At 57.1% G+C, this 56554-nt stretch carries 61 protein-coding genes, 4 tRNA genes and 2 pseudogenes (1 of these 67 cut by a window edge); 10 read left to right on the top strand and 57 right to left on the bottom strand.

The genetic code is table 11. The features are described 5' to 3' along the window. Positions 1 to 531, bottom strand: partial view of a mechanosensitive ion channel family protein gene (locus tag AO065_RS22985; protein WP_004883727.1) — the 5' end (the start) only. It extends 1737 nt beyond the left edge of the window; 531 of the gene's 2268 nt are visible here — the first part of the coding sequence; the start codon lies at positions 529 to 531; its stop codon lies beyond the left edge, outside the window. Positions 532 to 655: 124 nt separating this feature from the next. Continuing rightward, entirely contained in the window at positions 656 to 1009 is a 354-nt protein-coding gene (locus AO065_RS22980; protein WP_370454400.1) for a DoxX family protein, read from the bottom strand. 284 nt (positions 1010 to 1293) lie between these two features. On the opposite strand from AO065_RS22980, the gene AO065_RS22975 reads away from it, so the two are divergent. Next, positions 1294 to 2112, top strand: coding sequence for an alpha/beta fold hydrolase (locus AO065_RS22975; protein WP_004883724.1), 819 nt, complete (start codon positions 1294 to 1296; stop codon positions 2110 to 2112). A 168-nt stretch (positions 2113 to 2280) separates the two neighbouring features. On the opposite strand, the gene AO065_RS22970 is transcribed toward AO065_RS22975, so the two are convergent. Together AO065_RS22970 and AO065_RS22965 are read right to left on the bottom strand one after the other, a co-directional pair. Further along, positions 2281 to 3129 (bottom strand): ureidoglycolate lyase, encoded by an 849-nt coding sequence (locus AO065_RS22970; protein WP_004883723.1) that lies wholly within the window; start codon positions 3127 to 3129, stop codon positions 2281 to 2283. Positions 3130 to 3167: 38 nt separating this feature from the next. After that, positions 3168 to 3902, bottom strand: coding sequence for an SDR family oxidoreductase (locus AO065_RS22965; protein ID WP_004883722.1), 735 nt, complete (start codon positions 3900 to 3902; stop codon positions 3168 to 3170). A 336-nt stretch (positions 3903 to 4238) separates the two neighbouring features. Here AO065_RS22965 and AO065_RS22960 point away from each other — a divergent pair, with 336 nt between their 5' ends. Further along, positions 4239 to 5051, top strand: a complete 813-nt coding sequence (locus tag AO065_RS22960; RefSeq protein WP_004883721.1) for a class I SAM-dependent methyltransferase — start codon at positions 4239 to 4241, stop codon at positions 5049 to 5051. A gap of 207 nt (positions 5052 to 5258) precedes the next feature. After that, a complete protein-coding gene (locus AO065_RS22955) occupies positions 5259 to 7547 on the top strand; it encodes a TonB-dependent receptor (protein WP_004883720.1) in 2289 nt (762 codons plus the stop codon). 12 nt (positions 7548 to 7559) lie between these two features. Here AO065_RS22955 and AO065_RS22950 read toward each other — a convergent pair whose 3' ends face one another. Beyond that, complete coding sequence (locus AO065_RS22950; RefSeq protein WP_004883719.1) at positions 7560 to 8690, bottom strand: ROK family transcriptional regulator; 1131 nt, start codon at positions 8688 to 8690, stop codon at positions 7560 to 7562. Between the two features lie 167 nt (positions 8691 to 8857). On the opposite strand from AO065_RS22950, the gene AO065_RS22945 reads away from it, so the two are divergent. Genes AO065_RS22945 through AO065_RS22920 form a run of 6 tightly spaced genes read left to right on the top strand, consistent with a single transcriptional unit; the run spans position 8858 to position 14589 of the window. Continuing rightward, on the top strand, positions 8858 to 10168 hold the full coding sequence (locus AO065_RS22945; protein ID WP_004883718.1) for an extracellular solute-binding protein: 1311 nt from the start codon (positions 8858 to 8860) through the stop codon (positions 10166 to 10168). Continuing rightward, positions 10165 to 11058, top strand: a complete 894-nt coding sequence (locus AO065_RS22940) for a carbohydrate ABC transporter permease (protein ID WP_004883717.1) — start codon at positions 10165 to 10167, stop codon at positions 11056 to 11058. Before AO065_RS22945 ends, AO065_RS22940 begins: the two co-directional genes overlap by 4 nt. Further along, positions 11055 to 11948 (top strand): ABC transporter permease subunit, encoded by an 894-nt coding sequence (locus AO065_RS22935; RefSeq protein ID WP_004883716.1) that lies wholly within the window; start codon positions 11055 to 11057, stop codon positions 11946 to 11948. The genes AO065_RS22940 and AO065_RS22935 overlap by 4 nt, the downstream gene beginning before the upstream one ends. After that, positions 11945 to 13063: an ABC transporter ATP-binding protein gene (locus AO065_RS22930; protein ID WP_004883713.1), complete on the top strand. Its 1119-nt coding sequence runs from the start codon at positions 11945 to 11947 to the stop codon at positions 13061 to 13063. Before AO065_RS22935 ends, AO065_RS22930 begins: the two co-directional genes overlap by 4 nt. A gap of 12 nt (positions 13064 to 13075) precedes the next feature. Next, the gene (locus AO065_RS22925) at positions 13076 to 13837 is read left to right on the top strand and encodes a glycerophosphodiester phosphodiesterase family protein (protein ID WP_004883712.1); all 762 of its coding nucleotides are present in this window, start codon (positions 13076 to 13078) and stop codon (positions 13835 to 13837) included. Then, the gene (locus AO065_RS22920) at positions 13834 to 14589 is read left to right on the top strand and encodes an inositol monophosphatase family protein (RefSeq protein WP_004883709.1); all 756 of its coding nucleotides are present in this window, start codon (positions 13834 to 13836) and stop codon (positions 14587 to 14589) included. The genes AO065_RS22925 and AO065_RS22920 overlap by 4 nt, the downstream gene beginning before the upstream one ends. A gap of 47 nt (positions 14590 to 14636) precedes the next feature. Here the strand turns inward: AO065_RS22920 and AO065_RS22915 are convergent. From AO065_RS22915 to AO065_RS22905, 3 genes and pseudogenes are all read right to left on the bottom strand, one after another. Continuing rightward, positions 14637 to 15736, bottom strand: a pseudogene (locus tag AO065_RS22915) (alkene reductase). A gap of 240 nt (positions 15737 to 15976) precedes the next feature. Next, a complete protein-coding gene (locus AO065_RS22910) occupies positions 15977 to 16531 on the bottom strand; it encodes a single-stranded DNA-binding protein (protein WP_004883704.1) in 555 nt (184 codons plus the stop codon). A 9-nt stretch (positions 16532 to 16540) separates the two neighbouring features. After that, on the bottom strand, positions 16541 to 17935 hold the full coding sequence (locus AO065_RS22905; RefSeq protein WP_004883702.1) for an MFS transporter: 1395 nt from the start codon (positions 17933 to 17935) through the stop codon (positions 16541 to 16543). Positions 17936 to 18123: 188 nt separating this feature from the next. On the opposite strand from AO065_RS22905, the gene uvrA reads away from it, so the two are divergent. After that, the gene (uvrA, locus tag AO065_RS22900; protein ID WP_004883700.1) at positions 18124 to 20958 is read left to right on the top strand and encodes an excinuclease ABC subunit UvrA; all 2835 of its coding nucleotides are present in this window, start codon (positions 18124 to 18126) and stop codon (positions 20956 to 20958) included. Positions 20959 to 21088: 130 nt separating this feature from the next. On the opposite strand, the gene bfr is transcribed toward uvrA, so the two are convergent. From bfr to birA, 49 genes and pseudogenes are all read right to left on the bottom strand, one after another. Further along, positions 21089 to 21553 carry a bacterioferritin gene (bfr, locus tag AO065_RS22895; protein ID WP_004883697.1) on the bottom strand — a complete coding sequence of 155 codons (465 nt, stop codon included), beginning with the start codon at positions 21551 to 21553 and terminating at the stop codon, positions 21089 to 21091. A 155-nt stretch (positions 21554 to 21708) separates the two neighbouring features. Further along, the gene (locus AO065_RS22890) at positions 21709 to 23154 is read right to left on the bottom strand and encodes a catalase (protein ID WP_004883695.1); all 1446 of its coding nucleotides are present in this window, start codon (positions 23152 to 23154) and stop codon (positions 21709 to 21711) included. 169 nt (positions 23155 to 23323) lie between these two features. Then, positions 23324 to 23710 carry a 50S ribosomal protein L17 gene (gene rplQ, locus AO065_RS22885; protein WP_003317096.1) on the bottom strand — a complete coding sequence of 129 codons (387 nt, stop codon included), beginning with the start codon at positions 23708 to 23710 and terminating at the stop codon, positions 23324 to 23326. Positions 23711 to 23751: 41 nt separating this feature from the next. Beyond that, positions 23752 to 24753 (bottom strand): DNA-directed RNA polymerase subunit alpha, encoded by a 1002-nt coding sequence (locus AO065_RS22880; protein WP_003176403.1) that lies wholly within the window; start codon positions 24751 to 24753, stop codon positions 23752 to 23754. 22 nt (positions 24754 to 24775) lie between these two features. Continuing rightward, complete coding sequence (gene rpsD, locus AO065_RS22875) at positions 24776 to 25396, bottom strand: 30S ribosomal protein S4 (RefSeq protein WP_002555465.1); 621 nt, start codon at positions 25394 to 25396, stop codon at positions 24776 to 24778. A gap of 18 nt (positions 25397 to 25414) precedes the next feature. Then, on the bottom strand, positions 25415 to 25804 hold the full coding sequence (rpsK, locus tag AO065_RS22870) for a 30S ribosomal protein S11 (protein ID WP_002555466.1): 390 nt from the start codon (positions 25802 to 25804) through the stop codon (positions 25415 to 25417). 30 nt (positions 25805 to 25834) lie between these two features. Next, complete coding sequence (gene rpsM, locus AO065_RS22865) at positions 25835 to 26191, bottom strand: 30S ribosomal protein S13 (RefSeq protein ID WP_004883692.1); 357 nt, start codon at positions 26189 to 26191, stop codon at positions 25835 to 25837. 130 nt (positions 26192 to 26321) lie between these two features. Beyond that, positions 26322 to 26438: a 50S ribosomal protein L36 gene (rpmJ, locus tag AO065_RS26815; RefSeq protein WP_002555468.1), complete on the bottom strand. Its 117-nt coding sequence runs from the start codon at positions 26436 to 26438 to the stop codon at positions 26322 to 26324. Positions 26439 to 26466: 28 nt separating this feature from the next. Continuing rightward, a complete protein-coding gene (gene secY / locus AO065_RS22860; RefSeq protein WP_004883689.1) occupies positions 26467 to 27801 on the bottom strand; it encodes a preprotein translocase subunit SecY in 1335 nt (444 codons plus the stop codon). Further along, positions 27802 to 28236, bottom strand: a complete 435-nt coding sequence (gene rplO, locus AO065_RS22855; protein ID WP_004883688.1) for a 50S ribosomal protein L15 — start codon at positions 28234 to 28236, stop codon at positions 27802 to 27804. 3 nt (positions 28237 to 28239) lie between these two features. Further along, positions 28240 to 28416 (bottom strand): 50S ribosomal protein L30, encoded by a 177-nt coding sequence (rpmD, locus tag AO065_RS22850; protein ID WP_003444363.1) that lies wholly within the window; start codon positions 28414 to 28416, stop codon positions 28240 to 28242. A gap of 2 nt (positions 28417 to 28418) precedes the next feature. Further along, entirely contained in the window at positions 28419 to 28919 is a 501-nt protein-coding gene (gene rpsE / locus AO065_RS22845; RefSeq protein WP_004883686.1) for a 30S ribosomal protein S5, read from the bottom strand. A gap of 3 nt (positions 28920 to 28922) precedes the next feature. Beyond that, a complete protein-coding gene (gene rplR / locus AO065_RS22840; RefSeq protein ID WP_002555473.1) occupies positions 28923 to 29273 on the bottom strand; it encodes a 50S ribosomal protein L18 in 351 nt (116 codons plus the stop codon). A gap of 10 nt (positions 29274 to 29283) precedes the next feature. Then, positions 29284 to 29817 carry a 50S ribosomal protein L6 gene (gene rplF, locus AO065_RS22835; RefSeq protein ID WP_004883684.1) on the bottom strand — a complete coding sequence of 178 codons (534 nt, stop codon included), beginning with the start codon at positions 29815 to 29817 and terminating at the stop codon, positions 29284 to 29286. A 12-nt stretch (positions 29818 to 29829) separates the two neighbouring features. Beyond that, entirely contained in the window at positions 29830 to 30222 is a 393-nt protein-coding gene (gene rpsH, locus AO065_RS22830; protein WP_004883681.1) for a 30S ribosomal protein S8, read from the bottom strand. Between the two features lie 213 nt (positions 30223 to 30435). Next, the gene (gene rpsN / locus AO065_RS22825) at positions 30436 to 30741 is read right to left on the bottom strand and encodes a 30S ribosomal protein S14 (RefSeq protein ID WP_004883679.1); all 306 of its coding nucleotides are present in this window, start codon (positions 30739 to 30741) and stop codon (positions 30436 to 30438) included. Between the two features lie 13 nt (positions 30742 to 30754). Continuing rightward, positions 30755 to 31294, bottom strand: coding sequence for a 50S ribosomal protein L5 (rplE, locus tag AO065_RS22820; protein WP_004883677.1), 540 nt, complete (start codon positions 31292 to 31294; stop codon positions 30755 to 30757). A gap of 20 nt (positions 31295 to 31314) precedes the next feature. After that, complete coding sequence (rplX, locus tag AO065_RS22815; RefSeq protein WP_004883674.1) at positions 31315 to 31629, bottom strand: 50S ribosomal protein L24; 315 nt, start codon at positions 31627 to 31629, stop codon at positions 31315 to 31317. Positions 31630 to 31640: 11 nt separating this feature from the next. After that, positions 31641 to 32009 carry a 50S ribosomal protein L14 gene (rplN, locus tag AO065_RS22810; RefSeq protein ID WP_002555479.1) on the bottom strand — a complete coding sequence of 123 codons (369 nt, stop codon included), beginning with the start codon at positions 32007 to 32009 and terminating at the stop codon, positions 31641 to 31643. Positions 32010 to 32032: 23 nt separating this feature from the next. Then, complete coding sequence (gene rpsQ / locus AO065_RS22805) at positions 32033 to 32299, bottom strand: 30S ribosomal protein S17 (RefSeq protein ID WP_002555480.1); 267 nt, start codon at positions 32297 to 32299, stop codon at positions 32033 to 32035. A 2-nt stretch (positions 32300 to 32301) separates the two neighbouring features. Then, positions 32302 to 32494: pseudogene (rpmC, locus tag AO065_RS22800) on the bottom strand (50S ribosomal protein L29). Further along, positions 32494 to 32907 carry a 50S ribosomal protein L16 gene (gene rplP, locus AO065_RS22795; protein WP_002555482.1) on the bottom strand — a complete coding sequence of 138 codons (414 nt, stop codon included), beginning with the start codon at positions 32905 to 32907 and terminating at the stop codon, positions 32494 to 32496. Before rplP ends, rpmC begins: the two are co-directional and overlap by 1 nt. Positions 32908 to 32919: 12 nt before the next feature. Further along, a complete protein-coding gene (gene rpsC, locus AO065_RS22790; RefSeq protein WP_003176422.1) occupies positions 32920 to 33606 on the bottom strand; it encodes a 30S ribosomal protein S3 in 687 nt (228 codons plus the stop codon). Positions 33607 to 33619: 13 nt separating this feature from the next. Continuing rightward, a complete protein-coding gene (gene rplV, locus AO065_RS22785) occupies positions 33620 to 33952 on the bottom strand; it encodes a 50S ribosomal protein L22 (protein WP_002555485.1) in 333 nt (110 codons plus the stop codon). A gap of 13 nt (positions 33953 to 33965) precedes the next feature. Further along, complete coding sequence (rpsS, locus tag AO065_RS22780; RefSeq protein ID WP_004883670.1) at positions 33966 to 34241, bottom strand: 30S ribosomal protein S19; 276 nt, start codon at positions 34239 to 34241, stop codon at positions 33966 to 33968. A 16-nt stretch (positions 34242 to 34257) separates the two neighbouring features. Continuing rightward, positions 34258 to 35082, bottom strand: coding sequence for a 50S ribosomal protein L2 (rplB, locus tag AO065_RS22775; RefSeq protein WP_003186055.1), 825 nt, complete (start codon positions 35080 to 35082; stop codon positions 34258 to 34260). Between the two features lie 14 nt (positions 35083 to 35096). Beyond that, positions 35097 to 35396, bottom strand: coding sequence for a 50S ribosomal protein L23 (gene rplW / locus AO065_RS22770; protein ID WP_002555488.1), 300 nt, complete (start codon positions 35394 to 35396; stop codon positions 35097 to 35099). Next, positions 35393 to 35995 (bottom strand): 50S ribosomal protein L4, encoded by a 603-nt coding sequence (rplD, locus tag AO065_RS22765; protein WP_004883668.1) that lies wholly within the window; start codon positions 35993 to 35995, stop codon positions 35393 to 35395. The genes rplW and rplD overlap by 4 nt, the downstream gene beginning before the upstream one ends. 12 nt (positions 35996 to 36007) lie before the next feature. Beyond that, positions 36008 to 36643 carry a 50S ribosomal protein L3 gene (gene rplC / locus AO065_RS22760; RefSeq protein ID WP_004883666.1) on the bottom strand — a complete coding sequence of 212 codons (636 nt, stop codon included), beginning with the start codon at positions 36641 to 36643 and terminating at the stop codon, positions 36008 to 36010. An 81-nt stretch (positions 36644 to 36724) separates the two neighbouring features. Next, on the bottom strand, positions 36725 to 37036 hold the full coding sequence (gene rpsJ, locus AO065_RS22755) for a 30S ribosomal protein S10 (protein WP_003186070.1): 312 nt from the start codon (positions 37034 to 37036) through the stop codon (positions 36725 to 36727). 141 nt (positions 37037 to 37177) lie between these two features. Then, positions 37178 to 38371: an elongation factor Tu gene (tuf, locus tag AO065_RS22750; protein WP_004883664.1), complete on the bottom strand. Its 1194-nt coding sequence runs from the start codon at positions 38369 to 38371 to the stop codon at positions 37178 to 37180. 31 nt (positions 38372 to 38402) lie between these two features. Next, entirely contained in the window at positions 38403 to 40508 is a 2106-nt protein-coding gene (gene fusA / locus AO065_RS22745) for an elongation factor G (RefSeq protein ID WP_004883662.1), read from the bottom strand. A gap of 30 nt (positions 40509 to 40538) precedes the next feature. Beyond that, a complete protein-coding gene (gene rpsG / locus AO065_RS22740; RefSeq protein ID WP_002555493.1) occupies positions 40539 to 41009 on the bottom strand; it encodes a 30S ribosomal protein S7 in 471 nt (156 codons plus the stop codon). A gap of 122 nt (positions 41010 to 41131) precedes the next feature. After that, positions 41132 to 41503: a 30S ribosomal protein S12 gene (rpsL, locus tag AO065_RS22735; protein WP_002555494.1), complete on the bottom strand. Its 372-nt coding sequence runs from the start codon at positions 41501 to 41503 to the stop codon at positions 41132 to 41134. Positions 41504 to 41697: 194 nt separating this feature from the next. Further along, the gene (gene rpoC / locus AO065_RS22730; protein WP_004883660.1) at positions 41698 to 45897 is read right to left on the bottom strand and encodes a DNA-directed RNA polymerase subunit beta'; all 4200 of its coding nucleotides are present in this window, start codon (positions 45895 to 45897) and stop codon (positions 41698 to 41700) included. Positions 45898 to 45961: 64 nt separating this feature from the next. Next, positions 45962 to 50035: a DNA-directed RNA polymerase subunit beta gene (gene rpoB, locus AO065_RS22725; RefSeq protein WP_004883658.1), complete on the bottom strand. Its 4074-nt coding sequence runs from the start codon at positions 50033 to 50035 to the stop codon at positions 45962 to 45964. Positions 50036 to 50255: 220 nt separating this feature from the next. Next, positions 50256 to 50621, bottom strand: coding sequence for a 50S ribosomal protein L7/L12 (gene rplL / locus AO065_RS22720; protein ID WP_004883656.1), 366 nt, complete (start codon positions 50619 to 50621; stop codon positions 50256 to 50258). A 74-nt stretch (positions 50622 to 50695) separates the two neighbouring features. Continuing rightward, complete coding sequence (rplJ, locus tag AO065_RS22715) at positions 50696 to 51196, bottom strand: 50S ribosomal protein L10 (RefSeq protein ID WP_004883655.1); 501 nt, start codon at positions 51194 to 51196, stop codon at positions 50696 to 50698. A gap of 195 nt (positions 51197 to 51391) precedes the next feature. After that, the gene (rplA, locus tag AO065_RS22710) at positions 51392 to 52087 is read right to left on the bottom strand and encodes a 50S ribosomal protein L1 (protein ID WP_004883652.1); all 696 of its coding nucleotides are present in this window, start codon (positions 52085 to 52087) and stop codon (positions 51392 to 51394) included. Beyond that, the gene (gene rplK, locus AO065_RS22705; protein ID WP_004883650.1) at positions 52087 to 52518 is read right to left on the bottom strand and encodes a 50S ribosomal protein L11; all 432 of its coding nucleotides are present in this window, start codon (positions 52516 to 52518) and stop codon (positions 52087 to 52089) included. Before rplK ends, rplA begins: the two co-directional genes overlap by 1 nt. 118 nt (positions 52519 to 52636) lie before the next feature. Then, complete coding sequence (nusG, locus tag AO065_RS22700; RefSeq protein ID WP_004883648.1) at positions 52637 to 53170, bottom strand: transcription termination/antitermination protein NusG; 534 nt, start codon at positions 53168 to 53170, stop codon at positions 52637 to 52639. Between the two features lie 9 nt (positions 53171 to 53179). After that, positions 53180 to 53548 carry a preprotein translocase subunit SecE gene (gene secE / locus AO065_RS22695; RefSeq protein ID WP_004883646.1) on the bottom strand — a complete coding sequence of 123 codons (369 nt, stop codon included), beginning with the start codon at positions 53546 to 53548 and terminating at the stop codon, positions 53180 to 53182. Between the two features lie 46 nt (positions 53549 to 53594). Then, a tRNA-Trp gene (locus tag AO065_RS22690) sits at positions 53595 to 53670 on the bottom strand. A 164-nt stretch (positions 53671 to 53834) separates the two neighbouring features. Beyond that, positions 53835 to 53910 (bottom strand) — tRNA-Thr (locus AO065_RS22685). A 26-nt stretch (positions 53911 to 53936) separates the two neighbouring features. Then, positions 53937 to 54010: transfer RNA gene (locus tag AO065_RS22680), tRNA-Gly, on the bottom strand. A 24-nt stretch (positions 54011 to 54034) separates the two neighbouring features. Further along, a tRNA-Tyr gene (locus AO065_RS22675) sits at positions 54035 to 54119 on the bottom strand. 142 nt (positions 54120 to 54261) lie between these two features. Further along, the gene (locus AO065_RS22670; protein WP_004883645.1) at positions 54262 to 54690 is read right to left on the bottom strand and encodes a hypothetical protein; all 429 of its coding nucleotides are present in this window, start codon (positions 54688 to 54690) and stop codon (positions 54262 to 54264) included. Between the two features lie 7 nt (positions 54691 to 54697). Next, the gene (locus AO065_RS22665; protein WP_004883643.1) at positions 54698 to 55447 is read right to left on the bottom strand and encodes a pantothenate kinase; all 750 of its coding nucleotides are present in this window, start codon (positions 55445 to 55447) and stop codon (positions 54698 to 54700) included. Beyond that, the gene (gene birA / locus AO065_RS22660; protein ID WP_004883642.1) at positions 55437 to 56396 is read right to left on the bottom strand and encodes a bifunctional biotin--[acetyl-CoA-carboxylase] ligase/biotin operon repressor BirA; all 960 of its coding nucleotides are present in this window, start codon (positions 56394 to 56396) and stop codon (positions 55437 to 55439) included. Before birA ends, AO065_RS22665 begins: the two co-directional genes overlap by 11 nt. Between the last annotated feature and the right edge of the window lie 158 nt (positions 56397 to 56554).

Here is a 56554-nt window from a genome sequence, read left to right as displayed (position 1 = left end):
CTGACGCACACTCAGGAACGCCGTCCGACACAGCCGGACGGCGATGAAACGTCCTACGGTGGTCAGGACCGCAAAAGCGCCTATCCAGACGAAAGACAGAATCAGGAAGTCGCCGACAACACTCCACGGTGAACGCGTGGTGCGTTTGTTGACCAGTTTTTCGAGCTCGTCGGCCGCCCGATCGGCACGCAGTTGCCATGCGTCCAGCAGGTTCTCGTCGAGGTTGAGCTTGTCCTGCACGTCATCAATGCTGGTGCTGATCGCCCCCAGCAAGCCGCCCTGCACGAGCAGCTCGGCTGCGGGTTCAGTGGCTGCGGTGTCTGCTCCATCTGCCGCCTTGGCGTCGGTTTTGTCTGAAGCCTTGGCATCGGCTTTGTCAGCCGCCTTGCTGTCAGGTTTTTCGGCGGCCTTGTCGTCGGCGGGGACTGCGGCACTCATCGGCAACGCAGGCACATCCGCCGCTTGAACATGGAAGCTGCCCGCGAACAACAGCAGCCCCGTAAGGATCAAGGTTTTCAGCTGAGACGCCACGCAGTTTACTCCTTCAATGGACAGGCAGGGCTTCAGCCCCAAGGAACTGATTCCTGTTTGCGTGGCAAGTTCGGTTTCGACCCGGGAAATAGATGAGCCGATGTTTCAGATGGCCCTTTGCCGGTTAACGCTTATGCAGTGCCTTGCCAATCACCAACGGGCCGGGACCGGTGATTGCCAGCCCGGCGAACAGGATCATCAGCAGCCAGGCGAACTGGCCCTGCTCGAGTGACCATTCGGGGTGAACGAAGAGGACCGCCACAGCCAATACGGCCAGAATCGGCAGACACGCCAGCCGCGCCCACACACCCAGAATCAGAAGCACCGGGCAGATCACTTCGGCAAACACTGCCAGCCCCAGCGTCAGGGTGCCGCCGAGGCCGAACGGGTCCTCGATGCGCTGCACTTCCACGCTCCAGTGCATCAGCTTCGGCAGGCCGTGCACGTGCAGTAACAGCAGCGAGACGCTGACGCGCATGAACAACAGCCCCCAGCCAATAAGGGTTTGAGCGCGTTTCGGCGACACGCCGGACTGAAGGTGCGATGCGTTGGACAGCATGGTCTAGGATCTCTCGGGCAGGCTGGGCTTTGGCAGGATTATGCGGCGAGCCGGTTGCAGGAAATTGTTTTGATGTGCCGAGTTCACGGACAGGCAGATGGGCACATACACGCAATTTCTGCGGGCGGACTGGATCGATACTGCTGCAGTGCGCCCGGACAACTGCGCCAGCCCGATCAACCCGACACGAGAGAGAGAACTGCATGAGCACTTTCAAGACAAAAGACGGCACCGAGATCTATTTCAAGGACTGGGGAACGGGCAAGCCAGTGCTCTTCAGTCATGGCTGGCCGCTGGACGCGGACATGTGGGAATACCAGATGGAATACCTGAGCAGCCGTGGCTATCGCACCATCGCGTTCGACCGTCGCGGGTTCGGCCGCTCAGACCAGCCGTGGACCGGCTACGACTATGACACCTTCGCCGATGACATCGCTGCGCTGATTCAACACCTGGACCTGCGTGACGTGACGCTGGTGGGCTTCTCCATGGGTGGCGGTGACGTGACACGTTACATCGCTCGCCACGGCACCGAGCGTGTCGCCAAACTGGCGCTGCTGGGCGCGGTGACACCGTTTTTCATGAAAAGCGATGACCACCCGCAAGGCGTGGACAAGTCCGTTTTTGATGGCATCAAGGCAGGCCTGCTGAAGGACCGTGCACAATTCATCGCCGACTTCGCCACCCCGTTCTATGGCACCAATCAGGGCCAGACCGTCTCTGACGGCGTGATGACCCAGACACTGAACATCGCGCTGTTGGCTTCGCTCAAGGGCACCGTGGACTGTGTGACCGCGTTCTCGGAAACCGACTTCCGTCCCGACATGGCAAAGATCGACGTACCGACGCTGGTCATTCATGGCGACGGCGACCAGATCGTGCCGTTCGAAGCGACCGGCAAATTGGCTGCCGAGATGATCAAGGGTGCTGAATTGAAGGTTTACTCCGGCGCGCCGCATGGTTTCGCGGTCACCCACGGGCAGCAGCTCAACGAAGACCTGTTGGCGTTTCTGGCTGAGTGATGCCTACACAAGCCGCCTGACAGTTCTTCGGACTGTGGAAGGCGGCTTGCCGGCGATGGCGTCAGTTCGGTCTGGGATGCACGCCTGAAAAAACGCATCGCCGGCAAGCCGCCTCCCACGATAAGCAGAATGTCTTCAGTCAGTTACGCGCTGGCTGAAGAAATGCGATCAGTCAGCCTGCACGGTCAACTGATTCTGCTCACCCAGTCCGGCGATCCCGAGGCGGATGCGCTGGCCTGCCTTGAGAAAGACCGGCTCGGGCTTCACGCCAAGGCCCACACCGGGCGGTGTGCCGGTTGAGATCACGTCGCCCGGCTGCAGGCTCATGCAGCGGCTCAGGTAAGCGATCAATTGCGGTATGGTGAAGACCAGCGTGCGGGTGTTGCCGTTCTGATAGCGATGGCCATCGACTTCCAGCCACAGGTCCAGCGAATGCGGATCGGCGATCTCGTCGCGAGTCACCAGCCAGGGGCCGAGCGGACCGAACGTGTCGAACCCCTTGCCCTTGTCCCAGGTGCCGCCGCGCTCCAGTTGCCATTCGCGTTCGGACACGTCATTGATCACGCAATAACCTGCCACATGCTCCATGGCATTGGCTTCGTCGATATTGCGCCCGCCTTTGCCGATCACCACGCCCAGCTCCACTTCCCAGTCGGTCTTGACCGAGCCTCGCGGAATCTCGACGTTGTCATTCGGGCCGCAGATGGCGCTGGTCCATTTGTTGAAGATGACCGGCTCCTTGGGCACTTCCATGTTGGATTCAGCCGCATGGTCGGCGTAGTTAAGGCCGATGCACACGAACTTGCCTACCTGCCCGACGCAAGCGCCGATGCGTGGCTGACCTGTGACCAGCGGCAGGCTGACGGGATTGATGGTTGCCAGGGCGGCAAGGCCGGCCGGCGTCAGTACATCGCCCGCAATGTCTTTGACATGACCGGACAGGTCACGAATCTGATTGTCAGCGTCCAGCAGGCCGGGTTTTTCCGCGCCTTTTTCTCCGTAACGTAGCAGTTTCATCGGGTTCTCCTGTTGTCTGTCGAACATGCAAACCGGGGTCAGACGCTCATGCCGCCATCAATGACGTGCACCGCACCTGAGGTGTATGAAGACGCGTCAGAGCCCAGGTAAAGGACCAGTTGCGCGATTTCCTCGACGCTGCCGATGCGCCCCATGGGCTGGCGGTCGACGAACTGTTGATAGACCTGAGCCTCGGAAACACCTTGTTGCTCGGCCTGGGCAGCGATGCGCATGCGCAGCGACGGCGAATCCACCGTACCCGGACAAATAGCATTGCAACGAATGCCCTGCCCAATGAAATCTGTGGCCACCGACTTGGTCAGCCCTATTACCGCCGCCTTGCTGGCACTGTAGGCAAAGCGATTGGGCACGCCCTTCACGCTTGAAGCCACGGATGACATGTTGATGATCGAACCGCCGCCACGGGCAAGCATGCCTGGCAGAAACGCCTGAATCATGCGGTACATGGCCGTGACATTGAGGTCCATGGAGCGCTGCCACGCGGCCTCGTCGCAATCCAGAATCGTTCCTGCGTGCACGTATCCCGCGCAGTTGAACAGCACGTCTACCGGGCCGATCCGCTCGCAGGCCCGCTGGATATCCTGCGCAGAGGTCACGTCCAGCCGGATGGCTTCAACGCCTTCAATGCCCTGCAGATTGTCCAGATCGATGTCGGTCGCAATGACCTCGGCACCAGCGTTCGCGAACGCCTTGGCACTGGCCAGACCAATGCCCTGCCCCGCCGCCGTTATAAGGACTCGCTTGTCGTTCATGATGCTTCTCCTTGCGAAAGAACAGCACCGACAACCCTAGTTTGCCAACACTCTGCGCGCCGAGAATCGGACCGATGCCGCTGATTCACGCTGAACTGAAAGTCTGCACGTAGACGCCTTCATTTCGATGACGTCGATGGGCTTGCTGTGCAGATCTTGTCGAAGCTAACCCGATAAACCTTTCAGATGCCTGAACACGACAGCCAATTAGAGGGCTGCCACATGGCGTTTTCTTAATAAATCGACGCTCTGGTTGGTGATAAAAACGATCGATCTGCAACAGCGCAGGCAGTGTTGAATCAGATCAACGTTTTCTACCCGCCGGAGGTTCCTCTCATGAACGACTATCTGTTAGGTCATTCTTCAGCAGAACTGGAGCGCCTTAAATTCCAGGCGAACATTCTGTCGCCCATCACCACACGCCTGCTGATAGAAAGTGGCCTGGAGGAAGGCATGCATGTGCTGGACCTCGGCAGTGGGCCGGGCGACGTCGCCATGCTGGCGGGCAGGCTTGTCGGACCGACAGGCAGTGTCACGGGAATCGATCGCAGCCCGAAAGCCGTCGAACTTGCAAACTTCAGGGCTGCGGAAGCGGGATTGAGAAACGTCAGGTTTGAAGTCTGTGATATTCAGGACTTCCAGAGCGCGTCACCTTTCGACTGCGTCGTGGGGCGCTACGTGATGATCCATCAGAGCGATCCGGTCGCTTTTCTGCGCAAGGCGGCAAGCCTGGTGAAGAACGGAGGAACGCTGGCGCTCCATGAGGTGTTCATGTCGGACATTCCGATGGAGTCGTTTCCAAATATTCCTTTGCTGACCGATGCGGGGCAACTGATCGCTGCGGCCTTTAACACGGGAGGAGTTCACCACGGTACGGCGGTACACCTGATCAAACACTTTTCAGAGGCCGGGCTGCCCCAGCCTGAGCTCTTCTGCCAACGGCACATTGGCGGAGGCGAGCACTCATTCATGTACCACTGGGTCGCAGAAACGCTGAAAACCGTGTACCCGCACCTGATCAGCATCGGGCGGGTCAGCGCCGACCCGGAATACCTCGAAACGTTTGAAGATCGCTTGAAAGCCGAGGCAGTGGCCAGCCGCGTTCAGATCATGGGGCCGAACCAGATCACCGCCTGGGTCAGGCTATGACAAGCGACGCGCAAGCAGAAAGATCAAGGCGTGACGTCTGCGGTCATAATTAATACACATCACGAGTACTAATATCACTGCCAGTCGAACGGCCCCTGCGCTTCGTGCGCCGGGGCCGTTCTTTTTTAGCTGGCAAGCGGCGTCCAGACCCTGGCTGAACCTGCCCCATCCAGCGCAGAAACCCTTGATGTCATCAGGAAAAACGTCATGAACAACAGTTCGATAGCGCGCTCTCGTCGATTTCCGGTCACCCGTCTGGCGCTGCTGATTTCACTGAACTCTGCATGCCTGTTCAGTCCGTTGAGCCAGGCCGATGAAGCACCTGCGGCGACCGGTGACGAAGCGGCGACAACGCTTGGCACCGTGTCGGTCATCGGGCAGGGCGAGACGCGGCAGGTGCAGCGTGTTACGCAGAAAGATGTCGAGGCCTATTCCGCGGGTACCAGCCCGCTGAAAGTTCTGCAGCGCCTGCCTGGGGTCAACTTCCAGTCCGGCGATCCGCTGGGGCGTGAAGAAGGCAGTCAGCGCATCAGCCTGCGCGGATTCGACATGCACCACCTGGGCTATACGCTGGACGGCGTCACGCTGGGCAACATGAGCTTTGGCAACTTCAACGGCCTGAGCATCACCCGGGCGATCATTGCCGAGAACATCAAGGCCAGCGAAGTGGCGCCGGGGATCGGCTCACTGGGCACCGCGTCTAACAGTGATCTGGGCGGCACCATTCAGTTCACCACGTCCGACCCGGACAAGGAATTCGGCGCGCGCCTGTCGCAGACGCTGGGCAGCTATGACACCCGCCGCGAATTCATCCGCGTGGACACCGGCGAGTACAACGGCCTGTCCGCGTATGTGTCGGGCGAGAAATACGACGCAGACGCCTGGAAAGGCCACAACAATCCACAGCAGTCGGACGCGGTGAACGCCAAGGTCAATTACAACTTCGGCGACAACCGCATCAGTTTCTTTCACAGCACCTCATCCCACGAAGAGGCCAACCTGCCCTCGTTGTCGCAGAGCATCATTCAGCGACTGGGCTACAACTGGAGCTACTACACGCCGGACTGGACCCGCGCGGTCAATGCGGCCAACGGTATCTACACAGGCGGCGTGACCAGCGCGTCCGATGCAACTTACAACGCCAGCAGTCTGCGCGATGACGAACTGGACATCCTCAACGGCAACTTCTCCCTGACCGACGATCTGGTGCTGGATACCACGGTTTACCACCACCACGACTCCGGCCGGGGCAACTCGTATTACCCGTTCATTTTCACCAGCGGCTCGACGACGGTGCCCAGCAACTCGATCCGCAGCACGGTGTATGGCATCGACCGTACCGGCTTCCAGACCTCGCTCACCTACTACCTGGGCCAGCATGAAATCCAGGGCGGTTTCTGGATTCAGTCGAACAAGAACGACATTGCCCGATACCTGTTCGATACCACCAACGCGACCCCGCAGAACCACATTGTCAAAACCAGCGGTCTGCCGCTGGCGGCCACGGTGCTGGACCAGGACTACAACGACCTGACCCGGCAGTTTTACCTGCGCGACACCTACACCCTGCTCGACGACCGTTTGAAGCTTGAGTTCGGCGCCAAGAACACCGTGACAACGTCCACCGCAAGGGGCAAGGGCGGTGGTTACGCCAGCGGTTCGCTGGAAGCGCGGGATCGATTCCTGCCGCAGGTAGGCGCGACGTACAAGCTCGATGACGAGGATGAAGTCTTCACCTCGTACTCCGAGAACATGGCCGCATTCCCCAGCGGCGGCTACAGCCCATTCTTCACCACGCAGACCGCAGTCGATGCGCAGAACGGCTTCAAGGACCTCAAACCGGAAACCTCGAAGACCGTTGAACTGGGCGTGCGGCGCAGCACTGCGCTGTATTCGGCCTCGGCGGCGGTCTACAGCACGAAGTTCGATAACCGCCTGGTGGCGATCACCAATTGCACCGGCATCGTGATCTGCCAGAACGGCGTGGCCAACGTCGGTTCCGTGACCAGCCGGGGCATGGAGTTGTCATTCGGCCTGACGCCCGACGAGCACTGGCGCTGGTCCAACTCCCTGTCCTATAACCACAGCACCTACGATGACGACTACGTCAGCGGCGGCAACACCGTACCTGTGAAAGGCAAGACGGTCGTCGATACGCCAAAACTGATGTACGCCAGCAACCTGGACTGGAACTGGGAGCACTGGAACGCGGGACTGCAAGGCAATTACCTCAGCAAGCGTTACTACACCTACACCAATGATTCGAGCGTGAGCGGCTACTGGGTGGCGAACGCCAACCTGGGGTACGACTTCGGCAAACTGGGCGCGGTGAAAGACACTAGTCTGTCGCTGAACGTGGTCAACCTGTTCGACAAACGCTACATCTCCACGCTCAACACCGACGCCAGCGCGGCCACCGACCCACTGGGCAACCTGCAGATTCTGCAGGTCGGCACGCCGCGCAGTGCGTTCGTGACGTTAGGTGTCAAGCTCTGAGGCAACCTGCACTCAGACGAAAAAGCAGTCCTTGAGCGGTACCAGCGCCGCACCGATGGCGGCAGCATCGCCATTGGTTTCGCTGAGCAATAATTTGGGACGCGGTGGCGGCGCCTGATAACGATGCGTCCCCCAGAAGGTGGTGGACGCGATCAGACGCCGTCCCAGCGCAGGCGGCAATTGCCCGCCGAACACCACAGCCTGAGGGTCGAACATCCCCGCCAGCGCATTGACCAGACGGTCCAGCGTCGGCTGGGTGCGCTTGATCCAGGTGTCGACGCCCGGCCAGTCAGGATCGAAGCGCGCGCGCAGGTCCTCGACAGAATCCACCTCGATGCCATTTTTGTGCAGTTCCTCGACCAGATAACGCAACGCCGGTCGATTGGCCGCTTCCTCGTCGGTGTAGAGCGTGATCTCGCCCGCGTTGCCATGACTGCCGAAATACGGCTTACCGTCGATGACGACGCCAGCACCAAAACCATAATTGAACGACAGATAAATGAAGTTGCTGGCCCAGGCCCCTGCGCCCACCAGGCTCTCGCCGATGGCAGCCGTGGTCGCGTTGTTTTCGAGCCACACCGGCATGTTGAAACGCTCTTCCAGTACCGGCTGCAGATCCATCAACGACCAGTCACGCAAGGGCTCTGGCGCATTGACCTGACGGTTCTCGAGAAAGAAACCGGCGATGGCGAAGCCCATGCCCACCACACGCTCAGGCTTGATGCCGTTGCGCTGCAGGACTCGCTCGATGGTCTTCTGCAGCGCGTCCAGCGTGCTGTTGCGGCTCAATGGCGGCGTACGCAGGACGACCTGCTCCAGCAGGTTGCAGCTCAGATCGGACACGCAGACCACCGCCGATCCTGTGTTGATCGAAACGCCAATGGAATAGACCGCCTCGTTGACCAGCTCGATGCGCGGGCTGGGCTGACCCCGACCGTTCCTGACCCGCTCACCACTGCGCAGGAGTCCTCGACCGATCAGTTCCTCGATCAGTCGGTGTACGGATTGCTGCGCCAGATCCATCTCCGCCGAAACGGTGGCGCGAGTGATCGAGCCTCGACGACGGAGGATATCCAGCAGTTTGCGTTCATTGAGGCTCAGCGAAGTGTGCGTATCAGGTTGCGTATCGCGATCAAGGGGCATGGGTTCGACAGTCAGAAAGAGGATTAAAACAGTCCGTGTGTAGAGCAGTGTATCGCCCCGCCACAAACCAAATACTTCAATCATGAAAATTTAATAATGGAGCTGCAGGTCACAAATACTACACATTACCTGTATTAGATAGCTTCCAGTTCACACGGGGTGCTTTCATGCTTTCAATCAGTCATACGCTCTGGGCGTTGACCTTGCTGGCCATCACCGGCCAGGCCAGCGCCACCGAGTTCTGGTACAGCCATAGCGGTCCGACAGCCTCGGCCATTGCCGATCTGTGCAGGTATTTCAATGCCGAACGCGACGAACAGGACCGCCTGCACTGCATCCGCCAGGGCACTTATGAACAGACCCTGCAGAAGACCGTTGCCGCATACCGGGCCGGTATCAGCCCGGCGCTGGTCGAAATCTACGACGTCGCCACGCCTGACATGCTGCTGGGGGCCGCCACTGTTCCTGTCGAAGCCTTGATGTCCCGGCAGCAGAGAGCCTATTCGGCAGACACCTTCCTGCCTGTGCTCAAACGCTATTACTCCGACGAACATGGCGTGCTGGCCGCCCAACCGTTCGCCGTCTCGACTGCCGTGCTCTACGTTCACCGCGACGCACTGGCCGCTGCGGGAATCACTGAAACACCGACCACCTGGGCAGCCTTTTCCACGGCGCTGCGTGCTCTCAAGAACAACCATCAAGAGTGCCCCATAGCGACAGACTTCTCGCCGTGGATCTGGCTGGAACAGACCAGCGCGGCCCAGGGTTCCGCCATCGCAGTCCGGTCCGGTGGTGTGGACCGATATCGATTCGATCAGGGCACGCATTTGCAGTTGATGAACGATCTGGCGCAATGGAGCCGTGAAGGCCTGGTGCGGCATCAAGAGTCGACTCGCAGTGGTCAGCAGGCACTGGCCTTTGCCAGCGACGAATGCGCGATGCTGCTGGATTCCACAGGTTCATGGAATACGGTACGCAGCACACTCAAGCCCGATATCGACGTCACTCTGCTGCCGATTTACCCCGACACCCAAAGGCAGTCCAACCTGCCAGGCGGCTCTTCGCTGTGGGTCATGCAGGGGCATTCCACACAGGAGTACGACGTCGTGTCGGAGTTTCTCGCGTTCGTGCTGCGCCCCGATAATCAGCGTGTGTTCAGCTCCCGCACCGGCTATCTGCCTGTGACTCAGGCAACGGCCAAAGCGGTTCGAAACGACGAGCGTGCCGCGCTGGCGATCAAGGTGGGTCTTTCGTCTCTCGATGACATCGACAGCGCGCCGGACAAGCCACTGCGCTGCGGCTTCATCACCCTGATGCGGGTGATCTGGTCGCAGGAAACCGGGAACGCACTGGCAGGTCGGCAGAACATGGGGCATGCCCTGAGCCAGACCGCTCTGCGCGGCAACGAATTGCTCGGCCTGTTTCAACAGATGCATCAGCCGCTGGCTCAGAATCAACAGAGCGAACGGCTGCCATGAAGGCCAGTGGATACTTCCCGCAGCCACGCGTGGCGTTGTTGTTCGCATTGCCGCAATTACTGGCGCTCGCCCTGTTTTTCTACTGGCCGGCGCTTCAGGCCATTTGGTGGTCGTTCCATCTGGTCCTGCCGTTCGGCGGGCATGAAGTGTTCGTGGGCCTGAGCAATTACTGGCGCGTGCTGAGGGATCCGGGCGTGCTCGCCTCCCTCGGCTCTACCCTGATCTTCAGTCTGTCGAGCGTCGCGCTGTCAATGCTCATCGCCCTGACGCTGGCGCTGTGCCTTGAACTGAAACTGCGCGGCAACGCCATATTTCGCAACCTGCTGATCTGGCCCTACGCAGTCTCCGGCGCCACCATCGGCATCGTCTTTCACGTGCTGGCCAACCCGGTCATGGGCATTCTGGCCTGGCTCAATGCAGTGGTGCCCGGCACATGGGCACCTTACGCCAACCCGCTGCAAGGCATGCTGCTGTTGATCGTGGCCTATGCGTGGTGTCTGGTGCCGTTCAATTTCGTCATGCTGGTGGCGAGCCTGAAATCCGTTCCAGACGATTACCTCGCAGCAGCAGCGCTGGACGGTGCAGGTCCGTGGCGGCGCATGATCGACATGCAACTGCCGCTGATTGCGCCCTATCTGCTGTTCGTCTTCATCATCGACCTGCTGGAAAGCCTCTCCAACAGTTTCGGGCTGATCGACACCCTAACCCAGGGCGGCCCCGGCGACACCACGCAGGTGCTGGCCTACAAGATTTACACCGACGGTTTTCGCGGACTGGACCTCGCAGGCTCTTCAACGCTGTCAGTGCTCATGCTGTCGGCGGTCGTGCTGCTGAGCGTCGCGCAGTTCAAGCTCATGTCGCGGCTCAAACGACGCGGGGTGAAGGCATGATCCAGCACAACCGACTGCTCAACCTCGGCGCTTACCTGCTGCTGACCCTGGGGCTGATTTTCGCGCTGGGCCCGCTCTACATCGCAGTCTGCTCGGCCACCGTGGACAACCCGCAGTTGCTCGAACATGGCCTGGCGGTTGTTCCGGGCGATCAGTTACTGGTGAACCTGCAGAAAGTCACTCAGCGTCTGGACCTGTTGCGTCTGCTGGGCAACAGCCTGATCGTCGCGATCATGGTGGTCATCGGCAAGCTCGCGCTCTCGGCGCTGACCGCGTTTGCCGTGGTGTACTTTCGCAGTCGCTACACCACCTGGATTTTCTTCGCTGTGCTGGGCGCGCTGTTGCTGCCGCTCGAAGTACGCATCATCCCGACCTACGCCGTGGCGAGTGATCTGCTCGGCCCGCTGCGTACCGTGCTGCGCTGGCTGGGTATCGAAAGCCTGCCGGTGCCGACCCTCAACCTGCTCGACAGTTACACCGGTTTGGCGCTGCCACTGATCGCCTCGGCCACCGGCACGTTCCTGTTCCGGCAGTTCTACCAGACGCTGCCCGCCGAGCTGGTTGAAGCCGCGCGTATGGACGGTGCCGGGCCGTGGCGCTTTTTCATCGACATTCTGGTGCCGCTGTCGAAAACCAATTTCGCGGCGCTGGGCACGCTGGTGTTCATCGGTGCCTGGAAAGACTACCTGTGGCCGCTGGTTGCGACCAATCGCGAAGACATGCGCACGCTGGTGCTGGGCGTGGCCAGCTTTCTGCCCACCGATGCCAGCCAGCTTCCCGAATGGAACCTGCTGATGGCCGCCGCCGTTGTCAGCATGCTGCCCCCCATCCTCGTCATTGCGCTCATGCAGCGATGGTTCGTCAAAGGCCTGATCGGAGTCGGCAAATGACCGCGCTTCTTCCTGTTACCGATTTCCCGGCTGCGCGCTCACCCCAGATAACCCTCAGGAATCTGCACAAGTCACAGAGTTCGGGGCCACTCTTTCAAGGGCTGGATCTGGTGTTCAAAGCCGGTGAGCTGAACGTGATTCTGGGTCCGTCCGGCTGCGGTAAGTCCACACTGTTGCGCATGATCGCCGGGCTGGAGGACGTCACTCAGGGCCAGATTCTGATGGGCGAACGCGACGTCACAAGGCTGCCGCCCAAGGAGCGTGGCTGCGCCATGGTGTTCCAGAACTATGCGCTCTACCCGCACATGAGCGTTGCCGACAACATCGGCTACCCGCTCAAGATGGCGGGCATCGCCTATAAACAACGCATGGTTCAGATCAAAGAGTGCGCCACCTCGCTGGGGCTGGAAACCCTGTTGGAGCGCAAGCCGGGCGAGCTGTCCGGTGGTCAGCGCCAGCGTGTAGCCATTGGCCGTGCCTTGATCCGCAAACCGCCCGTGCTGCTGTTCGACGAACCGCTGTGCAACCTGGACAGCGCGCTGCGCCATGAAATGCGCCTGTTGATTCGTCGCCTGCATCAACAGACCGGCGCAACGATTTTGTACGTCACCCACGATCAGACCGAAGCGATGACGCTTGCCGAGCATGTGGTGATTCTCAACCAGGGCCGGGTCGAACAGATCGGCACGCCAAGCGACATTTATGACCGGCCCGCCAGCACGTTCGTTGCCGGGTTTATCGGCACACCGCCCATGAACCTGCTGCCGGTGTATTGCCTTGAAGACAAGGTCCTGACGCTGGCCGACGGACAACGGCTCCCGCTCAAACTGCACCTGTCTGGCAACAGCCCGGGCAAGTGGCTCATGGGGCTGAGGCCCGAGGCATTCAGTCTCAGCCAGGACGGTGTTCGCGCCGTCGTGGAGTCCTCGGAAAATCTCGGCAGCCACAGCCTGCTCTACTGCCAACTGGCCGGCATCCGTTGCGTTGTCAACCTTGCCGGCCGCCATCTGCTCGCGCCCGGCACCCAGGTTCGTCTGGCTTTCAGCCAACCGGCACTGTTGTACGACCCCGAGAGCGGCCGCCATCAGCCCGCTTCTTTCTCCAACCCTGTGTAAGTGATCCCTGACATGTCCAACCGTGCTCCGCTCGTTCGCTCATCGCTGATTGCCCATCGCGGCGCTAAAGCCTATGTACCGGAAAATACCCTGCTCGCACTGGAGACGGCCGCGCAGCATGGCGCCAAATGGGTTGAAATCGACGTCAAACTGACCCGCGACGGTCGGCCCATCGTCATCCACGACGACCTGCTGGACCGCACCACCAACGGAAAAGGCGCGGTCGTGCTGCATACCTTCGAGGACATCCGAAAACTGGACGCCGGGGGCTGGTTCTCGCCCACCTTCGCAGGCCTGCAGGTGCCGACCTTCGAGGAAGTGGTGGCCTGTGCGTTACGCCTGAACCTCGGCTTGCAGGTCGAGCTCAAGCCCACCATCGGCGACGACGTGGAAACCGCCGAAGTCGTCATCCCGATCCTCAGGCGAATGTGGCCGGTAACGCTGGAGGGCCTGTTTGTCTCGAGCTTTTCAGTGCGTTCGCTCGTCCGCGCCCGTCAGTTGTGGCCGGAAGTGCCGCTGGCGATGGCCTCTCTGGTCGCTCCCGCCAATCCGGCTGCTTTGCTGGCCGAATATGGCTGCCGGATTCTGCACGTGCTGGACGACATGCTCGACGACCACCACCTCGAACGCCTTCGTCACAGTGGCGTCGAGTTCGCCGTCGCCACCATCAATAATCCCTACAGAGCGCGTTACCTGCTGGCACGCGGCGCACAATCGATTCTCAGTGACTACCCTGACTTGCTCGACAAGCCCGACGAAGAGGATCTGCAATGAATGATCGATTGAGCATTGCCCTGCGCTGCGTCGAACAGGCGAGCGCGCTGGCTCTTGAGCACTTCAACAATCGCCACACCCTGGACATCGCCACCAAAAGCCCTCAGGACCTGGTGTCCGAGGCGGACCTTGAGGTCGAGCATCTGATCCGGGCCAGGCTTAACGAGTACTTTCCGGATGAACCGGTACTGGGCGAGGAACTGGGCGGCGAAGTCATTATCGATGGCTGGACACTGGACCCCATCGACGGCACCGGCAACTTCCTGCGCGGCTCGCCTTTGTGGGGCATCTCCCTCGCCTACCTTGCAGCGGGGCAACCCGTGATCGGTGTCATTGCCTACCCGGCACTGGACTACACCTTGTCGGCCAAGTCCGGCAGCGGCGTCTGGCTGAACGGCGACCCCTTCGTCCGCCCGGAACCGCCACAGAATCTGCGCATCGTGGGCATTGGCTCCAGCAATAACTGGCCTGCAGAGTCATTGGGACAACTGGAGCTGAATCTGCGCCGCAGCGGCTGGGGATTGGCAGGCTACCGCTGCGCCACCATTGGCCTGGGCTTCGCGGCACTCGGTCAGATCGATGGCTACCTCGAACGATTCACCAATCTATGGGACATCGCCGCAGGTGCCGTCATTTGCCGGGAAGCGGGTTTGCTGTGCAGGATCGAGGGCAAACAGATACCGGCCGCCATGAGCGTTGCCGTGGGGAGCGAAGAATTGATGGCAATCTTTGCTGGATCTCGCAGCGACTGAACCGGCAGGAAAACGCATCCGTCATGGCGACGGATGCGTGACAGGCATCAGGCCGTGGCTTGGGCCAGCGTCGGGTAATCGGTGTAACCCTCTGCCCCGCCACCATAGATCGTGGCCGGATTCATCGGCGTCAGCGGCGCGCCCGTCTTCAGACGTTCGGTCAGATCCGGATTGCTGATGAAGGGACGACCGAACGCCACCAGATCAACATGGCCATCCACCAGTTGCGAAGTGGCCAGATCAAGGTCATAGCCGTTGTTGGCCAGATAGGTCTGATGGAAGCGTTTGCGCAATTGCCCGTAATCGAACGGCGCCGCATCACGCGGCCCACCGGTCGCACCTTCGACAACATGCAGGTAAACAACGCCCAACACATCGAGCTCTTCAACGATGTAGTTGTACTGCGGCTGAGGATCGCTGCTGCTGATCGCGCCAGCCGGCGATGCAGGCGAAATACGCACACCGGTGCGCTCGGCACCGATCTCGGCAACCACCGCAGCGGTGACTTCCAGCAACAGACGCGCACGATTCTCGACAGAGCCGCCGTAAGCGTCAGTCCGCGTATTCGCTCCGTCCTTGATGAACTGCTCCAGCAGATAACCGTTCGCGCCATGCACTTCCACACCATCAAAGCCGGCTGCCATGGCATTCGCCGCCGCCTGACGGAAATCATTCACGATACCCGGCAACTCGCTCAACTCCAGCGCACGCGGCTCGGAAACATCATGAAAACCGTTGTTCACGAACGTCTTGGTCTCCGCCCGAATCGCCGAAGGCGCAACCGGCGCAGCGCCACCCGGCTGCAAATCCACATGAGAAATACGCCCCACGTGCCACAGCTGCACAAAAATACGCCCGCCCCTGGCATGCACCTCGTCCGTCACCTTGCGCCAGCCATCGATCTGCGCCTGGGTGCCTGGGTATAGATACCCGGCGTGTCCTGATAACCCTGCGCCTGCGGCGAAACCTGAGTAGCCTCGGTGATCAGCAAACCGGCAGAAGCACGCTGACCGTAATAGGTTGCAGCCAGCTCACTCGGCACCAGTCCTGCGCCCGCACGGTTGCGGGTCAAAGGGGCCATGACAATACGGTTGGCGAGGACGAGATTGCCTAGGCGGTACGTGTCGAAAAGGGTTTTTTCAGTCATTTCAGGGCCTGTGATCTGGAGAGTTTTGGTCATCTGGATGAGCCTTGGGCGCGTATGAGAGGAAGCGCTTGAGGACATCTTTGGATAGAAAACAGGATTATGATGATAACCAAAATCTAAACCGTCAAGCCTTTTGATGCTAATCAACATCTATAACGGAATGGAGATATGCAGGCATAAAAAAAGCGAAGCCCGGTGAGTGGCTTCGCTTTGGGTGGTGCGGTTCTGAAGGCGTTGCGATCAGAACGGAATATCGTCATCAAAACTATCGAAATCAGCAGCCGGCTGCGGTGCTTGCTGCTGTGGCGCAGGGCGGGACTCGCGTTGCTGTGGAGGCTGCTGGTTGTAGTTCTGCTGCGGCGGAGCCGACTGCTGCGGGCGCGACTGCTGTGGACGAGGGGCGGACTGGTTGTAGTTGCCGCCACCCTGGCCTTGTTGTGCGTCGCCCTGTGGACGGCCGCCCAGCAATTGCATGGTGCCTTGCATGTCGACAACGATTTCAGTCGTGTAACGCTTGATACCGTCTTTTTCCCACTCGCGGGTCTGCAGCTTGCCCTCGATGTAGACCTGCGAACCCTTGCGCAGGTATTCGCCAGCGATTTCGGCAACCTTGCCGAACATCGAAACACGGTGCCACTCGGTCTTCTCGACCTTCTGACCGGTCTGCTTGTCAGTCCACTGTTCGCTGGTTGCCAGACTCAGGTTGGTCACGGCGTTACCGTTAGGCAAGTAGCGAACTTCGGGATCCTGGCCGCATGTACCGACCAATATGACTTTGTTAACCCCACGGGCCATAACGTTCTCCTAGGCTTCGCACGCTTCTGATGCTGGGTTGATCAGCTTTTCGAGAGAGGCACGATCCAATAATTTTGTATCCAGTTTGATATAGATGGCTGCCTCCTCGGCAACCACCACTGCATCCGTTACGCCGGTTACGGACTTTAAACGCTCTGCCAGGCCTGCATCACGCTGCGCCTCTGGCGACAACGGCAGACGTAGGCTGGTCACGTAAGGCGGTTCACGCATGGTCATTGCAAACGCAAGCCAGACGGCGGCCATCGCTGCACCACCAAGGAACACCACATCGAGCCCACCGTGCTGGAACAACCAGCCGCCCAGTATCCCACCTGCGGCCGATCCAAGAAACTGGCTGGTGGAATAAACCCCCATTGCCGTCCCTTTTCCGCCAGCCGGTGACACTTTGCTGATCAGCGACGGCAAAGACGCCTCCAGCAGGTTGAACGCGGTGAAGAATACCACTGTCCCTATGACCAGTGTCCGCAACGTGTTACCAAATGCCCAGAAGTAAAGTTCGGACACCATCAGCACGGTCACGGCGCCGAGCAGAACCCGCTTCATCTGGCGCTTCTTCTCACCGTATATGATGAACGGGATCATCGCAAAGAACGAAATCAGCAGTGCGGTCAGGTAGACCCACCAGTGCTGTTCCTTGGGCAGACCGGCTTTTTCGACCAGCGCCAGCGGCAGTGCGACGAAGCTGGACATGAGCATGGCGTGCAATACGAAGATGCCCAAATCCAGACGCAGCAGGTCCGGGTGACGCAACGTCTGCCCGAGCGCCTGTTTGGCGACACCGGACTCACGATGCAACAGCGGGCCGTTCGCCTTGGGCACGATGAACGCGATGATCAGGATTCCCAGCAGTGCCATGCCGCCAGTGGCCAGAAACAGCCCCGACAACCCGAACACGCCGGTGATGACCGGACCGACGACCATTGCGACAGCGAACGACAGACCGATGGTCATGCCGATCATGGCCATGGCCTTGGTGCGGTGCTGCTCGCGGGTCAGGTCGGAAAGCAGCGCCATGACCGCAGCGGAAATAGCACCGGCACCCTGCAGGATACGGCCGGCGATGATGCCCCAGATTGAATCCGCATTCGCCGCGACAACGCTGCCGATGGCGAAGATGATCAGACCCAGGTAGATGACCGGACGCCGACCGATGCGGTCGGAAATGATCCCGAACGGGATCTGCAGCACAGCCTGGGTCAGGCCGTATGCGCCGATGGCCAGGCCGATCAGCGCGGGGCTGGCGCCCGCCAGGTCCATGCCGTAAGTGGCCAGGACCGGAAGCACCATGAACATACCGAGCATGCGGAACGCAAAGACCAGCGCAAGACCGCCTGCGGCACGTGTCTCGCCGCTGCTCATTCGTTCGCTGTGGAGATCGTGCATGGAGAAACCTCGTGTGAACCGGCGGCGATTCTACCAGTCCCATCGATTGACGGGGTATATCGCGACGCTTTGCCGCGTTTACATGACAGAGTATTCATCTCTGCCTGTAAAGCCGGCGGATAGTGTGTATCCATCCAGTATTTATCCGTATACTCCCATGTTTTCGACGCCCGCCGTGCGAGGCCATTTTGGACAAGATCCTGATTCGTGGGGCTCGAACCCACAACCTGAAAAATATTGACCTGACCCTTCCACGCGACAAGCTGATCGTTATCACCGGATTGTCCGGCTCTGGCAAATCATCATTGGCTTTCGACACGCTCTACGCCGAAGGGCAGCGGCGTTATGTCGAGTCGCTGTCAGCCTATGCCCGGCAGTTCCTGTCGATGATGGAAAAGCCGGACGTCGATACCATCGAAGGCCTGTCGCCTGCGATTTCCATCGAACAGAAGTCGACGTCCCACAACCCGCGCTCGACCGTGGGCACCATCACCGAGATCTACGACTACCTGCGCCTGCTGTATGCGCGAGTCGGCCAGCCTCGCTGCCCGGACCATGACATTCCGCTGGAAGCCCAGACCGTCAGCCAGATGGTCGACCTGGTGCTGGCCCAACCTGAGGGCAGCAAGCTGATGTTGCTGGCGCCGGTCATTCGCGAGCGCAAGGGCGAACACCTGTCAGTCTTCGAAGAGCTGCGTGCCCAGGGCTTCGTGCGGGCTCGGGTCAACGGCAAGTTGTGCGAGCTGGACGAACTGCCGAAGCTCGATAAGCAGAAGAAGCACTCCATCGATGTGGTCGTGGACCGCTTCAAGGTGCGTGCGGACCTGCAGCAGCGTCTGGCCGAGTCTTTCGAAACAGCATTGAAGCTGGCCGACGGCATTGCGCTGGTTGCGCCGATGGACGATGAACCGGGCGAAGAGACGATCTTCTCCGCACGCTTCGCCTGCCCGATCTGTGGCCATGCGATCAGCGAGTTGGAGCCCAAGCTGTTCTCGTTCAACAACCCGGCTGGCGCGTGCCCGACCTGCGACGGTCTGGGCGTGAAGCAGTTCTTCGACATCAAGCGACTGGTCAATGCCGAATTGACGTTGGCCGAAGGCGCGATACGCGGCTGGGACAGGCGAAACGTCTACTACTTCCAGATGCTCGGCTCGCTCTCCAAGCACTATGGTTTCAGCCTGGAAGTACCGTTCAAGGAATTGCCTGCCGATCAGCAGAAGATCCTCCTCAACGGCAGTGGCTCGCAGAACGTCGACTTCCGCTACCTGAACGACCGTGGCGACATCGTCAAACGCGCTCACCCGTTCGAAGGTATCGTGCCGAACCTGGAGCGTCGCTACCGGGAAACCGAATCGGCGACCGTTCGTGAAGAACTGGCCAAGTTCCTCGGCACCCAGCCCTGCCCTGACTGCCGCGGCACGCGTCTGCGCCGTGAAGCGCGTCATGTGTGGGTGGGCGAGAAAACACTGCCTGCCGTCACCAATCTGCCGATTGGCGACGCCACTCACTACTTCGACACCCTGAAGCTGACCGGTCGCCGTGGCGAAATTGCCGACAAGATTCTCAAGGAAATCCGCGAGCGCCTGCAGTTTCTGGTGAACGTGGGCCTTGATTACCTGACCCTGGATCGCAGCGCGGACACCCTGTCAGGTGGCGAGGCGCAGCGTATTCGTCTGGCCAGCCAGATCGGTGCCGGTCTGGTCGGGGTGATGTACATCCTCGACGAGCCGTCCATTGGCCTGCACCAGCGTGACAACGACCGCCTGCTCGGCACGCTCAAGCACCTACGGGACATTGGCAACACGGTGATCGTGGTCGAGCATGACGAGGATGCGATTCGTCTGGCCGACTACGTGGTGGACATTGGCCCTGGGGCTGGTGTGCATGGCGGACATATTGTCGCCGAAGGCACGCCTGATGAGGTCATGTCGCATCCCGACTCTCTGACCGGCAAGTACCTGTCGGGCCGCGTCAAGATTGAAGTTCCGGCCAAGCGCACGCCTCGCAACAAGAAGCTTTCGCTGACACTGAAAGGCGCCCGTGGCAACAACCTGCAGAACGTGAACCTCGAGATCCCGATTGGTCTGCTGACCTGCGTCACGGGTGTTTCGGGGTCGGGCAAATCGACGCTGATCAACAACACGCTGTTCCCGCTCAGCGCGACTGCACTGAATGGCGCGACCACGCTTGAAGCCGCCACACATGACAGCATCAACGGCCTGCAGCATCTGGACAAGGTCGTGGACATCGACCAGAGCCCGATCGGTCGTACGCCCCGCTCCAACCCGGCGACCTACACCGGACTGTTCACCCCCATACGTGAACTGTTCGCCGGTGTGCCGGAGTCGCGTTCACGTGGTTACGGTCCGGGCCGGTTCTCGTTCAACGTCAAGGGCGGGCGCTGCGAAGCCTGTCAGGGCGATGGCTTGATCAAGGTAGAAATGCACTTCCTGCCGGACATCTACGTGCCGTGCGATGTGTGCAAGAGCAAGCGCTACAACCGCGAGACGCTGGAGATCAAGTACAAGGGCAAGAGCATCCACGAAGTGCTGGAAATGACCATCGAAGAAGCGCGTGAATTCTTCGATGCCGTTCCCGCCCTGGCGCGCAAGCTGCAGACCTTGATGGATGTGGGGCTTTCGTACATCAAGCTGGGTCAGTCGGCGACGACGTTGTCGGGTGGCGAGGCTCAACGCGTCAAGCTGTCGCGCGAGCTGTCCAAGCGTGATACCGGCAAGACGCTGTACATCCTCGACGAGCCGACCACAGGCCTGCACTTCGCGGATATCCAGCAACTGCTCGACGTCCTCCACCGCCTGCGCGATCACGGCAACACCGTGGTCGTGATCGAGCATAACCTGGACGTCATCAAGACGGCGGACTGGCTGGTCGATCTGGGTCCGGAAGGCGGTTCGCGTGGTGGACAGATCATCGCCACCGGCACGCCGGAACAGGTCGCAGAGATGAAGCAGTCCTATACCGGGCATTACCTCAAGCCGTTGCTGATACGCGACAAGGCTTGATGGTTTCCGACCTGCCGCGTCTGGCTTCGGCCGGATCCGGTCAGGTCCCTACCTGAAAGCTCGAATCAAAGACGAAAAAAGCTCCTGTCACGCAAGTGCAGGAGCTTTTTTCGTTACAGCCGATGTTGGATCAGAACTGAGATTGCAGGTAGTTCTGCAAGCCGATGGACTTGATCAGACCCATTTGCTGTTCCAGCCAATAGGTGTGGTCTTCCTCGGTATCCGCCAATTGCACGCGAAGGATGTCACGGCTGATGTAGTCCTTGTGCAGCTCGCAGAGCGCGATGCCCTTGCACAGCGCAGCACGGACCTTGTATTCGAGACGAAGATCGCTGGCAAGCATCTCAGGCACCGTGGTGCCGATGTCCAGATCGTCCGGACGCATGCGCGGCGTGCCTTCAAGCATCAGGATACGACGCATCAACGCATCGGCGTGTTGCGCCTCTTCTTCCATCTCATGATTGATGCGCTCGTAGAGCTTGGCGAAACCCCAGTCTTCGTACATACGCGAATGGATGAAATATTGGTCACGAGCCGCCAGTTCGCCAGTGAGCAATGTGTTCAGATAATCGATTACTTCTGGATGGCCTTGCATCGCACCAGATCTCCTGCTTCAAAGGCGATAGTTTGAACCAAGCGTCGCCGCAGGTCACTCGGAAAAACGCAATAATCCGATAAAAAGCGTCGAATTTACGCCATCCAGAAGCGAAAAACCGCCCAAATGAGGGCGGTTCTGTTTCTCACTTCGACTCAGCCCAGTTTCACACCCAGAGCGTCGGCGATGCCTTGACCATAAGCGGCGTCAGCTTTGTAGAAGTGCTGCAACTGACGCTGCACGACGTCGCTGGATACGCCACCCATTGCCCCGGCAATGTTATTGATCAACAGCGCTTTCTGATCGGTGCTCATCAGGTTGAACAACTTGCCCGCCTGACTGTAGTAATCACCGTCCACGCGGTGGTCGTGACGATCAGCGGTGCCGCTCAATGCAAGTGCTGGCTCGGCATAGCGCGGATCCTGCTTGGGCGCGTCCGAATAGCTGTTTGGCTCATAATTCGGTGCAGCACCACCATTGGTGCCAAATGCCATCGAGCCGTCACGCTGGTAGCTGTAAACCGGGTTCTTCGGCGCGTTGATCGGCAGTTGCTGATGGTTGGTGCCGACGCGATAGCGGTGAGCATCCGCGTAAGCGAACACACGACCTTGCAGCATACGGTCTGGCGACAGACCTACGCCCGGCACCATATTGCTCGGGCCAAACGCTGCCTGCTCGACTTCGGCGAAGTAGTTCAGCGGGTTGCGGTTCAACTCCATCTCACCGACTTCAATCAACGGGTACTCTTTCTGCGACCAGGTTTTGGTCACGTCGAACGGGTTCTCGTGATGGTTGTTGGCCTGGGCTTCGGTCATCAACTGAATGCAGACCTGCCACTTCGGAAAGTCACCCTTCTCGATAGCAGTGAACAGATCGCGCTGAGCGTAATCAGGATCGGTACCGGCAATGCGTGCAGCGTCCTCGGGCGTGAGGTTCTTGATGCCTTGCCTGCTCTTGTAGTGCCACTTCACCCAGTGACGCTCGCCATTGGCGCTGATCAGACTGTAGGTGTGGCTGCCAAAGCCGTGCATGTGGCGGTAGCCATCAGGAATACCGCGATCCGAAAACAGGATGGTGACCTGATGCAAGGCTTCTGGAGAGTGCGACCAGAAGTCCCACATCATCTGCGGACTTTTCAGGTTGGTCTGCGGCAGACGCTTCTGCGTATGGATGAAGTCAGGGAATTTCAGCGGATCACGGATGAAGAACACCGGTGTGTTATTGCCCACGATGTCCCAGTTACCTTCCTGGGTATAGAACTTTACGGCGAAGCCACGAGGATCGCGTTCAGTGTCAGCCGAGCCGCGCTCGCCACCGACCGTGGAGAAGCGAATGAAGATGGGGGTCTGCTTGCCTACGGTGTTGAACAGATCGGCGCTGGTGTACTGAGTGATGTCTTTGGTCACGGTGAAAGTTCCGTGAGCACCCGAGCCCTTGGCGTGTACGCGACGTTCTGGAATGTTCTCGCGGTTGAAGTGTGCGAGCTTCTCGATCAGATGGAAATCGTCCAGCAGCAAAGGACCCCGTGGGCCTGCCGAGCGGGAGTTCTGGTTGTCGGCGACTGGCGCACCACTGGCGGTCGTAAGCGTCTTCTGGGTCATGCAATGTCTTCCTCAGGCTCTATATAGCCGGCTAATCAGCTTGAGCGAGATTATTATTCGAAAGCATCACATGAGGAAATTTATTAATTGTTAAATGTTGATAGGATTACTTAATTTAAGGCAACAAAAAACCGAGCGCAGGGCCCGGTTTCTTGTTCAAACTGATGTCTTATTCAGCAGCTTCTACAGAGCCACCGATAGGACGATCAACCAACTCGACGTACGCCATAGGCGCGTTGTCGCCAGCGCGGAAACCGCACTTGAGGATGCGCAGGTAGCCGCCCTGACGGGTTGCGTAGCGCTTGCCCAGATCGTTGAACAGCTTGCCGACGATTTCTTTCGAACGAGTACGGTCGAAAGCCAGACGACGGTTAGCAACGCTGTCTTCCTTGGCCAAGGTGATCAGCGGCTCGGCAACGCGGCGCAGTTCCTTGGCTTTCGGCAGGGTAGTCTTGATCAGCTCGTGCTCGAACAGCGACACCGCCATGTTTTGAAACATGGCTTTGCGGTGAGAGCTGGTACGGCTCAGGTGACGTCCACTTTTACGATGACGCATGGTTCATTCCTTACCAAACTCGCGTTCGGTGATTACGACGATCAGGCCGTAGCCTTGTCGTCCTTCTTAAGACTTGCCGGCGGCCAGTTGTCGAGGCGCATGCCGAGGGACAGACCACGGGAGGCCAGAACGTCTTTGATCTCAGTCAAAGACTTCTTCCCAAGGTTCGGAGTTTTCAACAGTTCTACTTCGGTGCGCTGAATCAGGTCACCAATGTAGTAAATGTTCTCCGCCTTAAGGCAGTTAGCCGAACGTACAGTCAGTTCCAAATCGTCAACCGGACGGAGCAGGATCGGATCGATCTCGTCTTCCTGTTCGATTACCACTGGTTCGCTGTCGCCCTTGAGGTCGACGAACGCAGCCAACTGCTGTTGCAGAATGGTTGCAGCGCGGCGAATGGCCTCTTCAGGATCCAGCGTACCATTGGTTTCCAGATCAATAACCAGCTTGTCCAGGTTGGTACGCTGTTCGACACGGGCGTTTTCCACCACGTATGCGATACGGCGAACCGGGCTGAACGAAGAGTCAAGCTGCAAGCGACCAATGCTGCGGCTTTCGTCTTCATCGCTTTGACGCGAGTCTGCCGGCTCATAACCACGACCACGAGCTACGGTGAGCTTCATGTTCAAGGCGCCGTTAGACGCCAGGTTAGCGATTACGTGATCGGGGTTAACGATCTCGACATCATGATCCAGCTGAATATCGGCAGCGGTAACCACCCCCGAACCCTTCTTCGACAAGGTCAGCGTAACTTCGTCTCGACCGTGCAGCTTGATAGCCAGACCTTTAAGGTTCAACAGGATTTCAATGACGTCTTCCTGTACACCTTCGATGGCGCTGTACTCATGGAGCACACCGTCAATCTCGGCCTCGACTACTGCACAGCCGGGCATGGAGGACAACAAAATGCGGCGAAGCGCGTTGCCCAGGGTATGGCCGAAACCACGCTCGAGAGGCTCGAGAGTGATCTTGGCGCGGGTTGGACTGACAACCTGCACATCAATATGGCGGGGTGTCAGGAACTCATTTACCGAAATCTGCATGGATGCACCTATTTTCTAGCCCTTACTTGGAGTAGAGCTCGACAATCAGGCTTTCGTTGATGTCGGCGGATAGATCACTGCGAGCTGGTACGTTCTTGAAAACGCCCGATTTCTTCTCAGTGTCTACTTCTACCCATTCTACGCGGCCACGTTGGGCACACAGATCGAGAGCCTGGACAATACGCAGTTGGTTCTTAGCCTTTTCGCGGATAGCAACAACGTCGCCAGCACGAACCTGATAAGAAGGAACGTTAACGGTTTTGCCGTTGACGCTAACAGACTTGTGCGAAACCAATTGACGGGATTCGGCACGAGTCGAGCCGAAGCCCATGCGGTATACAACGTTGTCCAGACGGCATTCGAGCAGCTGCAGCAGGTTCTCACCTGTTGCGCCTTTCTTGCCGGCGGCTTCTTTGTAGTAGCCGCTGAACTGACGCTCGAGAACGCCGTAGATACGACGGACTTTTTGCTTTTCACGCAGCTGAGTACCGTAATCGGACTGGCGACCGCGGCGCTGGCCGTGGATGCCTGGAGCTGCTTCGATGTTGCACTTGGATTCGATAGCGCGAACGCCGCTCTTCAGAAAGAGATCGGTGCCTTCACGACGAGCAAGTTTGCATTTTGGACCAATGTAACGAGCCATTTCTTACAGTCTCCTGGATTACACGCGGCGCTTCTTCGGCGGACGGCACCCGTTGTGCGGGATTGGCGTCACGTCGGTGATGCTGGCGATCTTATAGCCACAGCCGTTCAATGCACGGACAGCGGATTCACGACCTGGGCCTGGACCCTTGACATTGACGTCGAGGTTCTTCAGACCGTATTCCAGCGCAGCTTGACCAGCACGTTCAGCAGCTACCTGAGCAGCGAACGGCGTGGACTTGCGGGAACCACGGAAACCCGAACCGCCGGAGGTAGCCCACGAAAGAGCGTTACCTTGACGATCGGTAATGGTGACGATTGTGTTGTTAAACGACGCGTGGATGTGGGCGATGCCATCAACCACTGTCTTTTTAACTTTTTTACGAGGACGAGCAGCAGGTTTTGCCATGACTAAATTCCTGTCGTTGCGCTGGAGCGATTACTTGCGGATCGGCTTACGCGGACCTTTGCGAGTACGCGCGTTGGTCTTGGTACGCTGACCGCGTACTGGCAGACCACGACGATGACGCAGACCGCGGTAGCAGCCCAGGTCCATCAAGCGCTTGATTTTCATGTTGATTTCGCGACGCAGGTCACCTTCAGTGGTGAACTTCGCCACTTCGCCACGCAGCTGTTCAATCTGCTCGTCGCTCAGATCTTTGATCTTCGCCGCCGGGTTAACCCCGGTGGTTGCACAAATTTTCTGTGCAGTGGTGCGACCAACACCATAGATGTAGGTCAGCGAGATAACAGTATGCTTGTTATCTGGAATGTTAACGCCTGCAATACGGGCCATTCAGTGGGACTCCAATTGACAGCTACCTACGCCCCGGAAGCCAAGAAATAGGGCGCGAGATAATATCGCTGTAGTAACAAATAATCAACCCAGCAGCGCACTAGCTGCTGGGCTTAAGCACAAATCACAATCAGCCTTGGCGCTGCTTATGACGTGGTTCCGCGCTGCAAATTACTCGAACAACACCTTCGCGGCGAATAATCTTGCAGTTACGGCACAGCTTTTTCACCGATGCACGAACTTTCATCACCAACTCCTCGAACCTTAGGGGTGCTTCAGCGCAGCATACCGCCGCTGCCACCGTAGCCCTTCAGGTTGGCTTTCTTCATCAGGGATTCATACTGGTGCGAAACGAGGTGAGATTGCACTTGGGACATGAAGTCCATCACAACCACGACCACGATCAGCAACGAGGTCCCGCCAAGGTAGAACGGTACGTTTGCCGCAACCACCAGAAACTGGGGAAGCAGACACACGGCCGTCATATAAAGAGCACCGAACATGGTCAAACGAGTCAGAACGCCATCAATGTAGCGCGCCGACTGCTCGCCTGGACGAATACCCGGAATAAAGGCACCGGACTTCTTCAGGTTTTCCGCTACGTCTTTCGGATTGAACATCAACGCCGTATAGAAGAAGCAGAAGAAAATAATCCCTGCACTAAACAGCAGAATATTCAACGGCTGACCAGGAGCGATCGACTGCGAGATGTCCTGCAACCAGCCCAGACCTTCGGACTGACCAAACCAGGAACCCAGCGAAGCCGGGAACAGCAAAATGCTGCTCGCAAAAATGGCCGGAATCACACCAGCCATGTTCACTTTCAGCGGCAAGTGGCTTGTCTGTGCAGCGAAGACCTTGCGGCCCTGCTGACGCTTGGCGTAGTGAACAGCAATACGACGCTGACCACGCTCAATGAAGACCACGAAACCGATGATCGCTACTGCCAGCAAACCGATTGCGACCAGAGCGAAGATATTGATATCACCCTGACGTGCAGACTCGAAAGACTGCCCTATCGCTCTCGGAAGACCGGCGACGATACCTGCGAAAATCAACATCGAGATACCGTTGCCGACACCGCGTTCGGTAATCTGCTCGCCCAGCCACATCATGAACATCGCACCTGCCACGAAGGTGGTTACGGCCACAAAATGGAAACCCAGGTCCCCAGAAAACGCTACGCCCTGACTGGCCAGGCCGACAGACATGCCGACAGCTTGAACCAGAGCCAGGACTACGGTGCCATAGCGGGTGTACTGGCTAATCTTGCGACGGCCAGCTTCACCTTCCTTCTTCAACTGCTCCAGTTGCGGGCTGACGGCGGTCATCAACTGCATGATGATCGATGCCGAAATGTACGGCATGATCCCCAGTGCAAAGATGCTCATCCGTTCCAGCGCGCCACCGGAAAACATGTTGAACAAGCTAAGAATGGTCCCCTCATTCTGTCGAAACAGTTCTGCGAGTCGGTCCGGGTTGATACCTGGAACCGGGATGTGTGCGCCTATTCGGTAGACGATAATCGCCAGGAACAGAAAACGCAGACGAGCCCAGAGTTCAGACATACCGCCTTTGCCGAGCGCAGAGAGAGCACCTTGCTTAGCCATTTATTCCTCGAACTTGCCGCCAGCTGCTTCGATAGCCGCACGCGCACCTTTGGTGGCGGCGATACCTTTGATGGTGACAGCGCGAGTAACTTCGCCCGACAGCATGATTTTCACACGCTGTACGTTCTGGTTAATCACATTGGCATCCTTCAGGGTCTGCACAGTTACGATGTCGCCTTCCACTTTGGCCAGCTCGGACAGACGCACTTCTGCGCGGTCCATGGCTTTCAGGGAAACGAAACCGAATTTTGGCAGGCGACGATGCAGCGGCTGTTGGCCGCCCTCAAAGCCCGGAGCAATGGTGCCACCGGAGCGGGAGGTCTGACCTTTGTGGCCGCGGCCACCAGTCTTACCCAAACCGCTACCGATACCACGGCCCGGACGATGCTTTTCGCGACGGGAACCCGGCGCTGGACTCAGATCATTGAGTTTCATCGATTAACCCTCGACTCGCAGCATGTAGTAAGCCTTGTTGATCATCCCGCGATTTTCGGGAGTATCCAGGACTTCTACAGTGTGACCGATGCGACGCAGACCCAAACCCTTAATGCACAATTTGTGATTAGGGATGCGACCGGTCATGCTTTTGATCAGCGTTACTTTTACGGTAGCCATGATCAGATGATCTCCTCAACACGCTTGCCACGCTTGGCAGCGATGGACTCAGGAGACTGCATGCCCTTCAGACCCTTGAAAGTGGCGTGAACCACGTTTACAGGGTTAGTCGAGCCGTAGCACTTGGCCAACACGTTGTGAACACCAGCAACCTCCAGCACTGCGCGCATAGCGCCGCCAGCGATGATACCGGTACCCTCGGAAGCAGGCTGCATGTACACCTTCGAAGCGCCATGGGCGGACTTCATTGCGTACTGCAGTGTGGTGCCGTTCAGATCCACCTGGATCATGTTGCGGCGAGCAGCTTCCATCGCTTTCTGGATTGCAGCAGGCACTTCACGTGACTTGCCACGGCCGAAGCCAACACGCCCTTTACCATCACCCACTACGGTCAACGCAGTGAAAGTGAAGATACGGCCGCCTTTTACGGTTTTGGCCACGCGGTTAACTTGAACCAGCTTCTCGATGTAGCCTTCGTCGCGTTTTTGGTCGTTATTTGCCATAACTTAGAACTCCAGCCCGCCTTCACGAGCAGCATCAGCCAGCGCTTTGACACGGCCGTGGTACTTGAAGCCAGAACGGTCGAAAGCCACTTGCGATACGCCCGCGGCTTTTGCACGCTCGGCGACCAGCTTGCCAACCTTAGTGGCCGCGTCGATGTTGCCAGTGGCACCATCACGCAGTTCTTTGTCCAAAGTCGAGGCACTTGCCAGGACTTTGCTGCCGTCGGCCGAAATGACCTGGGCATAAATGTGCTGCGAAGAGCGGTGCACGCAGAGACGCACGACTTCCAGCTCGTGCATTTTCAGGCGTGCTTTGCGAGCGCGACGCAGTCGGGTAACTTTTTTGACGGTCATTTGCTATGCCCTACTTCTTCTTGGCTTCTTTACGGCGGACGACTTCGTCCGCGTAACGCACACCTTTGCCTTTGTAAGGCTCAGGACGGCGGAAGTCGCGGATCTCAGCGGCCACTTGACCAACCAACTGCTTATCGATACCGCGAATCAGGATATCGGTCTGGCTGGGGGTCTCAGCGGTGATGCCATTCGGCAATTCGTAATCCACCGGGTGCGAGAAGCCAAGTGCCAGGTTCAGGACCGTGCCTTTTGCTTGCGCTTTGTAACCAACACCGACCAGCTGGAGCTTGCGCTCGAAGCCTTGGCTTACGCCCTGGACCATGTTGTTAACCAGTGCACGAGTTGTGCCGGCCATTGCGCGGGTTTGTTGATCGCCATTGCGAGCAGCGAAACGCAGCTCACCAGCTTCTTCAACAATCTCAACAGACGAATGGACGTTCAGTTCTAGAGTGCCCTTGGCACCCTTCACCGAAAGCTGCTGGCCGACGAGTTTGACTTCGACGCCGGATGGCAACTTAACGGGGTTCTTAGCTACGCGTGACATGCTTATCCCCCCTTAGAACACAGTGCAAAGCACTTCGCCACCGACACCGGCAGCGCGCGCAGCACGATCCGTCATCACACCTTTGTTGGTGGAGACGATAGACACACCGAGACCGCCACGAACTTTTGGCAGATCGTCGGAGGACTTGTACTGACGCAAGCCTGGGCGGCTGACGCGCTTAACTTCTTCAATGACCGGACGGCCTTCGAAGTACTTAAGCTCGATGGACAGCGATGGTTTAACTTCGCTGCTGATCTGATAACCCGCAATGTAGCCTTCGTCCTTCAGGACTTTTGCTACAGCAACCTTCAACGTGGAAGATGGCATGCTTACGACGGGCTTTTCAGCCATCTGGGCATTACGGATACGAGTTAGCATGTCCGCTAACGGGTCCTGCATACTCATGGGCTAGACGCTCCTAAAACAAAATAATTAGCCTTACGGCTACAGCTTATCGCCGAGATTTTCCGGGCAAGTGAAAACACGGGCTCAGGCGAGCCGGCAATTCTAGTCCTACCCCAGAAATGAATCAAGCCCCAAAAGGGGCTTGATTCAAATTCAGGCTTCATTCCAACCGACAACCTGCGCCGTCGATCGGATTGAAGCGAGAGTTGCGCCTTACCAGCTGGCTTTAACCAGACCTGGTACGTCGCCACGCATGGCAGCTTCACGCAGCTTGTTACGGCCAAGGCCGAACTTGCGGTAAACGCCGTGTGGACGACCGGTGATGCGGCAACGGTTACGCATGCGCGAAGCGCTTGCGTCACGTGGTTGCTTCTGCAGAGCTACGGTAGCTTCCCAACGCGCTTCTGGACTTGCGTTCAGATCAACGATGATTGCCTTCAGCTCGGCACGCTTCTTGGCGTACTTGGCAACAGTGAGCTGACGCTTCAGCTCACGGTTTTTCATGCTCTTCTTGGCCATTTTCCTACTCCAATCAGTTGCGGAACGGGAATTTGAAAGCACGCAGCAATGCGCGGCCTTCATCATCGTTCTTGGCAGTGGTGGTCAGGGTGATGTCCAGACCGCGGAGAGCATCGATCTTGTCGTAGTCGATTTCCGGGAAAATGATCTGCTCTTTCACGCCCATGCTGTAGTTACCACGACCATCGAAGGACTTGGCATTCAGGCCGCGGAAGTCGCGAACCCGAGGCAGGGAGATCGACAGCAGACGATCCAGGAATTCATACATACGATCGCGGCGCAGAGTCACTTTGACGCCGATCGGCCATCCTTCACGGACTTTAAAGCCAGCGATGGATTTCCGAGCGTAAGTCACAACGACTTTTTGACCGGTGATCTTTTCCAGGTCAGCAACAGCGTGCTCGATGACTTTCTTGTCGCCGATCGCTTCGCCCAGACCCATGTTCAGGGTGATTTTGGTAACGCGCGGAACTTCCATCACGTTCGCGAGCTTAAGTTCTTCCTTAAGCTTCGGAGCGATTTCCTTCCGGTAAATCTCTTTTAGTCGTGCCATGGTCTTCTACCTAGCAGTGTTCAAGCATCAACCGCTTTTTGGGTCGACTTGAAGACACGAATTTTCTTGCCGTCTTCAACTTTGAAACCAACGCGGTCAGCCTTGTTGGTTGCGCCGTTGAAAATGGCGACGTTGGAAGCGTGCAGTGGCGCTTCTTTCTCGACGATACCGCCCTGTACGCCCGACATCGGGTTAGGCTTGGTATGACGCTTCACCAGGTTGATCCCACCAACGACCAGACGGTCGTCAGCGAGAACCTTGAGCACCTTACCGCGCTTACCTTTGTCTTTGCCGGCGATCACGATGACCTCGTCGTCACGACGAATCTTTTGCATGTCGGATCTCCTTACAGAACTTCTGGGGCGAGCGAGACGATCTTCATGAACTTCTCAGTACGAAGTTCACGCGTCACTGGCCCAAAGATACGGGTACCGATCGGCTCCTGCTTGTTGTTCAACAGAACAGCAGCATTGCCATCGAAGCGGATGATGGAGCCGTCTGCACGACGAACGCCATGGCGAGTGCGGACTACAACAGCAGTCATCACTTGGCCTTTCTTCACCTTGCCGCGCGGAATTGCTTCCTTCACGGTTACTTTGATGATGTCACCGATACCAGCGTAACGACGATGGGAGCCACCCAGCACCTTGATGCACATAACGCGGCGTGCGCCGCTGTTATCGGCCACATCGAGCATGGATTGAGTCTGAATCATATAATTTCTCCGACCCTTAGCCCTTAGACTTCCACAGCGCGTTCGAGGATATCAACCAATGCCCAAGACTTGGTCTTGGCTACCGGACGAGTTTCACGAATCGTGACCTTGTCGCCGATATGGCACTGGTTGGTTTCGTCGTGCGCGTGCAGCTTAGTCGAACGCTTAACGTATTTACCGTAGATTGGGTGCTTTACGCGACGCTCAATCAGAACGGTGATGGTCTTGTCCATCTTGTCGCTGACGACACGGCCAGTCAGCGTACGGACGGTTTTTTCGGCTTCAGCCATGATTACTTACCTGCCTGCTGGTTGAGNCACAGTCTTCACGCGAGCGATGTCACGCTTAACTTGCGAGAGCAGGTGAGACTGCCCCAACTGGCCAGTTGCTTTCTGCATACGCAGATTGAACTGGTCGCGCAGCAGGCCGAGCAGTTGCTCGTTCAGCTGCTGTGCTGATTTTTCACGAAGTTCATTCGCTTTCATCACATCACCGTCCGCTTAACAAAGGAGGTGGCGAGTGGCAGCTTTGCAGCAGCCAGGGCGAAAGCCTCACGCGCCAGCTCTTCAGTAACACCCTCGATTTCATACAGGACTTTGCCTGGCTGAATCTGGGCAACCCAGTACTCGACGTTACCCTTACCTTTACCCATCCGAACTTCGAGTGGCTTCTTGGTGACAGGCTTGTCCGGGAATACACGGATCCAGATCTTGCCGCCACGTTTTACGTGACGGGTCAGAGCACGACGCGCTGACTCGATCTGACGAGCGGTGAGACGACCACGAGCAACAGACTTCAGCGCGAACTCGCCGAAGCTGACTTTGCTACCGCGCAGTGCCAGACCACGGTTGTGGCCGGTCATCTGCTTGCGGAACTTCGTACGCTTTGGTTGCAACATTTGGCGTACCCCTTACTTAGCAGCTTTTTTACGAGGCGCTGGTGCTTGTGGTTTCAGTTCTTCTTGGCGACCACCAATTACTTCGCCTTTGAAGATCCAAACCTTTACACCGATCACACCATAAGTGGTGTGAGCTTCGTAGTTGGCATAGTCGATGTCGGCACGCAGGGTGTGCAATGGCACACGCCCTTCGCGATACCATTCAGTACGTGCGATTTCAGCACCGCCGAGACGACCGCTCACTTGGATTTTGATGCCTTTGGCACCAATGCGCATTGCGTTCTGTACAGCGCGCTTCATAGCGCGACGGAACATTACACGACGCTCCAGCTGCTGAGCTACGCTCTGCGCAACCAACATACCGTCCAGCTCCGGCTTGCGGATCTCTTCGATATTGATGTGCACAGGCACACCCATTTGCTTGGTCAGGTCCTGACGCAGTTTCTCAACATCTTCACCTTTCTTGCCGATCACGATGCCGGGACGAGCGGTGTGGATGGTGATACGTGCAGTCTGAGCCGGACGATGGATATCGATACGGCTTACGGACGCGCTTTTTAGTTTGTCTTGGAGATACTCTCGCACCTTCAGATCAGCGAACAAATAGTCCGCATAAGTCCGACCGTCGGCGTACCAGACGGAGGTGTGCTCCTTGACGATTCCCAGGCGAATGCCAATGGGATGTACTTTCTGACCCATCTCTTCGACTCCGTTACTTGTCAGCAACCTTGACAGTGATATGGCAAGACCGCTTGACGATGCGATCAGCACGGCCTTTGGCACGTGGCATGATTCGCTTCAGCGAACGCCCTTCGTTGACGAAAACGGTGGAGACCTTAAGGTCATCAACGTCTGCGCCTTCGTTATGCTCGGCGTTGGCTACAGCCGACTCCAGCACTTTCTTCAGGATCTCGGCGGCTTTCTTACTGCTGAAAGCCAACAGGTTGAGCGCTTCGCCCACCTTCTTCCCGCGGATCTGGTCGGCGACCAAGCGGGCTTTCTGGGCGGAGATTCGAGCGCCCGACAACTTAGCGGCTACTTCCATCGTTCCTTACCCCTTAACGCTTGGCTTTCTTGTCTGCCACGTGCCCACGATATGTGCGGGTACCGGCAAACTCGCCCAGTTTATGGCCGACCATGTCTTCGCTCACGAGAACGGGAACATGTTGACGACCGTTATGCACTGCAATGGTCAAACCGACCATTTGTGGCAGGATCATCGAACGACGCGACCAGGTTTTAACTGGTTTGCGATCGTTCTTTTCCGCCGCCACTTCGATCTTCTTCAGTAGGTGAAGATCAATAAAAGGACCTTTTTTCAGAGAACGTGGCACTGTCGTATCCCTCTATTTACTTGCGACGACGGACGATCATTTTGTCGGTACGCTTATTACCACGAGTCTTCGCGCCCTTAGTCGGGAAGCCCCACGGCGATACCGGATGACGACCACCAGAGGTACGACCTTCACCACCACCATGTGGGTGGTCAACCGGGTTCATGGCAACACCACGAACGGTTGGGCGAACGCCACGCCAGCGTTTGGCACCAGCTTTACCCAGCGAACGCAGGCTGTGCTCGGAGTTCGAGACTTCGCCAAGCGTTGCACGGCATTCAGCCAATACTTTACGCATTTCACCGGAGCGAAGACGCAGGGTTACGTACACACCTTCACGAGCGATCAGCTGTGCGGAAGCACCAGCGGAACGTGCGATCTGTGCGCCTTTACCTGGCTTCAATTCGATGCCGTGTACGGTGCTACCAACTGGAATGTTGCGCAGTTGAAGAGCGTTGCCCGGCTTGATTGGTGCCAGAGCACCCGCAATCAGCTGGTCGCCAGCACTCACGCCTTTAGGGGCGATGATGTAGCGGCGCTCGCCGTCTGCGTAAAGCAGCAGAGCAATGTGAGCAGTACGGTTTGGATCGTATTCGATACGCTCGACAGTGGCAGCGATGCCATCTTTGTCGTTGCGACGGAAGTCGACCAGACGATAATGCTGTTTATGGCCACCACCGATGTGACGGGTAGTGATACGGCCATTGTTGTTACGACCACCAGACTTCGATTTTTTCTCGAGCAGCGGTGCGTGAGGAGCGCCTTTATGCAGCTCCTGGTTGACCACCTTGACCACAAAACGGCGGCCAGGGGAAGTCGGTTTGCATTTAACGATTGCCATGATGCACCCCTTCCTTACTCAGCACTGCTGCTGAAATCGAGATCTTGGCCTGGCTGAAGGGAGATAACTGCCTTCTTCCAGTCATTACGCTTGCCCAGACCGCGAGCAGTGCGCTTGCTCTTACCCAGAACATTCAGGGTAGTAACACGCTCTACTTTCACGCTGAACAGGCTTTCGACGGCCTTCTTGATTTCCAGCTTGGTTGCGTCAGTTGCAACCTTGAAAACGAACTGGCCTTTCTTGTCAGCCAGAACCGTGGCCTTTTCGGAAACGTGCGGGCCAAGTAGAACTTTAAATACGCGTTCCTGGTTCATCCCAGCAGCTCCTCGAATTTCTTCACGGCCGACACGGTGATCAACACCTTGTCGTATGCGATCAGACTAACTGGATCGGAACCCTGTACGTCACGAACATCAACGTGCGGCAGGTTACGAGCAGCCAGGTACAGATTCTGGTCAACAGCGTCAGACACGATCAGGACATCAGTCAGACCCATGCCATTCAGCTTGCTCAGCAAGTCTTTGGTTTTCGGTGCTTCAACAGCGAAGTCCTGAACCACGACCAGACGATCAGTACGAACCAGTTCAGCAAGGATGGAGCGCAGTGCTGCGCGATACATCTTCTTGTTGAGCTTCTGAGAGTGGTCCTGTGGACGAGCTGCGAAAGTGGTACCGCCGCCACGCCAGATTGGGCTACGGATAGTACCGGCACGAGCGCGGCCAGTACCCTTTTGACGCCATGGGCGCTTACCGCCACCGGATACGTCAGAACGGGTCTTTTGCTGCTTGCTACCCTGACGACCGCCAGCCATGTAGGCCACGACTGCCTGGTGAACCAGCGTCTCGTTGAATTCGCCGCCAAATGTCAGTTCGGAAACTTCGATTGCTTGAGCGTCATTTACATTTAATTGCATGTCAGCTTCCCCTTAACCGCGAGCCTTGGCTGCCGGACGTACAACCAGGTTGCCGCCAGTAGCGCCAGGAACAGCACCCTTGACCAACAACAGATTGCGTTCAGCGTCCACGCGCACTACTTCCAGGGACTGCACGGTCACGCGCTCAGCGCCCATATGACCGGACATTTTTTTGCCCTTGAATACACGACCAGGAGTCTGGCACTGGCCGATAGAGCCCGGGACGCGGTGGGAGACGGAGTTACCGTGGGTGTTATCCTGACCACGGAAATTCCAGCGCTTGATCGTACCCTGGAAGCCTTTACCTTTGGACTGACCGGTTACATCAACCAGTTGACCTGCAGCGAAGATTTCAGCGTTGATCAGATCGCCAGTCTGGTAGTCGCCTTCTTCAAGACGGAACTCCATGATGGTACGACCGGCAGCTACGTTCGCCTTGGCGAAGTGGCCAGCCTGAGCGGCTGTAACACGCGAAGCGCGACGCTCGCCGACAGTGACTTGCACTGCACGATAGCCATCGGTTTCTTCGGTTTTGAACTGAGTGACGCGATTCGGCTCGATCTCAATGACCGTGACCGGAATGGAGACACCTTCTTCGGTGAAAATACGGGTCATACCGCATTTACGACCGACTACACCAATAGTCATGTTGTAAACCTCATGAGTGTACGGGGCTTTCACCCGCTATGGCCGCCCATTTCAGAGCGTTACACGACTAAGACCCAAGTCTTAGCCGAGGCTGATCTGAACTTCCACACCGGCCGCAAGATCGAGCTTCATAAGAGCGTCAACGGTTTTATCCGTTGGCTGGACGATGTCCAGAACGCGCTTGTGAGTACGGATCTCATACTGGTCGCGCGCGTCTTTGTTGACGTGCGGAGAAACCAGAACGGTGAACCGCTCTTTACGAGTCGGCAGTGGAATCGGACCACGCACCTGTGCACCAGTACGTTTCGCGGTTTCCACGATTTCCTGGGTTGATTGGTCGATCAGGCGATGGTCAAAAGCCTTCAACCTGATACGGATTTGCTGGTTTTGCATTGGATTCAGACTCCAGATTGCTGTTCCCACCGAGCGCAATACGCCCGTTAAAAGGAGGCGCAATTCTATAGACGAGCAGACAGGGTGTCAACCCAATAAAAAAGCCCCCGCAAAGCGGGGGCTCTTTCAAGGCATCAACGCTTAAGCGATGATTTTGGCTACGACGCCAGCGCCGACGGTACGACCGCCTTCACGGATAGCGAAACGCAGGCCGTCTTCCATTGCGATAGGCTTGATCAGGGTAACGGAAACTTTCACGTTATCACCCGGCATAACCATTTCGACGCCTTCCGGCAGTTCGCAGCTACCAGTTACGTCGGTAGTACGGAAGTAGAACTGTGGACGATAGCCTTTGAAGAACGGAGTATGACGACCGCCTTCTTCCTTGCTCAGAACGTAGATTTCAGCTTCGAACTGAGTGTGCGGCTTGACGGTGCCTGGCTTGACCAGAACCTGGCCACGCTCAACGTCGTCACGCTTGGTACCACGCAGCAGAACGCCGCAGTTCTCGCCAGCACGACCTTCGTCGAGCAGCTTGCGGAACATCTCAACACCAGTGCAGGTAGTGGTGGTGGTGTCACGCAGGCCAACGATTTCCAGCGAGTCCTGGACCTTGACGATACCGCGCTCAACACGACCGGTCACAACAGTACCGCGACCGGAGATGGAGAACACGTCTTCGATTGGCATCAGGAACGGCTTGTCGACAGCACGCTCTGGCTGAGGAATGTAGCTGTCCAGAGTCTCAACGAGCTTCTTGACGGCAGTGGTGCCCATCTCGTTGTCGTCTTTGCCTTCCAACGCCATACGGGCAGAGCCGATGATGATTGGAGTGTCGTCACCCGGGAAGTCGTAAGTGGTTAGAAGGTCGCGAACTTCCATCTCTACCAGCTCCAACAACTCGGCGTCGTCTACCAGGTCAGCCTTGTTCAGGAAGACCACGATGTAAGGAACACCTACCTGACGCGAAAGCAGGATGTGCTCACGAGTCTGCGGCATCGGGCCGTCAGCAGCCGAACAAACCAGGATAGCGCCGTCCATCTGGGCAGCACCGGTGATCATGTTCTTCACGTAGTCGGCGTGACCTGGGCAGTCAACGTGCGCGTAGTGACGCGTAGCCGAGTTGTACTCAACGTGAGCGGTGTTGATGGTGATACCGCGAGCCTTCTCTTCCGGTGCACTGTCGATCTTGTCGAAGTCAACACGAGCCGAACCGAAAACTTCGGAGCAAACGCGTGTCAGAGCAGCAGTCAGCGTGGTCTTGCCATGGTCAACGTGACCAATGGTGCCGACGTTGCAGTGCGGGAGGGAACGATCAAATTTTTCTTTAGCCACGACAAATAACTCCTAGCCTAAAGGCGCTGAATCAGCCTTGTTTTTTGGTTACAGTTTCGACGATGTGCGACGGCGCTGTATTGTATTTTTTGAATTCCATAGAGTAGCTTGCGCGACCCTGAGACATGGAGCGAACGTCGGTCGCATAACCGAACATCTCACCCAACGGAACCTCGGCGCGGATAACCTTGCCGGAAACCGTATCTTCCATACCCAGAATCATGCCGCGACGACGGTTAAGGTCGCCCATCACGTCACCCATATAGTCTTCAGGCGTAACAACCTCTACCGCCATGATCGGCTCAAGCAACTCACCACCGCCCTTCTGGGCCAGTTGCTTGGTCGCCATGGAAGCAGCCACCTTAAACGCCATCTCGTTCGAGTCGACGTCGTGGTAAGAACCATCAAACACGGTAGCCTTCAGGCCGATCAGCGGATAGCCGGCAACAACGCCGTTCTTCATCTGCTCTTCGATACCCTTCTGGATAGCCGGGATGTATTCCTTAGGAACAACACCACCCACCACTTCGTTCACGAATTGCAGACCTTCCTGACCTTCGTCAGCAGGCGCAAAACGGATCCAGCAGTGACCGAACTGGCCACGACCGCCGGATTGACGAACGAACTTGCCTTCGATTTCGCAGTTCTTCGTGATGCGCTCACGATAGGAAACCTGAGGCTTGCCGATGTTGGCTTCGACGTTGAACTCACGGCGCATCCGGTCAACCAGGATGTCCAGGTGCAACTCGCCCATGCCAGAGATGATCGTTTGACCAGTCTCTTCATCAGTTTTTACGCGGAAAGACGGGTCTTCCTGAGCAAGTTTGCCCAGTGCAATACCCATTTTTTCCTGGTCATCCTTGGTCTTTGGCTCAACGGCAACCGAAATAACCGGCTCCGGGAAGTCCATGCGAACCAGGATGATTGGCTTGTCAGCGTTGCACAAGGTTTCACCAGTGGTGACGTCCTTCATGCCGATCAGGGCCGCGATGTCGCCAGCGCGTACTTCCTTGATCTCTTCGCGGGCGTTTGCGTGCATCTGCACCATACGACCCACGCGCTCTTTCTTGCCCTTGACCGAGTTGATCACGCCGTCGCCGGATGCCAACACGCCCGAGTAAACGCGGACGAAGGTCAGGGTACCCACGAATGGGTCGGTAGCGATCTTGAACGCCAGAGCCGAGAACGGCTCGTCGTCGTCTGCATGACGCTCCATTTGAATTTCCTCGTTATCAGGGTCGGAACCCTTGATAGCAGGAATATCGATTGGAGCCGGCAGGTAGTCGATCACGGCGTCGAGAACCAGGGGAACGCCCTTGTTCTTGAACGAAGAACCGCAAACAGCCAGAACGATCTCGCCAGCAATGGTGCGCTGACGCAGAGCGGCCTTGATTTCCGCGTTGGTGAGTTCTTCACCTTCGAGGTACTTGTTCATCAGCTCTTCATTGGCTTCGGCCGCAGCCTCGACCATGTTGCTGCGCCACTCGTCAGCCAGTTCCTGAAGCTCTTCAGGGATCGGCTTGCGAACAGGAACCATACCCTTGTCGGAATCGTTCCAGTAAACAGCTTCCATGGACATCAGATCGATCTGACCCTGGAAGTTGTCTTCGGAACCGATAGCCAACTGGATTGGAACCGGAGTGTGGCCCAGGCGCTGCTTGATCTGAGCGATAACGCGCAGGAAGTTAGCACCGGCACGGTCCATCTTGTTCACGTAAACGATACGTGGAACACCGTACTTGTTGGCTTGACGCCATACGGTTTCGGACTGCGGCTCTACGCCGGAAGTACCACAGAACACCACGACCGCGCCGTCGAGTACGCGCAGGGAACGTTCAACTTCAATGGTGAAGTCAACGTGGCCCGGGGTATCGATGACGTTGAAGCGATACTGGTCCTTGTGCTGCTTTTCCGAACCCTGCCAGAAGGCAGTGATGGCAGCAGAAGTAATGGTAATACCACGCTCCTGCTCTTGAACCATCCAGTCCGTGGTCGCGGCGCCATCATGCACCTCGCCCATCTTGTGACTTTTGCCGGTGTAAAAAAGGACGCGCTCGGTGGTGGTGGTTTTACCAGCATCCACGTGAGCGACGATACCAATGTTACGGTAACGGCCAATCGGTGTAGTACGAGCCATAAAGCCCTCGCAAAATTAGTGACGCTGAAATTAGAAGCGGTAGTGCGAGAAAGCCTTGTTGGCCTCAGCCATACGGTGCACATCTTCACGCTTCTTGACCGCAGCACCTTTACCTTCGGCGGCGTCCAACAGTTCGCCAGCCAAACGCAGAGCCATAGACTTCTCGCCGCGCTTGCGCGCGAAGTCTACCAGCCAACGCATTGCCAGAGCATTACGACGGGACGGACGAACTTCGACAGGAACCTGGTAAGTAGCACCGCCTACACGGCGCGACTTTACTTCGACCAGCGGAGCGATGGCGTCGAGAGCTTTCTCGAAGATTTCCAGGGGATCGCTGTTCTTACGCTCTTTAACCTTCTCCAGCGCGCCATAAACGATACGCTCGGCAACGGCTTTCTTGCCGCTTTCCATCACGTGGTTCATGAACTTCGCCAGAATCTGGCTTCCGTATTTTGGATCGTCAAGCACTTCGCGCTTGGCTGCTACGCGTCTTCTTGGCATGGATAAGCCCTCAAACGGTCTTCAGGTTAGCTCGGGACCACCATCCTGAACAGGATGCGCCCGACCTTACTCTTATCGACTCAGAAAAATAGAAATCTGCAATTTTAATCAGAAACCAAATACTACTTAGGCTTCTTGGTACCGTACTTCGAGCGACCCTGGTTACGGCCTTTAACGCCGGAGGTATCCAGAGAACCACGAACGGTGTGATAACGAACACCTGGCAAGTCTTTTACACGACCGCCACGGATCAGTACCACGCTGTGCTCTTGCAGGTTGTGACCTTCACCACCGATGTACGAGGAAACCTCGAAACCGTTGGTCAGGCGCACACGGCAGACTTTACGCAATGCCGAGTTAGGTTTTTTCGGCGTGGTGGTATACACACGAGTGCACACACCGCGACGCTGCGGGCAGTTCTGCAGCGCAGGCACGTCGGATTTCTCGACGATACGCTTACGCGGCTGACGTACCAGCTGGTTGATAGTTGCCATCTACTAGCTCCACTGTTGTCTTGCGACGCTATTGTCTTACAAGAAAAGCAAATGACAGGGCACAAGCCCCGCCAAATTTAGGGGTACAAGAGTCTAAAGAGGATCCTGTCCCCAGTCAAGACAAAGCCCCGACGTCCACATCAGGCGAATAGCACGAATGCTGTGCGACTGATGCGAGTGCCGAGGCTTTAGTCTCAGTTACCGCTGGAGTTCAACGCTTCAGTCAGAGCGGCTTCTACCTCGCTCGCACTGACACGCATCGGTTTGTCCATTTCACGGCGACGCTTGCGCTCGCTGTGATAAGCCAGACCGGTACCGGCCGGGATCAGACGACCCACGACCACGTTCTCCTTCAGGCCGCGCAGGTAGTCGCGCTTGCCAGTCACAGCTGCTTCGGTCAGTACGCGGGTTGTCTCCTGGAAGGAGGCCGCGGAAATGAACGACTCAGTGGACAGCGATGCCTTGGTGATACCCAGCAGAACGCGCGTGAACTTGGAGACAAACTTGTCTTCCGTGCTCAGACGCTCGTTCTCTACCAGTACGTGAGTCAACTCCATCTGGTCGCCCTTGATGAAGCTGGAATCGCCAGACTCGGCAATCTCAACCTTACGCAGCATCTGACGCAGGATGGTCTCGATGTGCTTGTCGTTGATCTTCACGCCCTGCAGACGGTATACGTCCTGGATCTCGTTGACGATGTACTTGGCCAGCGCACTCACACCCAGCAGACGCAGGATGTCGTGTGGATCGCTCGGACCGTCGGAGATAACTTCGCCGCGGTTCACTTGTTCGCCTTCGAAGACGTTCAGGTGACGCCACTTCGGAATCAGCTCCTCGTACGGATCGCTACCGTCGTTCGGGGTAATGACCAGACGGCGCTTGCCTTTGGTCTCTTTACCGAACGCGATGGTACCGCTGACTTCTGCAAGGATCGACGCCTCTTTCGGACGACGGGCTTCGAACAGGTCAGCAACACGCGGCAGACCACCGGTGATGTCACGAGTCTTCGAAGTTTCCTGCGGAATACGAGCGATAACATCACCGATCGCGATCTGCGCACCGTCCGCAACACCAACAAGGGCGTTTGCAGGCAGGAAGTACTGTGCAGGTACGTCAGTACCCGGCAGCAACAGATCCTTGCCATCCAGACCTACCATCTTCACGGCCGGACGGATGTCCTTGCCGGCAGCTGGACGGTCTTTGGCATCGAGCACTTCAATGTTGGTCATACCGGTCAATTCGTCGGTCTGACGCTTGATCGTGATGCCTTCTTCCATGCCGACGTAGGTAACAGTACCTTTCATCTCGGTGACGATTGGGTGAGTGTGCGGATCCCACTTGGCCACGATAGAGCCAGCGTCGACCTTGTCGCCTTCCTTCACCGAAATCACTGCACCGTATGGCAGCTTGTAACGCTCACGCTCACGACCGAAGTCATCGGCGATTGCCAGCTCACCGGAGCGGGATACCGCAACCAGGCAACCGTCAACACGCTCAACGTGCTTCAGGTTGTGAAGACGGACAGTACCGCCATTCTTCACCTGAACGCTGTCAGCTGCGGAGGTCCGGCTTGCCGCACCACCGATGTGGAACGTACGCATTGTCAGCTGGGTACCCGGTTCACCGATGGACTGTGCAGCGATAACGCCGACAGCTTCACCAATGTTGACCTGATGCCCACGAGCCAGGTCGCGACCGTAGCACTTGGCGCATATGCCGTAGCGGGTTTCACAGCTGATCGGCGAGCGAACGATCACTTCGTCGATGCTGTTCAGCTCGATGAACTCGACCCACTTCTCGTCTACCAGCGTACCGGCAGGCACGATCACTTCTTCAGTGCCTGGCTTGAATACGTCACGGGCGATAACTCGACCCAGCACGCGCTCACCCAGAGGCTCGACAACGTCACCGCCTTCAATGTGCGGAGTCATCAGCAAGCCGTGTTCGGTGCCGCAATCGACTTCGGTAACGACCAGATCCTGCGCGACGTCTACCAGACGACGAGTCAGATAACCGGAGTTAGCGGTCTTCAATGCGGTATCCGCAAGACCCTTACGAGCACCGTGAGTCGAGATGAAGTACTGAAGTACGCTCAAACCTTCACGGAAGTTCGCAGTGATCGGCGTTTCGATGATGGAGCCGTCCGGCTTGGCCATCAGACCACGCATACCGGCCAGCTGACGGATCTGGGCAGCAGAACCACGCGCACCCGAGTCGGCCATCATGTACATCGAGTTGAAGGATTCCTGGTCGACTTCGACACCATGACGGTCGATCACCCGCTCTTTCGAGAGGTTCGACATCATCGCCTTGGATACTTCGTCGTTCGCCTTGGACCAGAGGTCGATCACCTTGTTGTACTTCTCGCCCTGAGTAACCAGGCCCGAGGCGTACTGACTTTCGATCTCTTTAACTTCTTCGGTGGCCGCGTCAATGATGCGAGCCTTCTCGTCCGGGATAACGAAGTCGTTAACGCCGATCGAAACACCCGAGATAGTCGAGTAGGCAAAACCGGTGTACATCAACTGGTCAGCGAAAATGACGGTCTCTTTCAGACCAACCACGCGGTAGCACTGGTTGATCAGCTTGGAGATCGCCTTCTTCTTCATCGGCTGGTTGACGACGTCGTAGGACAGGCCGGCCGGAACCACCTGGAACAACAGCGCACGGCCGACAGTGGTGTCGACGATACGGGTGTTCTTGACGCTGCCACCATCACGATCGTTGACCGTTTCGTGGATGCGGACCTTGACCTTGGCGTGCAGCGCTGCTTCGCCGGCGCGGAATACGCGGTCGACTTCCTGCAGGTCTGCAAACACACGGCCTTCGCCCTTGGCGTTGATCGCTTCACGGGTCATGTAGTACAGACCCAGTACAACGTCCTGCGACGGAACGATGATTGGCTCACCGTTGGCTGGCGACAGGATGTTGTTGGTCGACATCATGAGCGCACGCGCTTCGAGCTGGGCTTCCAGCGTCAAAGGAACGTGAACGGCCATCTGGTCGCCGTCGAAGTCGGCGTTGTACGCAGCACAGACCAGAGGGTGCAGCTGGATAGCCTTACCTTCGATCAGTACCGGTTCAAATGCCTGGATACCCAGACGGTGAAGCGTTGGCGCACGGTTCAGAAGCACTGGGTGTTCGCGAATCACTTCAGCGAGAACGTCCCACACTTCCGGCAGCTCGCGCTCGACCATCTTCTTGGCAGCTTTGATCGTCGTGGCCAGGCCACGCATTTCCAGCTTGCCGAAAATGAACGGCTTGAACAGCTCGAGAGCCATCTTCTTAGGCAGACCGCACTGATGCAGACGTAGGGTCGGGCCAACGGTAATTACCGAACGACCGGAGTAGTCAACGCGCTTACCGAGCAGGTTCTGACGGAAACGACCTTGCTTACCCTTGATCATGTCAGCCAGGGATTTCAGAGGACGCTTGTTGGAACCGGTGATTGCGCGACCGCGACGACCGTTGTCCAGCAGGGCATCGACCGCTTCCTGCAGCATGCGCTTTTCGTTGCGCACGATGATGTCAGGAGCGGACAGATCCAGCAGACGCTTCAAACGGTTGTTACGGTTGATCACTCGACGATACAGATCGTTGAGGTCGGACGTCGCGAAACGGCCACCGTCCAATGGAACCAGAGGACGCAGATCTGGCGGCAGAACCGGCAGAACGGTCAGCACCATCCACTCAGGGAGGTTGCCGGAACCCTGGAAGGCTTCCATCAGCTTCAGACGCTTGGACAGCTTCTTGATCTTGGTCTCGGAATTGGTTTGCGGAATCTCTTCACGCAGACGGCCAATTTCGTGCTCCAGATCGATAGCGTGCAGGAGTTCACGGACAGCTTCGGCACCCATACGGGCGTCGAAGTCGTCACCGAACTCTTCCAGCGCTTCGAAGTACTGCTCGTCGTTCAGCAGTTGACCCTTTTCGAGGGTGGTCATGCCTGGATCGATAACGACATAGCTCTCGAAGTAGAGAACGCGCTCGATATCACGCAGGGTCATGTCCATCAGCAGGCCGATACGGGACGGCAGGGACTTCAGGAACCAGATGTGAGCGACTGGCGAAGCCAGTTCGATGTGAGCCATGCGCTCGCGACGAACCTTGGCCAGAGCCACTTCCACACCGCATTTTTCGCAGATGACACCGCGGTGCTTCAGGCGCTTGTACTTACCGCACAAGCACTCGTAATCTTTTACCGGGCCAAAGATCTTGGCGCAGAACAGACCGTCACGCTCAGGCTTGAACGTACGGTAGTTGATGGTTTCCGGTTTTTTAACTTCACCGAACGACCACGAGCGGATCATCTCAGGCGACGCGAGGCCGATGCGGATAGCATCGAACTCTTCGACTTGACCCTGGTTTTTCAGCAAATTCAGTAGGTCTTTCAAGGCCTTTCCTCCTGGCGGAGCAGGGAGCAGGGGTTTACGCCCTGCTCCCGATTCACGTCACGTGTTATTCGGTTTCCAGATCGATATCGATACCGAGCGAACGGATTTCTTTGATCAACACGTTGAAAGACTCGGGCATGCCCGGCTCCATACGGTGATCGCCGTCCACGATGTTTTTGTACATCTTGGTACGACCGTTCACATCGTCCGACTTGACTGTGAGCATTTCCTGCAGAGTGTACGCCGCGCCGTATGCTTCCAGCGCCCACACTTCCATCTCCCCGAAACGCTGACCACCGAACTGTGCCTTACCACCCAGCGGCTGCTGGGTAACCAGGCTGTAAGAACCAGTGGAACGCGCGTGCATCTTGTCGTCCACCAAGTGGTTCAGCTTCAGCATGTACATGTAGCCAACTGTTACAGGACGCTCAAACTTGTTGCCTGTGCGACCGTCGAACAGTTGCATCTGGCCGCTCTCTGGCATGTCAGCCAGTTTGAGCATTGCCTTGATTTCGCTTTCCTTGGCGCCATCGAACACCGGAGTGGCCATCGGAACGCCGTTACGCAGGTTCTTCGCCAGATCCAGAACTTCCTGGTCGGTGAATTCGTCCAGGTTTTCCTGACGGCCACCGATCTCGTTGTAGATCTCGGTGAGGAACTTGCGCAGCTCAACCACTTTACGCTGCTCTTCGAGCATGCGGTTGATCTTCTCGCCCAGCCCCTTGGCCGCGAGGCCCAGGTGGGTTTCAAGGATCTGACCGACGTTCATACGCGAAGGTACGCCCAGCGGGTTGAGTACGATGTCCACCGGCGTACCGTTGGCATCGTGCGGCATGTCTTCAACCGGCATGATCACGGAGACCACACCCTTGTTACCGTGACGACCAGCCATCTTGTCGCCCGGCTGGATGCGACGACGGATTGCCAGGTAGACCTTGACGATCTTCAGTACGCCCGGTGCCAGGTCATCGCCCTGTTGCAGCTTGCGCTTCTTGTCTTCGAACTTGTCGTCCAGCAGACGGCGACGATCGACGATGTAGGCCTGAGCCTTTTCGAGCTGCTCGTTCAGAGCATCTTCAGCCATGCGCAGTTTGAACCACTGACCATGCTCAAGACCGTCGAGGACTTCGTCGGTGATTTCCTGACCTTTCTTCAGGCCAGCACCGCCTTCTGCAACACGACCGACCAGCGCAGAGCGCAGACGTTCGAAAGTAGCGCCTTCAACGATGCGGAACTCTTCGTTCAGATCCTTGCGGATCTCGTCGAGTTGCGACTTCTCGATGGACAGTGCACGCGCGTCACGCTCGACACCATCACGGGTGAAGACCTGAACGTCGATGACAGTACCTTTGGTACCGGTCGGTACGCGCAGGGAAGTGTCTTTAACGTCGCTGGCTTTCTCACCGAAGATCGCACGCAGCAGTTTTTCTTCCGGAGTCAGCTGGGTCTCGCCTTTCGGAGTGACCTTGCCGACCAGGATGTCGCCGGCGCCGACTTCGGCACCTACGTAAACGATACCGGCTTCGTCCAGCTTGTTCAGCGCCGCTTCACCCACGTTCGGGATGTCGGCAGTGATTTCCTCTGGGCCAAGCTTGGTGTCACGGGCCACACAGGTCAGTTCCTGAATGTGGATCGTGGTGAAGCGATCTTCCTGAACCACACGCTCGGACAGGCAGATGGAGTCTTCGAAGTTGAAACCGTTCCAGGCCATGAACGCGATGCGCATGTTCTGACCCAGTGCCAGCTCACCCATGTCGGTGGACGGACCATCGGCCATGATGTCGCTGCGCTGAACGCGATCACCCTTGCTCACCAGCGGACGCTGGTTGATGCAGGTGTTCTGGTTGGAACGGGTGTATTTGGTCAGGTTGTAGATGTCTACACCGGCCTCACCTGTCTCAACTTCGTCGTCAGCAACACGAACCACGATACGGCTGGCATCAACCGAGTCGATCACACCGCCACGACGAGCCACGACGCAAACGCCGGAGTCACGCGCAACGTTGCGCTCCATGCCGGTACCAACCAGCGGCTTGTCAGCACGCAGTGTAGGTACAGCCTGACGCTGCATGTTGGAACCCATCAACGCACGGTTGGCGTCGTCGTGCTCAAGGAACGGGATCAGGGACGCTGCTACCGATACAACCTGCTTGGGCGAAACGTCCATCAGGGTAACGTCGGCAGGTGCCTTGACCGTAAATTCGTTGAGGTGACGTACCGCAACCAGCTCGTCGATCAGCTCTTGCTTGTCGTTCATTGCGGCCGAAGCCCGTGCAATGACGTGATCCGCTTCTTCGATTGCCGACAGGAAAACGATCTCGTCGGTAACCAGACCTTCTTTAACAACGCGGTACGGGCTCTCGAGGAAACCGTACTGGTTGGTGCGAGCGTAGGCTGCCAACGAGTTGATCAGACCGATGTTCGGACCTTCCGGCGTTTCAATCGGGCATACGCGGCCGTAGTGAGTCGGGTGAACGTCTCGAACTTCAAAGCCGGCGCGCTCACGAGTCAGACCGCCAGGGCCGAGTGCAGAGACACGACGCTTGTGGGTGATCTCGGACAGCGGGTTGTTCTGGTCCATGAACTGGGAAAGCTGGCTGGAACCGAAGAACTCTTTCACCGCTGCAGCGACTGGCTTGGCGTTGATCAGGTCCTGAGGCATCAGGCCTTCGCTCTCTGCCATCGACAGACGCTCTTTGACCGCGCGTTCTACACGCACCAGACCTACACGGAACTGGTTTTCGGCCATTTCACCAACGCAACGAACGCGACGGTTACCGAGGTGGTCGATGTCATCGACGATGCCTTTGCCGTTACGGATGTCAACGAGGGTCTTCAGGACCGCTACGATGTCTTCCTTGCACAGCACGCCCGAACCTTCGATCTCGGTGCGACCGATACGACGGTTGAACTTCATCCGGCCTACAGCCGACAGGTCGTAGCGCTCAGGGCTGAAGAACAGGTTGTTGAACAGAGTCTCGGCAGCATCCTTGGTTGGTGGCTCGCCAGGACGCATCATGCGATAGATCTCGACCAGCGCTTCCAGTTGGTTGCTGGTGGAATCGATCTTCAATGTATCGGAGACGAACGGACCGCAGTCGATGTCGTTGGTGTACAACGTTTCGATGCGAACAACCTGAGCCTTGGCGATCTTGGCCAGGATTTCAGTGTTCAGCTCGGTGTTGCACTCGGCGATGATTTCGCCGGTAGCCGGATGCACGATGACCTTGGCTGTGGTGCGGCCCAGGACGTAGTCCAGCGGCACTTCGAACTCTTTGATCCCGGCCTTTTCCAGCTGGTTGATGTGACGAGCAGTAATACGGCGACCCTGCTCGACAATGACCTTGCCTTTGTCGTCCAGGATATCCAGAACAGCAATCTCACCACGCAGGCGCTGAGGCACCAGCTCCAGGCTCAGGTTTTCACCGCGAACATGGAATACGTTGGTGGTATAGAAAGCATCGAGCACTTGCTCGGTGGTGTAACCCAATGCGCGCAGCAGTACGGACGCAGGCAGCTTGCGACGACGGTCGATACGGACGAATACGCAGTCTTTCGGATCGAACTCGAAGTCCAGCCACGAACCGCGGTAAGGAATGATACGAGCGGAGTACAGCAGCTTACCGGAGCTGTGCGTCTTGCCACGGTCGTGGTCGAAGAATACGCCAGGCGAACGGTGCAACTGAGACACGATAACGCGCTCGGTACCGTTGATTACGAAGGTACCGTTTTCAGTCATCAGGGGGATTTCACCCATGTAGACTTCTTGCTCTTTGATGTCCTTGATCGCTTTGTTCGACGACTCTTTGTCGAAGATGATCAGACGAACCTTGACTCGCAGAGGTACAGCGTAAGTCACACCGCGCAGCACGCATTCCTTGACATCAAATGCCGGTTCGCCCAAGCGATAACCTACATACTCCAGCGCAGCATTGCCGGAGTAGCTGATGATCGGGAAAACGGATTTGAAGGCTGCATGCAGACCGACGTCGCGGAACTGATCTTTGGTCGCTCCCGCCTGCAGGAATTCGCGATACGAATCCAGCTGGATGGCCAAGAGATACGGCACATCCATTACGTCCGGCAACTTGCTAAAGTCCTTGCGGATACGTTTTTTCTCAGTATATGAGTAAGCCATCAGCGTTCCCCAGCTTGGTCACCTGCTTGTTTGGCTCCCTCCCGACGGAAGCAGCCAGAAAATCGTGCAAACCCCTTGGTTTGCGCCACCGTCATCGGTGGATCCTGCACGTTACAGACATTGACCGTGCCAATCGTCTATAACGGAAAAAGGCCGGTGGCAAAAGCCACCAGCCATCAGCCGTTCGCTAGATGCGTGGGCTGGACACTCAAATCGATGCTTATTTCAGCTCGACTTTAGCGCCTGCTTCTTCCAGAGTAGCTTTGGCTTTGTCAGCTGCGTCTTTGGCAACAGCTTCCAGGACCATTGCTGGGGCGCCGTCAACGACTGCCTTCGCTTCTTTCAGGCCCAGACCGGTCAGTTCACGAACTGCCTTGATGACGTTAACTTTCTTCTCGCCAGCTTCCAGCAGCATGACGTTGAATTCAGTTTGCTCTTCAACAACAGCAGCAGCAACAGCTGGACCAGCCGAAGCAGCGGCAGCAGTAACGCCGAATTTTTCTTCGAAAGCTTTGATCAGCTCAACAACTTCCATTACGGACATGTTGCCAACGGCTTCGAGGATATCGTTTTGAGAGATAGACATGACTCTAATTCCTGATTTGGGGACGGCCTACGCGACCATCGAAAAAAACAAAAAACGCGAGAAGCGGCGAACCCTTAGGCTGCAGCTGCTTCTTTCTGGTCGCGAACAGCCGCCAGAGTACGAGCCAACTTGCTGGTAGCGCCTTGAATCACGCTCATCAGCTGAGAAATTGCTTCGTCACGGGTCGGCAGGGTTGCCAGTACATCGATCTGATTAGCTGCGAGGAACTTGCCCTCGAACGCAGCTGCCTTGATCTCGAACTTGTCCTGACCTTTTGCGAATTCCTTGAACAGACGAGCAGCAGCGCCCGGATGTTCGTTGGAGAATGCGATCAAGGTCGGGCCTGTGAACACGTCGTTGAGGACACTGAAATCAGTGTCGGCAACAGCGCGCTTGAGCAGGGTGTTACGTACAACACGTACGTAAACGCCAGCTTCACGAGCCTCTTTACGGAGTCCGGTCATAGCGCTAACTGTCACGCCGCGGGCATCAGCCACGACTGCGGACAGACCAGCTTTGGCAGCCTCGTTGACTTCAGCGACGATGGCCTTCTTGTCTTCGAGTTTAATTGCCACGGGTTTAACTCCTGCTTGTTACCGTTTCACCTGGCCGAAGCCTGATGTCGTTTTGGTGTCTGATTCGATAAGGAACCGGGAGCACCATCTGCGTAGGCTTGAGTTTTAAGACTTGCGCCGCCTACGGTCTTGGATAGCCCCCGCCAGGCAGGGACCCCAATTTTTCGGCGGCACGTCAGACGTGCCGCCTTTGTCTTACGCGTCCAGCGAGCCCTGATCGATCACCAGGCCTGGGCCCATAGTGGTGCTCAGGGTAACGCGCTTGACGTAGATACCTTTCGAGGAAGCAGGCTTGATACGCTTCAGATCAGCGATCAGTGCTTCAACGTTTTCCTTCAGCTTGACGGCGTCGAAGCCGACCTTGCCAACGGAAGTGTGGATGATGCCGTTCTTGTCGGTGCGATAACGAACCTGACCAGCCTTGGCATTCTTGACGGCGTTAGCAACGTCAGGAGTAACGGTGCCGACTTTCGGGTTAGGCATCAGGCCGCGAGGACCCAGAACCTGACCCAGCTGACCTACAACACGCATTGCGTCCGGGGAAGCAATAACCACGTCGTAGTTCAGGTCGCCAGCTTTCATTTCGGCAGCCAGGTCGTCCATACCAACGCGATCAGCGCCGGCAGCCAGAGCGGCTTCAGCAGCAGGACCCTGGGTGAAAACTGCAACGCGTACAGTTTTGCCAGTGCCGTGCGGCAGAACGGTAGCGCTACGAACTACCTGGTCGGATTTACGAGGGTCAACGCCCAGGTTTACAGCGATGTCAACGGACTCGCTGAACTTGACAGTCGACAGCTCGGTCAGCAGAGCAGCTGCGTCTACAAAGTTGTAGGCCTTGCCAGCTTCGATCTTGCCAGCGATTGCCTTTTGACGCTTGGTCAGCTTAGCCATTACACACCCTCCACGTTAAGGCCCATGCTACGAGCGGAACCGGCGATGGTACGCACGGCCGCATCCATGTCAGCAGCAGTCAGATCCGCATTTTTTGCTTTTGCGATTTCTTCCAGCTGAGCACGGGTCACGGTGCCAACTTTAACGGTGTTCGGGCGAGCCGAGCCGCTGGTCAGACCTGCAGCTTTCTTCAGCAGAACCGACGCAGGGGTACTTTTTGTTTCGAAAGTGAAGCTACGGTCGCTGTATACAGTGATGATCACTGGAGTCGGCAGGCCTGGCTCAATACCCTGGGTACGGGCGTTGAACGCTTTGCAGAATTCCATGATGTTCACACCGTGCTGACCCAGAGCCGGGCCTACTGGCGGGCTTGGGTTAGCCTGAGCGGCTTTCACTTGCAGCTTGATGTATGCACTAATCTTCTTGGCCATGAGGCACTCCAATTACGGGTACAAGCGCCAATAAAGGCTCCCCGGTTGCTTACGCGTATATCCCAGTGACGAAAAAACCCCACAGCCTTAGGCTGCGGGGTATGGGATTCCAGCTCAGTTATGCCTTTTCGACCTGACTGAACTCCAACTCTACCGGAGTAGAGCGTCCGAAAATGAGCACCGCCACCTGGATACGGCTCTTTTCGTAATTGACTTCTTCGACCGTGCCGTTGAAATCGGCAAACGGACCGTCGGTCACGCGAACAACCTCGCCTGGCTCGAACAGAGTCTTCGGCTTCGGCTTGTCGCTACCGTCGGCGACACGACGCAGAATCGCTTCTGCCTCTTTGTCGGTGATAGGTGCAGGCTTGTCAGCGGTACCGCCGATGAAGCCCATGACACGCGGGGTATCCTTGACCAAGTGCCAAGTACCCTCATTCATGTCCATTTGAACCAGCACGTAACCAGGGAAGAACTTGCGTTCGCTTTTGCGTTTCTGGCCATTACGCATTTCAACCACTTCTTCAGTGGGAACCAGAATTTCGCCGAAGCCTTCTTCCATGCCTGCGAGCTTCACACGCTCGACCAACGAGCGCATGACATGCTTCTCGTAACCCGAGTAAGCATGCACTACGTACCAACGCTTAGCCACGGGACACCCTTAGCCAACAATCAAGGAAACAAGCCAGCCGAGCAGGGAATCAAGCCCCCACAACAGCAACGCCATAACCAGAACAACAGCCACAACAATCAGCGTGGTCTGCGTGGTTTCTTGGCGAGTAGGCCAAACGACTTTACGGATCTCGGCACGCGCTTCCTTCGCCAGAACGAAGAAAGACTTGCCCTTGCCAGTCTGCAGAGCGACAAACGCAGCTGCAGCAGCGATAACAAGGAGAGCGAGAACACGGTACAGGATCGGCTCAGCAGAATAGTACTGATTGCCGACGACACCCACGACGACCAAAACGACTACGAGGAGCCACTTCAGCATATCGAAGCGAGAGTCTGATGCTTCAGCCTTGGGATTCATCTACGGAGATCCTGTGAAAAGAAAGCCAGATTACATCTAGGGAATCTGGCAGGTCAGGAGGGAATCGAACCCCCAACCTACGGTTTTGGAGACCGTCGCTCTGCCAATTGAGCTACTGACCTAAAAGCAAAATCAGGCCGACCATTATGCGGACCTGACAACAGTATTTCAACACCTTATTCAAATCCCACCAACCAATGGCACCGACTTGAACAGCTCCAGGCAAACCGCGCATTGCGCCTTTACCTAAAACAAAGGCAGATATTTTTATATCTGCCTTTAGCAATGGAGCTCTTGAGCGGATTCGAACCGCTGACCTCACCCTTACCAAGGGTGTGCTCTACCAACTGAGCTACAAGAGCAATACAATCTGCATAAGCCGCAAACATGGAGCGGGTAGCGGGAATCGAACCCGCATCATCAGCTTGGAAGGCTGAGGTTCTACCACTAAACTATACCCGCGCAATTTGCAGCTCGCGCTAAATCTGGTGGAGGGGGAAGGATTCGAACCTTCGAAGTCGTAGACGTCAGATTTACAGTCTGATCCCTTTGGCCGCTCGGGAACCCCTCCTGAGCAGGGCAGCATTCTCAACTCATGCCACCCTTCTGTCAACCTTTTTCTCAGTAAAAACCTGAGGTTACATGCGTTGACCATTTCCACTTCGTTCGCAAGACTTACACCTCACTGCGAAGCGGGCGCCATTCTATGCAAACTATTCTGCAGTTGCAATGCCTTCACATGACATTATTTTGTTTTTTAACTGAGGGAAGTCCTGAACCAACTGGTTGATGACTCCAGACTCGACAAGACGTCGACTTTCAGGCGTGATTTTAAGCCAGTAACCCGCACCGGTGCCGGGCTGCAGAGCCTGGAATTGCGACTGGATATCCAGGCTATTGAGCCGCTGCTCCACCGCGCGAGCGTCTTCCTGGCGTGAGAAACCGCCCAGGTAAAGGCAGCTCGAATCGGCATCTCGAGGCAGGTGCGCAGGATCAGACTCACTGAGCAAGCGTATGTCCTGCTGTGCAGCGCGATGCAATGCCAGCGGAAGCACTTCCTTCGCCCGCAGAGGCGCCTCTTGCTGATGCCAGATGTAGTAGAAGCCATTCAACATCAACAGAAGAAGAAACAACCAACGCATAGAAACCTCAGGGCAGCGGGCAAGCCAGGGCCAGACCGACAAAAACCAGATCAGGAACAATACGAGCGCCCGGGAGAACATCGGCGATCAGACTCGCATCCCCACCCGTGATGAATACGACAAAATCCTCCTCCCAATATCCTCGCGCGATCTCCAACTGCGTCATCGCAAAACCACGAATCATCAGAGAGCAGCCACGTTCCACTGCCTCAGCAGTAGAACGGCCGGGAACGAGGTCCGTAAGGGCTCGCTGCGCTGTTGCATCGTCATACCTTATACGACGCGTGTGGGTGCGCAGCTGATCACGCATCAGAGGCATGCCTGGGCATATGAAACCGCCAAGGTGCTTGCCATCAGAAGCCACGAAGTCAGAAGTGACAGCGGTACCGAGATCGATGACCAGACAAGCTTTTCGGACGCCATGGTAGGCACCGACAAAAGCCAGCCAGCGATCAAGCCCAAGTCGCTCGAACTCCTCGTAGCCGTTCACGACGCCTGCCAGCTCACGTGCCGGTAAAGCGCAGACCGGACTGACAGCGAATTCACTGGCAAGCATCGACACCAGCGCTTCCGTCTCTGCAGCGTTGCGCACACTCACCAGACGACAATGACTCAACGCCAGGCCAGGCAGCTTCTGTAGATTGTCCAGTAAGGCACTGTCCGAATCGACGACGCCACCCGCCAGTACCACAGCATCGCTTCGCGAGGTTACACGCCACTTGATGAAGCTGTTGCCACAGTCAAGTTCAAGAATCATCGCGCAACCTCAGGCTGAGCTCACCACCACTAAAGCTTTTCTCCACCCCATCCACTTCCAAACGCAACGCGCCGAGCGCATCGATACCCAAGACAATGCCGTTCACAGGCTCAACACCCGAGAGCAACGTGACTGCCGAGCCCTGCCACAGGTGACCACGCTCCCACTCATCACGAAATGCCTCGAATCCCTTTTGACGATGCTCAACCAGATACGACTCAATCTTTTGGCTCATGCGAACAGCCAGCTCATTGCGATCCACAAGGGCACCGGTCTCGAGACGAATAGACGTCCAGGACTGATCAACCTCGGCGCAAAGCTGCATATTTACGTTGCCCCCCACTCCGATGATCACGTGACAGACGTCAGCAGGGTCTCCGATCAACTCAAGCAGTATTCCGGCGATCTTCTTTCTACCTACGAGGACATCGTTGGGCCATTTAAGGCCTGCACGCTCAACGCCCATGTCGCGAAGCACAGTCATGACTGCGAGACCTATGAGCAGGCTTAGCCCCTCCAGCTGACGCATACCGCCGTCGATACGCAGCGCGAGGCTGTAGTACATGTTGGCCGCAAAAGGGCTTACCCATTTACGACCACGACGCCCCCTGCCTGAGGTTTGTCGCTCAGCCAGAACGAGAGCAGGCATGCTGCAATCACGAGAGATAAGCCTTGCAGCTTCGGCATTGGTTGAGTCAACAGAGTCGAGCGTATGAAAAGACCAGCCATCCGGAAGACCGAGACGCGACAACGCGTCGCCATCCAGTAAAGAAACAGGCGTAGAGAGTTTATAACCCCGTCCACGCACCTTATGAATTTCGATACCCAGATCCATCTCGAGCAGTTGAAGCTGTTTCCAGACCGCGCTTCGGCTGATTCCGAGGGCATCTCCCAAGACCTGTCCTGAATGAAAGGCCCCATCAGCAATAAGCTTCAACAACGTCAGCATGTAAGGATCGCCTTGCAATAAGGCACGCATGATAGCCACGCGGAAGCACGATGCATAGAAACGAACGCTCGATTTTTGAAACGCAGAAAAGACAAAACCCCTCACCGCGTGAGCGATGAGGGGTTCTGGAATTTAATCTTGACGATGACCTACTCTCA

The sequence above is a fragment of the Pseudomonas viridiflava genome (assembly GCF_001642795.1).
Classification (GTDB): domain Bacteria; phylum Pseudomonadota; class Gammaproteobacteria; order Pseudomonadales; family Pseudomonadaceae; genus Aquipseudomonas; species Aquipseudomonas viridiflava.
The sequence above is the reverse complement of the archived record's forward strand: the minus strand, read 5'-3'. Positions and strand labels throughout refer to the sequence as shown.

Bases quoted from the DNA above. Each gene is read 5' to 3' on its own strand.
- AO065_RS22970 (WP_004883723.1), bottom strand. From the start codon at position 3,129: ATGAAACTGCTACGTTACGGAGAAAAAGGCGCGGAAAAACCCGGCCTG.
- AO065_RS22930 (WP_004883713.1), top strand. From the start codon at position 11,945: ATGACCGCGCTTCTTCCTGTTACCGATTTCCCGGCTGCGCGCTCACCC.
- rplX (WP_004883674.1), bottom strand. From the start codon at position 31,629: ATGCAAAAGATTCGTCGTGACGACGAGGTCATCGTGATCGCCGGCAAA.
- AO065_RS22935 (WP_004883716.1), top strand. From the start codon at position 11,055: ATGATCCAGCACAACCGACTGCTCAACCTCGGCGCTTACCTGCTGCTG.
- AO065_RS22950 (WP_004883719.1), bottom strand. From the start codon at position 8,690: ATGCCCCTTGATCGCGATACGCAACCTGATACGCACACTTCGCTGAGC.
- rplF (WP_004883684.1), bottom strand. From the start codon at position 29,817: ATGTCACGCGTAGCTAAGAACCCCGTTAAGTTGCCATCCGGCGTCGAA.
- AO065_RS22665 (WP_004883643.1), bottom strand. From the start codon at position 55,447: ATGATTCTTGAACTTGACTGTGGCAACAGCTTCATCAAGTGGCGTGTA.
- rpsE (WP_004883686.1), bottom strand. From the start codon at position 28,919: ATGGCAAATAACGACCAAAAACGCGACGAAGGCTACATCGAGAAGCTG.
- AO065_RS22940 (WP_004883717.1), top strand. From the start codon at position 10,165: ATGAAGGCCAGTGGATACTTCCCGCAGCCACGCGTGGCGTTGTTGTTC.
- rplB (WP_003186055.1), bottom strand. From the start codon at position 35,082: ATGGCAATCGTTAAATGCAAACCGACTTCCCCTGGCCGCCGTTTTGTG.
- AO065_RS22890 (WP_004883695.1), bottom strand. From the start codon at position 23,154: ATGACCCAGAAGACGCTTACGACCGCCAGTGGTGCGCCAGTCGCCGAC.
- rplP (WP_002555482.1), bottom strand. From the start codon at position 32,907: ATGTTGCAACCAAAGCGTACGAAGTTCCGCAAGCAGATGACCGGCCAC.
- rplD (WP_004883668.1), bottom strand. From the start codon at position 35,995: ATGCAATTAAATGTAAATGACGCTCAAGCAATCGAAGTTTCCGAACTG.
- rpmD (WP_003444363.1), bottom strand. From the start codon at position 28,416: ATGGCTACCGTAAAAGTAACGCTGATCAAAAGCATGACCGGTCGCATC.
- rpoB (WP_004883658.1), bottom strand. From the start codon at position 50,035: ATGGCTTACTCATATACTGAGAAAAAACGTATCCGCAAGGACTTTAGC.
- rplQ (WP_003317096.1), bottom strand. From the start codon at position 23,710: ATGCGTCATCGTAAAAGTGGACGTCACCTGAGCCGTACCAGCTCTCAC.
- rplE (WP_004883677.1), bottom strand. From the start codon at position 31,294: ATGGCACGACTAAAAGAGATTTACCGGAAGGAAATCGCTCCGAAGCTT.
- rpsQ (WP_002555480.1), bottom strand. From the start codon at position 32,299: ATGGCTGAAGCCGAAAAAACCGTCCGTACGCTGACTGGCCGTGTCGTC.
- AO065_RS22925 (WP_004883712.1), top strand. From the start codon at position 13,076: ATGTCCAACCGTGCTCCGCTCGTTCGCTCATCGCTGATTGCCCATCGC.
- AO065_RS22980 (WP_370454400.1), bottom strand. From the start codon at position 1,009: ATGCGCGTCAGCGTCTCGCTGCTGTTACTGCACGTGCACGGCCTGCCG.
- rplN (WP_002555479.1), bottom strand. From the start codon at position 32,009: ATGATTCAGACTCAATCCATGCTCGATGTGGCCGATAACAGCGGCGCA.
- rplO (WP_004883688.1), bottom strand. From the start codon at position 28,236: ATGAAACTCAATGATCTGAGTCCAGCGCCGGGTTCCCGTCGCGAAAAG.
- AO065_RS22880 (WP_003176403.1), bottom strand. From the start codon at position 24,753: ATGCAGATTTCGGTAAATGAGTTCCTGACACCCCGCCATATTGATGTG.
- rplV (WP_002555485.1), bottom strand. From the start codon at position 33,952: ATGGAAGTAGCCGCTAAGTTGTCGGGCGCTCGAATCTCCGCCCAGAAA.
- rplK (WP_004883650.1), bottom strand. From the start codon at position 52,518: ATGGCCAAGAAGATTAGTGCATACATCAAGCTGCAAGTGAAAGCCGCT.
- AO065_RS22670 (WP_004883645.1), bottom strand. From the start codon at position 54,690: ATGCGTTGGTTGTTTCTTCTTCTGTTGATGTTGAATGGCTTCTACTAC.
- AO065_RS22975 (WP_004883724.1), top strand. From the start codon at position 1,294: ATGAGCACTTTCAAGACAAAAGACGGCACCGAGATCTATTTCAAGGAC.
- rpsC (WP_003176422.1), bottom strand. From the start codon at position 33,606: ATGGGTCAGAAAGTACATCCCATTGGCATTCGCCTGGGAATCGTCAAG.
- rplR (WP_002555473.1), bottom strand. From the start codon at position 29,273: ATGACCGTCAAAAAAGTTACCCGACTGCGTCGCGCTCGCAAAGCACGC.
- AO065_RS22920 (WP_004883709.1), top strand. From the start codon at position 13,834: ATGAATGATCGATTGAGCATTGCCCTGCGCTGCGTCGAACAGGCGAGC.
- secY (WP_004883689.1), bottom strand. From the start codon at position 27,801: ATGGCTAAGCAAGGTGCTCTCTCTGCGCTCGGCAAAGGCGGTATGTCT.
- rplW (WP_002555488.1), bottom strand. From the start codon at position 35,396: ATGAACCAGGAACGCGTATTTAAAGTTCTACTTGGCCCGCACGTTTCC.
- rpsM (WP_004883692.1), bottom strand. From the start codon at position 26,191: ATGGCCCGTATTGCAGGCGTTAACATTCCAGATAACAAGCATACTGTT.
- rplC (WP_004883666.1), bottom strand. From the start codon at position 36,643: ATGACTATTGGTGTAGTCGGTCGTAAATGCGGTATGACCCGTATTTTC.
- rpsJ (WP_003186070.1), bottom strand. From the start codon at position 37,036: ATGCAAAACCAGCAAATCCGTATCAGGTTGAAGGCTTTTGACCATCGC.
- rpsL (WP_002555494.1), bottom strand. From the start codon at position 41,503: ATGGCAACTATCAACCAGCTGGTACGTCAGCCGCGTAAGCGTATCGTC.
- rpsN (WP_004883679.1), bottom strand. From the start codon at position 30,741: ATGGCCAAGAAGAGCATGAAAAACCGTGAGCTGAAGCGTCAGCTCACT.
- AO065_RS22910 (WP_004883704.1), bottom strand. From the start codon at position 16,531: ATGGCCCGTGGGGTTAACAAAGTCATATTGGTCGGTACATGCGGCCAG.
- rpsG (WP_002555493.1), bottom strand. From the start codon at position 41,009: ATGCCAAGAAGACGCGTAGCAGCCAAGCGCGAAGTGCTTGACGATCCA.
- rpsD (WP_002555465.1), bottom strand. From the start codon at position 25,396: ATGGCTCGTTACATTGGTCCAAAATGCAAACTTGCTCGTCGTGAAGGC.
- fusA (WP_004883662.1), bottom strand. From the start codon at position 40,508: ATGGCTCGTACTACACCGATTGGCCGTTACCGTAACATTGGTATCGTC.
- rpmJ (WP_002555468.1), bottom strand. From the start codon at position 26,438: ATGAAAGTTCGTGCATCGGTGAAAAAGCTGTGCCGTAACTGCAAGATT.
- rplA (WP_004883652.1), bottom strand. From the start codon at position 52,087: ATGGCTAAGCTGACCAAGCGTCAAAAGGCAATCGCTGGCAAGATCGAA.
- AO065_RS22960 (WP_004883721.1), top strand. From the start codon at position 4,239: ATGAACGACTATCTGTTAGGTCATTCTTCAGCAGAACTGGAGCGCCTT.
- rpsH (WP_004883681.1), bottom strand. From the start codon at position 30,222: ATGAGTATGCAGGACCCGTTAGCGGACATGCTAACTCGTATCCGTAAT.
- birA (WP_004883642.1), bottom strand. From the start codon at position 56,396: ATGCTGACGTTGTTGAAGCTTATTGCTGATGGGGCCTTTCATTCAGGA.
- AO065_RS22945 (WP_004883718.1), top strand. From the start codon at position 8,858: ATGCTTTCAATCAGTCATACGCTCTGGGCGTTGACCTTGCTGGCCATC.
- secE (WP_004883646.1), bottom strand. From the start codon at position 53,548: ATGAATCCCAAGGCTGAAGCATCAGACTCTCGCTTCGATATGCTGAAG.
- rpsK (WP_002555466.1), bottom strand. From the start codon at position 25,804: ATGGCAAAACCTGCTGCTCGTCCTCGTAAAAAAGTTAAAAAGACAGTG.
- rplL (WP_004883656.1), bottom strand. From the start codon at position 50,621: ATGTCTATCTCTCAAAACGATATCCTCGAAGCCGTTGGCAACATGTCC.
- AO065_RS22905 (WP_004883702.1), bottom strand. From the start codon at position 17,935: ATGCACGATCTCCACAGCGAACGAATGAGCAGCGGCGAGACACGTGCC.
- bfr (WP_004883697.1), bottom strand. From the start codon at position 21,553: ATGCAAGGCCATCCAGAAGTAATCGATTATCTGAACACATTGCTCACT.
- AO065_RS22955 (WP_004883720.1), top strand. From the start codon at position 5,259: ATGAACAACAGTTCGATAGCGCGCTCTCGTCGATTTCCGGTCACCCGT.
- AO065_RS22965 (WP_004883722.1), bottom strand. From the start codon at position 3,902: ATGAACGACAAGCGAGTCCTTATAACGGCGGCGGGGCAGGGCATTGGT.